The following is a 56,152-nucleotide window of genomic DNA, read 5'->3' on the forward strand; positions in this document are numbered from 1 at the left end:
CGCAAGCGCAAGGCCGCCGCCGAGGCCCCGGTCGAAGCGCCGCCCGCCCCGGCTCCGGTCCCCGAAGCCGCTCCGGCCCCGGTCGTTCCGGTTGCGGAGACTCCGGCCGAGACCGCCAACGGTGACGAGGCGTCCGCCGAAAAGCCCCGCCGGGGCTGGTGGCGCCGCTAACCCGGCCGGCTGAAAGCCACGGATAGGAAAAGGCGCCTCACGGCGCCTTTTCCTTTTTCCGGGCGTTACCGGAATGCGGCACCGCTTGCTCCCACTCCAACCCTCCTCCGCTGGGCGGGGCAGGGTTGGAGTGGGAGCATCCGTGGCAGGCCCCTTACCATCCTCAATCCCGCCCATCCCATAGGTTCAATGATGAGCAAGGCCTTCACCCGCGAGAACGACGACGCCCCCGAGGACGACGAACTCGACGACCCGGCGCCCTTGCCCAAGGGCCTGAAGAACTACATGACTCCGCCGGGCTTCCAGAAGATGCAGGGGGAGCTGCGCCATCTGCTGCGCGTCGAGCGCCCCAAGGTGGTCGAGGTGGTGTCCTGGGCCGCCGGCAACGGCGACCGCTCGGAGAACGGCGATTATCTTTATGGCAAGAAACGCCTGCGCGAGATCGACCGGCGCATCCGCTTCCTGAACAAGCGGCTGGAATCGGCCACCGTGGTCAACCCGCAGGACCAGAAGAACCGCGAACAGGTGTTCTTCGGGGCGACCGTGACCTACGCGCGGGACGACGGGGCGGAGAACACCGTCACCATCGTCGGCGTCGACGAGGTCGATTCCGACCAGGGTCACATCAGCTGGATTTCACCCGTGGCCCGTGCCCTGTTGAAAGCGCGCGAGGGGGACGTGGTGGAACTGCGCACCCCAGCCGGGCTGGAACGCATCGAGGTGGTGGGGATCCGCTACGCCGATTGACAAGGAGGGCCGGCTATTCCGCCGCCCGCCGCAGCAGGCCGCCCTCGGCCCAATCGGCGATGCGCCGGATCAACTCGTCCAACTCGCCCTTCAAGCGGTCGAAGCCGTCGTGGCGCTCCAGCGTGTCCTCGTTCATGTAGAGGCGCCGGTTGATCTCCAATTGGACCGAGTGGCGCCCCCGCGCCGGATCGCCGTAGCGCGCGACCAACTCCACTCCCTTGTAGGGGTCGTTGATCGCCACCTGGTAACCGAAACCACGCAGGCTGTCGGCGATCATCCGCACGAAGCCCGATTCGCTGGTGGTGCCGTCGCGGTCGCCGATGACGAAATCCGCCGCCTTGGGGTCGGTCGGGTTCGGCCCCAATGTCGAGGGCATGGAGTGGCAGTTCACGTGCCACACCGACCCGAACCGGTCCGCCAGGGCGTCGAGCACGCTGCGCATCTGGAAATGATAGGGTCGGTAATAGCGGTCGATGCGCTCCGCCACCACCGAAGCCGGCAGCTTTCCGTCGTAGAGCGGCTGGCCGGGCCGCAGCGTGCTGCGGATCAACCCCATCCCCATGGCGCTGCGGCCGGTCGGGCGCAACGGCGTCGGCCACGCCCCGTCGATCTGGTTGGGGTCGATGTCGTCGACCGCCCGGTTCACGTCGATGCAGCTGCGCGGGAACAGGGCGCAGAGCAGCGTCGCGCCATGGTCCGGGGCGGCGGCGAACAGCGCCTCGACATGGGTGTCCTCGGCGTGGCGCAGAACCGGCAGCGGGCAGGCGAAGTGGAAATCGGGCGGGTAGACGCTGCCGCTGTGCGGCGAATCGAACAGCACCGGCAGCCGCGGCCCGACGGGATCGTTGCGGACGAGCACGTCCTCGATCACGAAACTCATCGGCGATCCCCGTTCGGCCTGTGGCGCATTGTCGCAACGAACACACCGATGCTATACCCGATGGGCCGAGCGCCCGTCGATTGAAAACGGACCGGAAACCGTCACGCGACCGCAACCCCTCCTTCACAAAAGAGGGGCGTCCCCACTGGCGCGACGGCCGGCGGTTCGTCATACTGACGGAACCGGCCCACCGCTGCCGAGCCCACCGCTTGACCGACCCGCTGTTCGCCCCCATCGAGCTGACCCCGCCGGACATCGCGCCCTACCGGCGCGGCAACACCGGAATCGACCACGTCACCAGCCTGGCGTCGGGCGAAGCGGGGCCGCACGTCGTGCTGAGCGCCCTGGTCCACGGCAACGAGATCTCCGGCGCCATCGCGCTCGACGCCCTGTTCCGCCTGGGCGTGCGGCCGCGCCGGGGCCGGCTCAGCCTCGTCTTCGCCAACACCGCCGCCTACCGCAATTTCGACCGGCAGAACCCCTACGCGTCGCGCTTCGTCGACGAGGATTTCAACCGCCTCTGGTCGCCGGAGTTGCTCGACGGCCGCCGCGACAGCGTGGAGCTGCGGCGCGCCCGGCAACTGCGGCCGGTCTACGAATCGGCCGACCTGCTGCTCGACCTGCATTCGATGACCGCCGACACCGCGCCGCTGACCCTGTGCGGCCCGACCGGCCGGGGCCGCGATCTGGCGCTGGGCCTGCGCTACCCGGCCTGGGTCGTCGCCGACGGCGGGCATGCCGGGGGGCGGCGGCTGATCGATTACGGCGCCTTCGCCATGGCGGAGGGCGCCCGCACCGCCATCCTGGTCGAATGCGGCCAGCATTGGCGGGCGGAAACGGCGGTGGTCGCGCTGGAAAGCTGCCTGCGGCTGCTGCTGGGGCTGGAAATGATCGACGCCGACCTCGCGGGGCCGCGCCTGAAGCCGCGCGCCGATCCCCAGCGCGTGGTCGAGGTGACCGAGGCGGTGACCGCCGCGACGGAGCATTTCCGCTTCACCGCCCCCTTCGTCGGGCTGGAGGTGATCGGCCGCGCCGGGACCGTCATCGGCTGGGACGGCGAGCAACCGCTCCGCACGCCCCACGACGATTGCGTGCTGATCATGCCGGCCCGCCGGGTGAAGGCGGGGCAGACCGCCGTCCGGCTGGGCCGGCTCGTTCGCTGAAGACCAGCGGACGGGAACTCACTTCGCCGCCGGCTTGCCCTTCTCCCATTGGGCGCTGGCGCTGAACAGCGGCACGGTCGAGATCGACATCTTGGCCGAGGCGTCCTTCACCTGACGGCTGTACACCACATAGACCAGCGTGTCGTTCAAGCGGTCGTAGATGCGCCGGATGGCGATCGACTTGAAGATCAGGCTTTTCCGTTCGGAGAAGACCTCCTCCCCCTTCGCGGACAGCTCGATGTCGCCGACGGCGACCGGACCGGTCTGGCGGCAGGCGATGGAGGCGTTGGACGGGTCCTCGAACCAGTTCCCCTTGGTCAGGCGGTCCAGAACGCTGCGGTCGAAATCGACCAGATGGCAGGTCACACCCTTGACCTTCGGATCCTCGACGGCCTGGACCTCCAGCCCGTTGCCGGTCCAGTCGTTGGAAAAACGGCCGACCACGGCGTCGGCGGCGGCCGGGCGCGTGGATTCCATCATCGGCATCAGCGCGAGCGCCAGAACCAAAAGGCCGCGACGAACGTTCATGGAGGCAAGCGGGCTGCGCATCGCGAATTGGTCTCCGGCAAGGACGGGCCGGGACCACAGGGCGCGGTCCCGGCAAAACACTCCCCTAGATCGGGGGACCGCGCCCCACCGTCAAGCGCCGTCCCCCGGAGTTCCCGGCCCCGCGATGAACGACCGCACCCCGATCACCCGTCTGCCCACCGCCGGCCCGTCTGCCGCCGGTCATTCTTCTGCCGGCCTGCCCCCCGCCCCCGGCACGCCCGAACCGGTGGCCAAGCCGGTGCCCCCGGCCGAACACCCGCGCGACCCCACCCGCTTCGCCGTCGTCGGGCTGTTCGTGATCGCCCTGCTGTTCACGCTCTATTTCGGGCGCGACGTGCTGCTGCCGATCATGCTGGCGCTGATCCTCAGCTTCCTGCTGCGCCCGCTGGTCCGCGCGCTGTACCGGCTGGGCATCCCCGAAGGGCTGGGGGCGGCGGTGATGGTGCTGCTGGTGTTCGGCGGCTGGGGGCTGGCGGTCTACACCCTGTCGACCCCGGCGGCGGAATGGGTCAACCGCATGCCGCGCGTCCTGCACGAGCTGGAGTTCAAGCTGGGCGACATCCGCGCCGGCATCGAGCGCGCCCGCGAGGCGTCGCGCCAGATCGAGCAGATCACCAGCAGCACCGGCGACGCCGCCGGCGCCCCGGTGCGCGAGGTCGTGGTGCGCGGCCCGACCCTGATCGAGCAGGCGGTCACCCAGGTCGAGTCGCTGCTCGCCAACGTCGTGATCCTGCTGGTGCTGCTGTATTTCTTCCTGGCGCGCGGACGCAACAGCCTGGAGGCGCTGATCGGCACCATGCGCAGCGTCGACGACCGGGTGCATTACGCGATGGTGGCGGCGACGCTGCAGCAGAACATCGCCGTCTACCTGCTGACCATCACCGTCATCAACGCCATGCTGGGGTTGGCGACCGGGGTGGTGATGTGGATGTGGGGCCTGCCCAACCCGGCGCTGTGGGGGGTTCTGGTGGCGCTGGCGAACTACATCCCCTTCATCGGGCCGGCGGTGATGACGGGCGTGCTGTTCCTGGTGTCGGTGCTGACCTTCGACGGGTTGGGCACCATCATCCTGCCGCCGCTGTCCTTCGTGGCGATCACCACCATCGAGGGGAATTTCCTGACCCCGATGATCATCGGCCGCCGGCTGGCGCTCAACCCCATCGCGGTCTTCGTGTCGATCCTATTCTGGGGCTGGCTGTGGGGCATCCCCGGCGCGCTGCTGGCCGTGCCGATCCTCGCCATCCTGAAGATCCTGTTCGACGCCCACGAGCCGATGAAGCCCATCGGCGCGCTGCTGGGGGAGTGATCGTCCTTACGCCACGCCGTCCACCGCCGCCCGCTCCGGTATTTCGGGGCAGGCGGCGAGGAAGGCGTCGATGTCGCCCCACACGCGGTCGCGGATGGAGTCGCGTTCCATCAGCAGCTCGTGCTTGGCCTCCGGATGCTCGGCCAGGGTCGCGTTGCCGAGCCGGCGGGCGACCGCCCGGTGCGCGTCGGCCCGCACGATGCGGTCGCCGGGCGCGCTCAGCAGCAGCACCGGGGTCGTCACCCGCTCCAGCGGCAGGGCGCGCAGCCGGTCCGCCGCCCGCAGCGCCGCCGCCACCCAGCCGAAGCTGACGCCGCCCACCCGCAGTTCCGGCCGCGCGGCGTAGGGACCGTGGAAGGCCGCGTAGCGCGCCGGGTCCGAGGTGATGGTGTTGTCCGCCCGGAAGATCCCCTCCGCCGGGTCGTAATCGTGCTGGCCGAAGGCGTAGCGCTCCGCCCAGCCGCAAGCGCAGCCATAAGCGGCGAGCCAGGCCACCAGCGGGCGCGGCAAGCCGCGGGTGTGGATCTCGAACATCGGAGCCGACAGGATCGCGGCGGCGTAGCGGCCCGGCCTCCCGCCCGGCTCCCCGGCGTGCCGCGCCAGCGCCAGGAGCGCCACCAGAGCGCCCATGGAATGCGCCGCCAGCACCACCGGTTTGGCGAGGGGCGCGACCAGCGCGTCGTGGACGGCGTCGAGATCGTCCACCAGCGTCGCGAAGTCGGTCAGGTGGTGGATCTGCCGGTTGGCGAGCGGCCGGTCCGACAGGCCCTGGTTGCGCCAGTCGAAGGTCACGACCTGGAAGCCGCGCGCCACGAAGGCCTCGGCGGTTTCCGTGTACTTCTCAATGAATTCGGCGCGCCCGGCAAGCAAAAGCACGGTTCCCCGCGCAGCCCCAAGCGAAGACAGCCGCGCGGTGCGCAACCGTGTGCCGTCCGGCAGTCTCAACCAGTCATAGACCGGATCGGTCATTCCGCGCGTCCCCCTCGATTCCACGACACCCGATTGAAACAGGGAGTTTCCATTCCGTCCATGCCGAAGATTCTTGGGAACTCTTTTGCGAAATCCTCGTTGGGAGGCGACATTGAAAGGGGGAACCATGATCGCATCACGCAGACTCGCCACACTCTCGGGCTCCATGGCCCTGGGCATCGCCTTGGTGACCGGAGCCGTCCATCCAGCGCTGGCCGACCGCAAGCCCAAGGTCCCGCCGGTCAGCGTCGAACGCACCGACGGGGGCGAGCCCGTCCTGGTGCACGAGGGCGAGGCGTCGTTCTACAGTCAGAAGTTCCACGGCCGCGAGACCGCCAACGGCGAGCGCATGAACCAGAACAAGCCGACCGCCGCCTCGCGCGCGCTGCCGCTGGGCACACGGGCGACGGTGACCAATCAGGAGAACGGGAAGAGCGTCGACGTGATCGTCAACGACCGCGGTCCCTATGTGGACGGCCGGGTTATCGACCTGTCGCGGAACGCGGCCCGCAAGCTCGACATGATCGACGACGGCACCGCGCCCGTGCGGGTCGAGGCGAAGCCGTCCGAGCAGCCGAACGACACCGCGAAGGAGAAGGTGGAGGCACGGGCGGAGCGCGCGGAGCAGCGGCCCCAGGCGGGCGGAAGCGGCAGCGACAGGGTGTCGCACTCCGGTTCCGGCAAGTAATCGCCGCAATCGGAAAAGACCAGGCACCCCGAGTCGGGGTGGGCCGTGGCGGTGCCGCCACCGGTATGCTGCACCGCCGAACGAACCGTCATCGCGCCGACCCGGCGTTGTTGCAGACCCGTCATTGGCTGCCATGACCTTGCGGAATGCCAATGGTTCGGACACGGCATGGGACCGCAAAAGGACCATCCGCCCAGTTTCACGGTAAGCTCTTGGACAACATCGCTTTCTTTGGATGCACCGACGCCATGAAGTAACGTACACGAACAACGCCCACCTCCATTGCGCGCTCTCCTTTGGCGCGGGTCCGCCGCTAGTCGGAAACCCGCCTTGGATATTTCCCGCTCCGTTAGAGAATTTTTTGCTTTTTGGGAGCACTCGTGGTGGCATTCCCGTGGTTGCAGCGCACATAAGGCGCTGCGCCATGATGTGTTCCGCGCCGCCTTTGCGGCGCCGAGAGAAAAAGGAAGTGCGTGATGGACGATGTGCGTCAGGTCCAGAAGGACACCGAAGGGTATTGCATCGAGGACCTCGCCGTCGGCATGACGGCGTCGTTCGCCAAGACCGTGACCGAAGCGGACATCATCCTGTTCGCCGGCATTTCGGGCGACACCAACCCGGTCCACCTGAACCAGGAATACGCCGCCGGCACCATGTTCCAGGGCCGCATCGCCCACGGCATGCTGACCGTCGGCTTCATCTCCGCCGTGCTGGGCACCAAGCTGCCGGGGCCGGGGGCGATCTACATGTCGCAGAACCTGAAGTTCAAGGCGCCGGTCCGCGCCGGCGACACCGTCACCGCCAGAGCCACCATCACCGAGCTGGTCCCGGAAAAGCGCCGCGTCGCCATGCGCACCGTCTGCACCGTCGGCGAGACGGTGGTGGTCGAGGGCGAGGCGCTGCTGATGGTTCCGTCGCGCGGCTGATCGGGCCACGGGCATGACCGACGCTGTCGGTGCGTTTACCCCGCGCCGACAGCGTTCTATATAGACGCCCTAAGCGGCGGAACCGGACCCCGGTCTCCGCGCACAGCATCGGGGCGCGCATGCGACTGTACAGACACACCGCCGATCTGCCGGCCGAGGATCGCGGCGCCGTCGTGGCGCTCGGCAACTTCGACGGCGTGCATCGCGGGCACCAGACGGTCATCGGCACCGCCCAGCGGCTGGCCGGAGAGCTGGGCGCGCCGTCCGCCGTCCTGACCTTCGAGCCGCACCCGCGCAACGTCTTCCGCCCCGGCGATCCCCCCTTCCGCCTGACGCCCTTCCGCGTCAAGGCCCGCCACATCGAGGCGCTGGGCGTCGATCAGCTGATCGTCTGCCATTTCGACGACGGGCTGTTGCACAAGACCGCGCAGGCCTTCGTGGACGAGGTGCTGGTGGCGGGCCTGGGCGTGCGGCACGTCGTGTGCGGCTACGACTTCCTGTTCGGGCACAAGCGCGGCGGCGACCCGGCCTTCCTGCAGGGCGCCGGGCGCGCCCACGGCTTCGGCGTGACGGAGATCGGGCCGGTGTCCGATCCAGGCGGCGGCGTCTACTCCTCGACCCGCGTGCGCGACGCGCTGGTGGCCGGCCGGGTCGCCGAGGCGAGCCATGTGCTGGGCAGCCCGTGGGAGATCGAGGGCCGCGTCGCCCATGGCGACAAGCGCGGCCGTACCATCGGCTTCCCCACCGCCAACATCGAGCTGGACGAGTATCTGCGCCCGGCCTTCGGGGTCTACGCCGTGCGGGCCGGGATCGACCAGGGCACGGCCACCGTCTGGCACAAGGGCGTCGCCAACCTTGGCGCCCGCCCGACCGTCGGCGGCGCGGTGGAGCGGCTGGAGGCCCATCTGTTCGACATGGACGCGGATCTGTACGGCCAGCACCTGCGCGTGCAACTGATCGAGTTCCTGAGGCCCGAGCGGAAGTTCGAGAGCTTCGACGCGCTCAAGACCCAGATCGCGCAGGATGCGGTGGCGGCGCGGGCGGTGCTGGCGGGGGGCTGAACGGCCAGCTCAAGCAGAGGCGCGCAACTCCGGCCCCGCATACCCCCACCTCATTCCTCCCCCGCTGGGCGGGGGAGGAGGTGGAACGCTTGTCGGCGTTCAGCGGCAGTTCCCTCCCCCGCCCAGCGGGGGAGGAAGGGTGGGGGCAACCATAGCTGCCCCCACCCACATAACCGCTCAAACCTTCGCCGCGCCGCAAGGAATGGCGCGGAGCGTCGGCGGGCTGGCCAGACGCTCCCGGTCAACCAGCCAGCGCTCGAAGGCCTCCGGGGCCATCGGCCGGGCGTAGCGGTAGCCCTGGCCGATGCCGCAGCCTTCCGCCGCCAGCATGCGGTGCTGGGCGTCGCGCTCCACCCCCTCGGCGACGATGGTCAGGCCCAGGCTCTCGCCGATCTGGATCATCGCCCGCACCAGCGGCCGGTTGGCGGCGTCGATGTCCAGCTCCTTGACGAAGCTCCGGTCGATCTTCAGCTCCCCCACCGGGAAGCGCTTGAGGTAGCTGAGGCTGGAATAGCCGGTGCCGAAATCGTCGATCGACAGCGTCACCCCCATGGCGTGCAGGGCGTCCAGCGCGTCGTGGACGCCGGCCTCCTCGGTCATCATCAGCCGCTCGGTGATCTCCAGCGTCAGCCGGCCGGGCGCCACGCCATGGGCGGCGAGCACGCCGCGCACGTGGTCGGGCAGATCGCCATGGGCGAAACGGACGGGCGAGACGTTGACCGCCACCCCCGGCACCGCCAGCCCGGCGGCGCGCCAGCGCGCCAGTTGGGCGACGGCGGTCTCCAGCACCCAGGCGTCGATGCGGTCGATCAGCCCGCATTCCTCGGCCAGCGGCACGAACTCCATCGGCGAGACGGCGCCCCAGCGCGGGTGGGTCCAGCGGATCAGCGCCTCCACCCGGTGCAGCCCGCTCAACTCCGGCCGGGCCGGGTCGAGCCGGACCTGCGGCTGGTAGTGCAGCGTGAACTCGCCGCGCCCCAGCGCCTCGCGCAGGGCGGCCTCCATCTCCAGCCGGCGGACGGCCTGCTCGTTCATGTCGCCGCGGTAGAAATGGCAGCGGTTGCGGCCGCCCTGCTTGGCCCGGTACATCGCCGAGTCGGCCCGCCGCATCAGCGTGTCGAAATCGGCCCCGTCGTCGGGGTGGACGGCGATGCCGATGCTGGCGGTCGGGATCAAGGTCAGATCGCCGATGGTGAAGGGCATCGACAGGTTGGCCAGCGCGTGCTCCGCCACTAGCGAGGCGTGCGCCGCGTCGCAGCCGGGCAGCAGCGCCACGAACTCGTCGCCGCCCAGCCGGGCCAGCGTGTCGCCGTCGGGGAACAGCGGCCGCAACCGCTCCGCCACCTCCACCAGCAGCCGGTCGCCCGCCCCGTGGCCGAGCGAATCGTTGAGCGCCTTGAAGCGGTCGACGTCGAGGAACATCAGCGTCACCGGCTGCCGGGTCCGCCCGGCCAGCGCCAGCGCGGCGGTGGCGCGGTCCTTCAGCAGGCTGCGGTTGGGCAGGCCGGTCAGGGTGTCGTAGAAGGCCAACCGGTTGATCTCGGCCCGCGCCCGGTCATGCTCGATGGCGAGCGCGCAGAGATGAACGCAGGCCCCCAGCATCCGCCGGTGGAAGGGCGTCGCCCCGCGCGGCTCGCGGTAATAGAGGGCGAAGGCGCCCAGCGGGCGGGCGTCGCGCCCCTGGATCACGTTGGACCAGCAGGCCGCGATCCCGTGCGCCAGGGCCACCTCGCGGCAATCGGCCCACAGCGGGTCGGTCGCGATGTCGGAGACCTCGACCGCGGCGCCGCGCCATATGGCCGTCCCGCAGGACCCGGCGGCGGGCCCGATCCCCTTGCCGTCGATGGCGGCGTTGAAGGCGGTGGGCAGCGTGGGGGCGGCGGCGACGCGCAGGCGCCGCTCATCGTCCACCACCACCACCGAGCAGGAGAGTTCGGGCGCGCAGGCTTCCACCTGACGGCACAGGAAATCGAGCACGAGGGCCAGCGACCGCCCGGCCGCCACCAACTCCAGCACGTCCTGCTGCAGGCGGGCGACCGCGTCGGCGCATTCCCGCTCGTCGAAGGTCTGCATCTGGCAGAGCAGCAACGGGCCGTCCGGCCCCGCCATCGGCTGCCAGCGCAGGCCGACCGGAATCGGATCGGCCCCGCGCGGCGGGCGCAGCGTCCCGCCGCCCGGTGGCAACGCGCCGGAGGACACGCCGCTCCACAGCGCGGCCCAGTCCCGTCCGCCCAGGTCCAGCACCGACAGCAGCGGCTGCCCGATCAGCCCCTCGGCCGGACGGCCGGCCCAACGGGCGAAGCCGGGGTTGGCGCCGACGACGATCCCATTGGCGCCGATCCAGCACAGCGCCGTGTCCCATTGGTCGATGGTCGCCCGCAGAAGGGGGGCGGATGGAAAGCCATCGACAAGCGTCCGACCGGCCGAATCCATGCCCCACCCCTTCCGGAATCGCCCCGGCGGCCCTTCCCCTCCGGCGATGCCCGGAGGATGGAAACACAACGCCGCCACGGCTTGATTGTTGGAGAAAAGCTAGCATGGATACGGTCTTGCCGGTCAAGCCCCACCGCAGGCGTTGAGGCGCGGGCGTCCGGACATAAAAAAAGGGGAGGGAGCCAGGATCGGCTCCCTCCCCTTTTCATAGATTACCCGTCAGAGCCGGTTCAGCTGCAACCGGTCGTGGAACCGCAGCTGTCGCACTTCAGGCAGGTGCCGTTGCGGACCAGGGTCATGTTGCCGCACTCGCCGCAGGGATCGCCCTCGTAGCCGCGGGCGCGGGCCTCGCGGATGCGGTCGAAGCGCTGGTCGCTGACGCTGCCGCCATAGGCCGTGCCGGTCGCCGCCGTGGCCGCGACGTGGCCCTGGGCCGTGGCCGTGGCAACGGCCGGGCTGGCCGCCACCGCGCTCGCCGCCGCACCCTGCGTTGCCGAGGCGATGGCCGTGTCGGTCCCGGTCGCCGCCAGGGCCACCGCCGCGCTGGCCCGCTGTCCGCCCTGCCCGCCATGCAGGACGCGCAGGTTGTTGCGGACGTAGCCGGTCGAGGCGACGCGGCGGACGATATCCGACGGCTGCGCGTTGTTCTCCGGCAGGTCGCCCTGCTTGTCGCCGCTGCCCACCGTGAAGGGCACCAGATCCTCCGGCGTGGCGTGGGCCAGATCGGTGCGGCCGAGATAGGAGATCGCCACCTCGCGGAAGATGTAGTCGATGACCGAGGTCGCCATCTTGATGGTGTCGTTGCCGGTCACCATGCCCGAGGGCTCGAAGCGGGTGAAGGTGAAGGCCTCCACGAACTCCTCGAGCGGCACGCCGTATTGCAGGCCGATCGAGATCGCGATGGCGAAGTTGTTCATCAGCGACCGGAAGGCGGCGCCTTCCTTGTGCATGTCGATGAAGATCTCACCGATGCGGCCGTCCTCGTACTCGCCGGTGCGCAGGTAGATCTTGTGGCCGCCGACGTTGGCCTTCTGGGTGTAGCCCTTGCGGCGGTGCGGCAAACGCTCGCGGGCGGAGATCTTCCGCTCGACGATCTTCTCGATCACCTTCTCGACGATGCGCTCGGACACGATGTGGCTGCGGGTGGCGTTGGCGCCCTCGATCACCGCGTCGACGGTCTCGCCGTCCTCCTCGTCCTCCAGCACGGCGGCCTGGAGCGGCTGGCTCAGCTTGGAGCCGTCGCGGTACAGCGCGTTGGCCTTCAGCCCCAGGCGCCAGGACAGCAGGTAGGCGTCCTTGCACTCCTCCACCGTCGCCGAGTTCGGCATGTTGATGGTCTTGGAGATGGCGCCCGAGATGAAGGGCTGCGAGGCCGCCATCATCGTGATGTGCGAGTCCCAGCCCAGGAAGCGCTTGCCGATGCGCCCGCAGGGGTTGGCGCAGTCGAAGACCGGCAGATGCTCGTCCTTCAGGAAGGGCGCGCCCTCCAGCGTCATGGCGCCGCAGCAGTACGTGTTGGCCTGCTCGATCTCGGTCTTGGTGAAGCCCAGATGGGTCAGCAGGTCGAAGCCCTGGGCGTCCAGCACCTCGAAGGGCACGCCCAGCGTCTCGACGCAGAACTCGGCGCCGATGGTCCAGCGGTTGAACACGAACTTGATGTCGAAGGCGGTGGCGAGGTTGCCCTCCAGCTTCTCCAGCATCGCGTCGGTGAAGCCCTTGGCCTTCAGCGACTCGTGGTTGACGCCGGGCGCCGTCTTCAGCGTGCCGTGGCCGACCGCGTAGCGCTCCATCTCGGCGATCTGGTCGGGCGTGTAGCCCAGCGTCTTCAGCGCTTCCGGCACCAGCCGGTTGACGATCTTGAAGTAGCCGCCGCCGGCCAGCTTCTTGAACTTCACCAGGGCGAAGTCGGGCTCGATGCCGGTGGTGTCGCAATCCATCACCAGACCGATGGTGCCGGTCGGGGCGACCACCGTGGCCTGCGCGTTGCGGAAACCGTGGACCTCGCCCAGTTCCAGCGCCTCGTCCCACACCCGGACGGCGGCCAGCGCCAGCTCCTGGTCGGGGCAGAGGTCGGCGACGAAGGGAACCGGCGCGACCGCCAGCCCTTCGTAGCCGTCCATCGCGCCGTTGGCGGCGCGGCGGTGGTTGCGGATGACGCGCAGCATGTGGTCGCGGTTGGCCTCGTAGCCGGGGAAGGTCCCCAGCTCCTGCGCCATCTCGGCCGAGGTGGCGTAGGACACGCCGGTCATCACGGCGGAGATGCCGGCGCAATAGGCGCGGCCCTCGTCGGAGTCGTAGGACAGGCCCGACGCCATCAGCAGCCCGCCGAGGTTGGCGAAGCCGAGGCCCATCGTGCGGAACTCGTAGGAGAGCTGGGCGATTTCTTTGGACGGGAACTGCGCCATCATCACCGAGATTTCCAGCACCATCGTCCACAGACGGCAGGCGTGCTCGAAGGCCTCGGTGTCGAAGCTGCCGTCCTTCAGACGGAAGGACATCAGGTTCAGCGACGCCAGATTGCAGGCGGTGTCGTCGAGGAACATGTACTCCGAGCACGGGTTCGAGGCGTTGATGCGCCCCGAGGCCGGGCAGGTGTGCCACTCGTTGATGGTGCTGTCGAACTGCACGCCGGGATCGGCGCAGGCCCAGGCGGCGTAGCCGACCTTGTCCCACAGATCGCGGGCGCGCAGCGTCTTCACGACCTTGCCGTTGGTGCGGCCGATCAGGTTCCAATCCGAGTCGTCCAGAACCGCCTGGACGAAGTCGTTGGAGATGCGCACCGAGTTGTTGGAGTTCTGGCCGGCCACCGTCAGGTAGGCTTCCGAATCCCAGTCGGTGTTGTAGGTCTTGAACTCGATGGTCTTGAAGCCCTGGCCGGCGAACTGGATCACGCGCTGGATGTAGTTCTCCGAGACCTGATCCTTGCGAGCGGCGAGGATGGCCTTCTTGAGCTCCTTGTTCTCCTTCGGATCCAGGCCGTTCTGGGCGGCGGCCATCACCACCGTCAGGTGCTTCTGGCAGATCTTCGAACCGGTGACGAGGGCGGCGACCTTCTGCTCCTCGTTGACCTTCCAGTCGATGTAGCCCTCGATGTCCGGGTGGTCCATGTCCACCGTGACCATCTTGGCGGCGCGGCGCGTGGTGCCGCCCGACTTGATGGCGCCGGCGGCGCGGTCACCGATCTTGAGGAAGCTCATCAGCCCCGACGACTTGCCGCCACCGGCCAGACGCTCGCCCTCGCCGCGCAGCTTGGAGAAGTTGGAGCCGGTGCCCGAGCCGTACTTGAACAGCCGCGCCTCGCGCACCCACAGATCCATGATGCCGCCCTCGTTGACGAGGTCGTCGGCGACCGACTGGATGAAGCAGGCGTGGGGCTGCGGGTGCTCGTAGGCCGAGGCCGAGGAGGTCAGCAGGCCGGTCTTGAAATCGACGTAGAAATGGCCCTGGCTCGGGCCGTCGATGCCGTAGGCCCAGTGCAGGCCGGTGTTGAACCACTGCGGGCTGTTCGGCGCGGCCATCTGGGCGGCCAGCATGAAGCGCATCTCGTCGAAGAAGGCGCGCGCGTCGGCCTCCTGGTCGAAATAGCCGCCCTTCCAGCCCCAATAGGTCCAGGTGCCGGCCAGACGGTCGAAGACCTGCCGGGCGGAGGTCTCGCCGACGATCCGCTTCTCCTTGGGGAGCGAGGCCAGCTTCTCGGCGTCGGCTTCCTTGCGCCACAGCCAGGACGGGACCGTGTTCTCCTCGACGGAGCGGAGCGCGGCGGGGACGCCGGCCTTGCGGAAATACTTCTGGGCCAGGATGTCGCTGGCGACCTGGCTGAAGTTTTCCGGAACCTCGATGTCGGACTGCGAGAAGACGACCGAGCCGTCGGGGTTGCGGATCTCGCTGGTCGTCCGGCGGAAACCGAGGCTGGCGTAGGCGTCCTGACCTTCGGTGGTGAAACGACGCTCGATCCGCATGATGGCAATGCCCCCCGTTGAAGCTCAAAAATCGAAACCGGCGACGGCGCTCACGCTTTCGCGGGCCGCCAGCCGCCGGTTTCGCCGATGTTGGCGGCATCCTAGCCAGCGTGAGCGGCACCGGCAAGGGAGGGAAAGTGCTATTCCACCAGATATAGTGTTTGACACCATTATCTCCCAGCACATCTAGCGTTCTGCTGGTTCAACAATGTCGGTGCCGGCCGGTTCCAGGCCCTTCGGGGAAATTTTTCGGCGTCTTCCGAAGGACCGTCATTAAAGCGCAAAGGATGGCGGGCCGCCAGCGTTTCCAGCCTCGGGAAATCAAGATTTTGTAGTGTCGGAGTCGCCACACCCACCACCGATTCGTTTTCCGGCGACTCGGGAGCGGAAGCGGGGCCGGTCCCGAGTCGCGGCCCCCCGACTCGGAACGGACTCGGGACGGGGCGTCGAAACCTTTTCCCGGCCCAACGGTTGGAGTGAGGTACGGTAGTGGAGGGAGTTCCAACCATGTACAAGATGTTGATCGTGCCGCTCTCCGCCCTGATGCTGGCGAGCGGCGCCGCCAGCGCCCAGAGCGGCCCTTCCGGTGGCGACGTCGCCTCCCCCGACCGCACGCGGGTCTACAGCGAAAGCCGTGGCTCCGGTGTCACGAGCGCCCCGCCCAGCATCGACAGCCTGATGAATCGCGCGGTCATCGGATCGGACGGCGCGAAGATCGGCAAGGTCACCGACGTGATCCTCGGCCCCGACGGGCAGGCCCAGTTGATCGTGATCCGCAGCGGCGGGTTCCTCGGGATCGGCGGCAAGGACATCGCCGCCGATTTGCGGTTGGCCGAGACCCACACCGGTTCCGACGCCATCAAACTGCGCGACGTGACCACCGCCAGCGTGCGCGACATGCCCGAATTCCGTTACGAGGACAGCATGACCTCGCTGAACCGCAGCCCGCGCACCGAAAAGTAAACGGCGCCGTTGGACAGAAACGGTCCCCGGCCGCTACGCGCTGAGCCGGGTCCGCTCGCGGTCGAGGTCGTCCAGGATGGCGTCGGCGCAGGTGTCGAGTCGCTGGGCCAAGCGCTCCAGCTCATCATCGCCGGTGGCCCGTGCCTGACGCGCGGCGGCGGCGCTCAGGCTGGCGAATTGCTGCGCGATGGCGCGGTAATCGGGCGCTCGGCTGTCGGAGACTCCATAGGGCACGGCACCGGACGACGCGGCACGCCCGCGTTCGGTGCCCCCGCCGTTGCCCCTGCGTGTCCGGTCATCCTGATGGTCCAAGGCGAAGCCCCGTCGCTGCCAGCGTCGATGGGGCATCCTGACACAGCGGGGGGCCGGTCTGAATCGCGCTTAGGGCCGAGCCTGAGTCATCTTTGGGCGCAAGCCGACAGCGCAATCTTCGCCAAACCGGATAGAGCGAATGTTGCGTGTCAATCGATCAGCTGATCGAGCGTGGAGCGGACCACCTGCACGATCTCCCCGCCATGCTGCGACAGGGGCATGTCGCGGGCGCCGACGATGATGCCCAGCTCGTGCTCGGTGGTGGGGGCGAAGCGGGCGATCTCCTGCACCAAATCGTCGGCCAGGACGGCGTCGCGCGTCAGACCGGACTGGGCGGCGGTGCGGTCGCGCCAGCCGTTCACGGCGGCGGCGATGGCCGCCTCGATCTGCTGCGACTCCTCCTTGCGCTTGAGGTCGGTGAACAGCACCAGCACGCGCCAGCCGTCGACGGCGTAGGCGGTGTCGATCCGCTGGACCTCGACCGTGCGCAGAAAGGCGGACAGCTGCGCCTGCGCCTCGTCGGCGGCGCGGTCGGGAATCGTGAAGGTGCGGATTTCGGTGCTCATGGAGCGTCCTTGAGTGAATGCCTCCCCCGGTGCGGACGAGCCTACACGACGACCGGGGCGCTCGGCAAACCGGGACCGCAAGACCGGCGTCTTTCGGCCCCTTGGGGATAACCCCTATGTCCGTTTGGCGGAGCGCCGCCGCCGCGCGTTGTGGGACGGAGCCGGAGCGTTCGCGCGCCCCGGCTTCAACGACCCGCCGCGCCGGACGGAGACCGCCGCCATGCCGAACCCCCACCAGCCCGACCCGCCCTCTTTGGCCGCCGACCGCCAGGACAGGCAAGCGCCCGTGGAACCGCCGCGACTCCGGCGTGCCGGACGGCGCTGGCTGTTGCTCTGCGCCTTTCCCGCGCTGGTCGCCGGGTGTCTGCTGGCGGCGCTGTGGACCGGTTCGCGGCTGTATGAGCAGCCCTTCGTCTGGTACAACCTGAATCGGATCGACGCCGTGGCCAACCGGACCGCGCGGTCGCTCGACTCGGTAACCGTGGTGGCGTTCGGCGACACCGCGCTCCGCGACGCGACGCTCGACGAGCGCGACATGGCGGCGCTGGGGGCCAAGCGCGGCGTCGCGAACCTGCATTTCCTGCGCATCGTCCACCACCGCGCCGAGTTCGCCGATTTCGAGCCCCTGCTCGACCGAGTGCTGGCGATCAAGCCGGCGCTGGTGCTGATCGACCGCGACCTGCTGACAGCCGAGCGCGGCGTGGTGGAGGATCTGACCCGCTACCTCCGCGTCCTGGCTTCGCTGCCCGAGGGACGGGCCTATCTCCAGGACCAGGCGGCGCTGCAATACCAGCGGAACTGCGGGACACCGGCGTCCGACTCCCAAACGGCGATGGGCCGATCCTCCGACGCGGCGGAACGGGTGCGCGCCTTCATGACCCGCGCCTGGGCGGCCGGCATCCAGGTGGCGCTGGTCCAGGTCCGCAAGCCCTCGGAGCCGGCCGTGATCCCGGCGAGCGCCGGCGACCTGCCGCTGTGGCACGACGCCACGCTGGCGGGCGGATCCCCTTCCCCTTGTTCCGCCGAAGTCCAGGCGGCGGACGGGCGCACCGCCTTCTCCGCGTGGCTGGCCGGCGGGATCGCGAATGTCGTGACCGCTCCCCGGCCCGCCATCGCGAAAACGGTGCGGACGGAGGCGGCGTCGCTGCCCTGATCACTCGTTTGGATCGAATGCAGACAATGCCGAAAGATATTTAATAAAATACCATGTATCTGCGCTCCACCGCACAACACCACGCATCATGCGCGAGACGGCCGCAAGTGAAGCGCTGAAAAAACGCGACCGTCATCAAAGTGAAACCTCTTTCGGCGTAGGATCGGGACGCGCGGCAGGCCGACGGCGTCGACGATCCGGTCGACGGCGCTTGCGCGCGCGACTTGGAAACAGCCACGCGGTGCCCCCGATGGACTTCACCGTACAAGACGCCCAGGACAGCACGGAAATCCGTCTGCACGGGCGCATGACCTTCTCCGACCACGACACGTTCCGCTCGGTCATCGCCGCCTTCGAGCGGCCGGCCGGCCACCGGATGGTCTTCGACCTGTCCGGCCTGGAGTTCGTCGATTCCTCGGGGCTGGGCATGTTCATCATCGCCCGCGACACCGCCCAGAAGAAGAGCCTGGACTTCGCCATGCGCGGCGCCCGCGACGACGTCCACCGGCTGATCACCGTCGCCAAGCTGCACAAGATGTTCACCATCGACGCCTGAGGCGGTCGTGGAAGAGGCGCGCCGGGACGCGCCGGCCTCGCTCTACGGCCTCGACCTCGGCATCCCGCTCGGCGACCGGCGCGTGCTGATCGCCGACGACAGCCGCTACAACCGGCGCACCCTGTCCCGCTTCCTGCACTGGGCCGGGATCCGCCGGATCGACGTCGCCGCCAGCGGGCCGGAGCTTCTCGACACGATCGAGAGCGTCCAGCCCGACCTGCTGCTGATCGACGAGACCCTGCCCCCCATCGGCGGCGTCGCCCTGTGCCGGGTCCTGCGCGGCGATCCGCGTTGGCGCGACCTGCCGATCCTGATGCAGAGCGCCCGGCAGACCGACCAGATCCGCACCCTGTGCTTCCAGGCCGGCGCCACCGACCTGCTGGCCAAGCCGGTCAACCCCGGCGAATGCGTCGCCCGCGTCCGCTACCACCTCGAACGCCGCTCGATGGTGCAGGAGTTGCGCGCCTTCCGCGACCGGGTGGAGCGCGACTTGCGTCAAGCGCGCGCCATGCAGTTGGCCCTGGTGCCCGACCCGGCGTGGCTGGAGACGATGGCGGCGCGCCACGCCCTGCGGGTCGAGTCGGTGTTCCAGACCTCCGACGAGATCGGCGGCGATGTCTGGACCGCCTTCGAGATCGACCGCTCCCGCTTGGGCGTCTTCGTCGCCGACCTGTCGGGCCACGGCATCGCCTCGGCGATCAACGCCTTCCGCCTGCACACGCTGCTGACCCGCCTGCCGCGCGAGGACCGGGCCGAGCCCGCCCGGCTGCTCGGCCTGCTGAACCAGCGCCTCGCCGACATCCTGACGGTCGGGCAGTTCGCCACCGCCTTCTGCGGGATCGTCGACCGCGACGCCGACACCCTGACCTACGCCGCCGCCGGGGCACCCAGCCCGTTGCTGGGCAGCCGGGGCGGCTTCCGCGTGCTCGACAGCTCCGGCCTGCCGCTGGGCGCCTTCGCCGGGGCGGTCTACGAGACCCGCTCCACCCCCCTGCTGCCCGGCGACACGCTGTTCCTCTGCTCCGACGGGTTGACCGAGGCGCGCGACGGCAGCGGCGCGATGCTGGGGGAGGAGGGGCTGGCCGATCTGGTCGAGCGCGCGGTCAGGGCCGCCCCCGAGCGCCCCTTTCCCTGGCTGATGGCCCGCTTCGCCGAGCGGTTCGGCACCGCCTTGGCCGACGATCTGACCGCCTTGTGGATCGAACGCGACGCCGGTTGATGCGGCCGTTCATTCCGCCTTCCGATTTAACCACTTTTTGTTTATGGTTTCCCGGTCGGGCGTATCCCAACTGGAGACGGATGCATGGCTTCCATCATGATCAAGAAGGCTGGCGAGGGTTTGGTCTCGCAGGCGCATCGCAACGCCGACGTCGGTCCGACCAGCGGCAGCTCGGTCGTCTACGAAATTCAGAACGTGCCGAGCGGCGTCAGCGTCGACGACGTCATCGCCAAGTTCAAGGGCTACAAGACGGCGGAGAAGGTCTACGAGATCGACTGGGCGGCGCTGTCGGCCTAAAGCGCCCACGGCGCGGGCGGGGCTGGATCGGGGAAGACTTCCGCGATCCAGCCCGCGCGATCTCCTTTTTCAGGAGAGGATCGGAAGAAAATCAGGCGTGCTTGGGGTGGCGCGCGATCCACACTTCGAGCTGGGCGACGTGTTCGGCCTCTTCGGCGGCGAACTCCTCGGCCATCATGCGCACTTCGGAATCCGTGGTGGTCTTCGCCACCTCGGCGTAGAAGGCCTGCCCGCGCTTCTCGCTGTCGAGCGCCAGCTCCAGCGCGTATTCCACCGTCATCAGGTAATGCGAGCCTTCCATCGAGGCGGATTCGGGACTCTCGCCGTCCGGCCACTGGAACTCCTCGGGCTTCAGTTCGGGCAACGTGCGGAACCCGGCCCGCGCGCGCGCGTCGGCCAGATGCAGGCGCGAGAACTTCGCCATCTGGCCGAAGAAGGCCGCGACCTCCTGGTTCCCATAGGTCTTCATCGCCTCCGTCAGGTCGGAAAAGCGGTTGGCGGCGTCCTCTTCCAGCACGCAGGCGTGGGCGAGGAACAGGGCGGCGTCGTGGATGCTGGTCATGGATTCCTGCGAATGGCGAAAAGTAACCCGACGACGCTAAAACCATAACGTTTTTGCGGTTATGGATCCCGCCCCGATGCCGCCGCGCCCAGGGGTGCGACCTTTTGTCCTGGCGGCGACGGACGGGGCGCGGCGGGCGAGGCGAAAGCGGTTGCCTTTCCGCCGGTTTCGCGGCAGCAGAGTCCGCCATGACCATGCCGCCCCTTCCCATCGACCCCGTTCTTCCCGAATTGCTGGACGCCCTGCGGACCCGCGGAGTCGCCGTTCTGCAGGCCCCGCCCGGCGCCGGCAAGACGACGCGGGTGCCGCTGGCCCTGCTGGATCAGGACTGGCTAGCCGGCCGCAAGGTCATCGTGGTGGAGCCGCGCCGTCTGGCCGCCCGCGCCGCCGCGCACCGGATGGCCGCGATGCTGGGGCAGGAGGTCGGCGGGACGGTCGGCTACCGCGTGCGGCAGGACTCCAGGGTTGGGCCGAAGACGCGGATCGAGGTGATGACCGACGGCCTGTTCCTGCGCCGCATCCAGGATTCGCCGGAGCTTCCCGATGTCGGCGCGGTGCTGTTCGACGAGTTCCACGAACGCGGCATCGACAGCGACCTGTCGCTCGCCCTGACCCGCGAGACGCGCGAGGCCCTGCGCGAGGATCTGCGGCTGGTCGCGATGTCGGCCACGCTGGACGGCGGGCCGGTCTCGGCCCTGCTGGGCGACGCCTCCTCCCCCGCCCCCGTCGTGACCAGCGAGGGCCGCGCCTTCCCGGTGGAGACCCGCCACCTGGACGCGCCCCCGCCGGGCGCCCGCATCGAGGACGCGGTGGCCGCCACCCTGCGCCGCGCCCTGCGCGAGGAGCCCGGCAACGCCCTGGTCTTCCTGCCCGGCACCGGCGAGATCCGCCGGGTGCAGAGCCTGCTGGAGCAAGCGGACCTCGGCCCCGGCGTGGTGCTCGCCCCGCTCTACGGCGACATGACCACAGAGGCGCAGGACGCCGCCATCGGCCCCACCGCGCCGGGCACGCGCAAGGTGGTGCTGGCGACCTCCATCGCCGAGACCAGCCTGACCATCGAGGGCATCCGTATCGTCGTCGACAGCGGGATGATGCGGGTGCCGCGCTTCGACCCGCGCGGCGGCATGACCCGGCTGGTCACCGTGAAGGTCAGCCAGGCCTCGGCCGACCAGCGCCGGGGCCGCGCCGGCCGGCTGGAGCCGGGCGTCTGCTACCGCCTGTGGCCGGAGGCCGCGCATCGCGCGCTGGCGCCGCACACCGCGCCGGAGATCCTCGACGCCGATCTGGCGCCGCTGGCGCTGGAGCTGGCCGCCTGGGGCGTGAAGGATCCCGCCGACCTGCCCTGGCTCGACGCGCCGCCCGCCGCCGCGATGGCGCAGGCGCGGGAGCTGCTGGGCGAACTCGGCGCCTTGGAATCGGGCGCGCCGGACGGCGCGGGGGGGATCACCCCGGCGGGCAAGCGGATGGCCCGGCTGGGCGTGCACCCCCGGCTGGCCCGCATGATGCTGGACGGCGCCGCGCTGGGCCTCGGCCCGCTCGCCTGCACGGTCGCGGCGCTGCTGGGCGAGCGCGACATCGTCCGCGCCCAGCCGGGTTTCCGCGACGCCGACCTGCGGCTGCGGGTCGATCTGCTGCGCGGCGAGGAGCGCGGCGGCCATGGCGCGGCGCGCGGGATCGGCGTGGACCGCAACCGCGCCAAGCAGGCGGTGCGGCAGGCCCAGGCGTGGCGGCGCCAGCTCAACCTGCGGGACGACCGGAACGGCGGCGACAGCGGTGCCGTCGGGCGGCTGCTGGCCCTGGCCTACCCCGACCGCATCGGCCAGCGCCGTCCCGGCGGCAACCCCGGCGGCGTCGCGGCGCAGTACCGGCTGTCCGGCGGGCGCGGCGCCTATTTCCAGGAAGCCGAACCGCTGTCGGCGGAGGATTGGCTGGTCGTCGCCGACCTGGACGGGGCGGCCCGCGAGTCGCGTATTTTCCTCGCCGCCCCCGTCACCCTGGCCGAGTTGGAGGACGCCTTCGCCGACCGCATCCGCACGGAGGACGTCGTCGTCTGGGACGGGCGCGAGCAGGCGGTGCTGGCGCGTCGGCGGCGGATGCTGTTCGCCCTGGTCCTGAAGGACGAACGCCTGTCCAAGCCGCCGGCGGACGCGATGACCGCCGCGATGGTCGAGGGCGTCCGCGCCATGGGCCTCGCCTGCCTGCCCTGGACCAACGAGCTGCGCGCGTGGCGCACCCGCCTCGCCTTCCTGCGCCGGCGCGAGGGGGAGGACTGGCCCGACCTGTCCGACGAGGCCCTGCTCGCCGGGCTGGAGGACTGGCTGGCCCCCTTCCTCGACGGCGTGTCGCGCCGCGCCCATCTCGACCGGATCGACCTGTCCAGCGCGCTGCGCAACCAGTTGCCCTGGGATCTGAAGACCCGGATGGACGCCGAGGCGCCGACCCATGTCGAGGTGCCGAGCGGCTCGCGCATCCCCATCGACTACGACGGCGAGGAGCCGGTGCTGGCGGTGCGCTTGCAGGAGATGTTCGGGCTGGCCGAGACCCCGCGCATCGCCGGCGGCAAGGTGCCGCTGCTGCTGCATCTGCTGTCGCCGGCCCGACGCCCGATGCAGGTGACCCGCGACCTCGCCAGCTTCTGGGCCAACACCTACAAGGCGGTGAAGGCCGATCTGAAGGGCCAGTACCCCAAGCATTACTGGCCCGACAACCCGCTGGAAGCCGAACCGACCGCCAGAGCCAAGCCGCGCGGGCGCTGAACCCGACGGCCTTGCGGACGAAGCGTCCAATTGTCGCGACCGCCGTCCCGCACGCGGGTGTACGCTGTCAAGAAGCAGACGAACGGGAGGCAACGCCATGCCCGTGATGGACGCCGAACAACGCCGCAAGATCGAGGACGCCCTGCTGCGCAAGGCGGAGGAGGCGATCCGGCGCATGCGCCGCGAGGCGGAGACCGCCGCCCCCGACCACATCGACAGCCTCGCCATGGCGCTGGCGGAGCTGCTGAAGGCGAAGGAATTCCCCAGCCTCCGCGCCGCCGAATTCCGCGGGACGATCCGTGCCATCCAGTGCGGCGCCTACCAGCGCAGCGTCGATTCGCTGCTGGTCCAGGCCGAGCGTTGCGGCCATGGCGGCGACGACAAGGGCCGCAACGCGCTGCTGACCCAGGCCAAGGACCATTTCGGCAAGGCCCTGCGCTTCGGCGCCGACGACGAGTTCCGTCATGGGGTGGAGCGCCGCGTCCAAGCCACCCTGATGACCAGCAAGGACGGCGTCGACGACCGCACCAAGCAGGCCGCCAAGCGCAAGCTGGAGCAGCACGACACCGGTCCCAAGCCGCCGGGCGGCGTCGAGCGCCGCCGCGCCATCCGCTACCGGGATCCGGCGCTGGTGGTGGAGGTGGAGGGGCGGCGCTGCGAGACCCTGAACTGGTCCATGCACGGCCTGCTGGTCGATTTGCCGCCGGAGAGCTTCGCGCACGCCATCGGCGACCGTCTGCGGCTGGAGCTGCGCTGCGCCGAGGCGCCGGGTGCCGGCGGTCGGCAGATCGCCCACGCCGTGCGGCTCGACCCCGACCGACACGCGGTGGCGCTGTCCTTCCCCGACATCAGCACGGTGGTGCTGGCGCTGATGCACGCGCTGAAGGAACGGGGCGTCAAGCCGGAACCGGAACGGTAGATAGGCCGACCGAAGCACCACCCCCGGCGCCGATCCGACGATCGGTTGTTCCCGAAGCGGCTTGGTTTACGCCCAAAGGGCGTTTTTAGAACTGCTCCAGCTTTGAGTAAACTTCAGTCATTCCATCGAACGCGCCTCCATTGGACGCACCGGCGCGCTCTGCCGCTCGCACACTCCACCGCCGGCTTCCGGCAAGGAATGGCCCCGTCATGAACGTCGCGAACATTGCCCGGCGTCTGGTCGCCGGTGAGCTTCATTATGCTCTGGGCCGTTTCGAGACGGTCCGGCGGGGCTACAGCGCCTTCCGCCGCCTCACCCCCCGTTCGGCCGCCCGACCGCCCGCAGGACCGCCGGTACCGCTCCCCGCCCTGCCCAGTTCGCTGTTCACCGGCGTCACGCCGGAGCGCGCGCTGGCCGATCTGCGGCGGGATTCCATCGCGCTCGGCTTCGATCTGCCGCCCTCCACCGTGGCCGAGTTGGTCGGCTTCGCGACCCATTCGCCGCTGAAGGCGCGCGGCAGCGACCGCCTGTTCCATCGGCACGAGGTGGTCGACGGACGGCTGCCCGACGGCACGCCGGTGGTCATCGCCACCGTGCCCGACCCGCTGGACGCCACCGCCGTCCGCCGCGTGTGCCGCGACCCGCTGCTGATGGACAGCGCGGCGGCCTTCCTGGGATTCCGCCCCAGCAAGATCATTCCACGCCTGTTCTGGAGCTTCGTCACCCACGTGACCGACGAGGAGCGCCGTCGTCTGGGCCAGACCATCGACTGGCATTACGACGTCCACGACTTCCACTTCTGCTCGGCGCAGTTCTACCTGACCGACGTGGATTCCGGGGCCGGCGAGCACGCGCTGGTTCGCGGTTCGCACCGGGGCAAGTCGCTGCGCATGCTTCTCGGCTCGGCCAACGCGCGGGAGGAGGAGGTCTTCGCCCATTTCTCCCGCGACCGGCTGATGGTGGTGGAGGGGCCGGCGGGCACCGGCTTCCTGGAGGACACCTCCTGCTACCACCGGGCGCTGCCGCCGACCCGGCGCGAGCGGCTGATGTTCCAGCTGTGGATCAGCTGAGATGGCTGGTCGCGGCTGACGATGCCCCTCAGGTCCTCCCCCGCCGGGCGGGGGAGGACGACCCCGGTCAGAACTGGTCGTCGCCGAGCGCCATCACCGTGTTGCGGGCGCTGGCGATGGTCGGCAGCAGGGCCGGGGATATGGCCAGGATCTGCTCGGCGTAGAAGCGCGCGACGATCAGCTTGGTTTCCAGGAACGCCGCGTTGGCGCCCGGACGGCGCAAGCCCTCCATCGCCTTGACCGCCGAGCGCGCCAGCATCCAGCCGCCGGCGACATTTCCCCACAGCTTCAGATAGGCCACGGCACCCGCCGCCGCCCCGCGCGAATCGCCCTCGGCCTGGGTGGCGACGATCCAGTCGACCGCCTTGTCGAGTGCGTCGAGCCCCGCCGTCAGCTCGGTCCGGATCACCGCAAGGTCGTCGCCGGGGGCGCTCTCCAACTCGGCCGCCGTCGCGCGCATCTCGGCGATGAAGGCCTTGGCGGCGGCGCCCTTGTCGCGGCCGGTCTTGCGGAAGGTCAGGTCGTTGGCGTGGATGCCGTTGGTGCCCTCGTAGATCGGCGTGATGCGGGCGTCGCGGTAATGCTGGGCGGCGCCGGTCTCCTCGATGAAGCCCATGCCGCCGTGGATCTGCACGCCGGTCGAGGCCACGTCGCAGCCGATGTCGGTGGACCACGCCTTGACGATCGGGGTCAGCACGTCGACCCGCGCCGCCGCCGCCGCGCGGGTGGCGGGATCCTCGTGGTGGCGGGAGACGTCGAGCTGCGTGCCGGCGTAGAGCGCCAGCGCGCGCGCGGCCTCGGTCTTGGCGCGCATGTCCAGCAGCATGCGGCGCACGTCGGGATGCTTGATGATCGCCACCGCCGACCCCTTGCCGTCGGCGACGTCCTTGCTCTGCACGCGGGATTTGGCGTAGTCGCGGGCCTGCTGGTAGGCGCGCTCCGCCACCGCCACGCCCTGGATGCCGACGCCCAGGCGCGCGTTGTTCATCATCGTGAACATGTACTCGATGCCGCGGTTCTCCTCGCCGACCAGGAAGCCGGTGGCCCCGCCGTCGTCGCCATAGGCCATGACGGCGGTCGGGCTGGCCATGATGCCGAGCTTGTGCTCCAGGCTGGCGCAGCGCAGGTCGTTGCGGGCGCCGGGGGTGCCGTCGGCGTTGGGCAGGAACTTCGGCACGATGAACAGGCTGATGCCCTTGATGCCGGCCGGGGCGTCGGGCAGGCGGGCCAGCACCAGATGGACGATGTTCTCCGTCAGGTCGTGCTCGCCGTAGGTGATGAAGATCTTCTGCCCGGTGATCTTGTAGCTTCCGTCCCCGGCCCGGATGGCGCGGGTCCGCACGGCGGCGAGGTCGGAGCCGGCCTGCGGCTCCGTCAGGTTCATGGTGCCGTTCCACTCGCCCGAGATCATCTTGGACAGGTAGACGGCCTTCTGCTCCGCGCTGGCGTGCTCGGTCAGCAGATCCACCGCGCCCTGGGTCAGCAGCGGGCACAGGCCGAAGGAGAGGTTGGCCGACTGCCACATCTCGTTCACCGCGAAGGCGACGGTCCAGGGCAGGCCCTGCCCCCCATATTCCGGCTCGAAGGGCAGGCTGTTCCAGCCGGCCTCGGTGAACTGGTTGTAAGCCTCCTTCCAGCCGGTCGGCGTGCGGACGACGCCGTTCTCCAGCTTGGAGCCTTCCTTGTCGCCGACCGGGTTCAGCGGGGCGAGCACGCCCGAGGCGAATTTTCCGGCCTCCTCCAGGATGGCGTCGACCAGATCGGGGGCGGCCGATTCGCAATGCGGCAAGGCCGCCACGGCGTCGAGGCCGACGACCTCGTTCAGGACGAAACGCAGATCCTCGACCGGAGCGCTGTAGGAACTCATGGCGGAAACGGCCTCCCTCGGAAACGTTGGTTCGAACGTTGCTGTTGTTTGCTTGACCTAAGCGTCACCATACACCATCGCATGGTGGTTGGCGAGCGGACGCAAGGTCGCGGGAAAAGCTATGCCGAGGTGCGCGCCGCCGCAAGACGGGAGGCTTCGCGAGAGCTGGCACGATGGATGCATTGGTATCCCCGTCCTAGAACGGGAACCGACCCATGACCTACGCGTCCGCCCTTGGCCTTTCCAGCGATACCGCCGCCCAGCAGGCCCGTGCCGCGCGGGGTCCCGCCAGCGTGGAAGCCGCCGTGCGCAACGCCAGCGAGAAGACGGGGGTCGATTTTTCCTACCTCATGGAAAAAGCTGCCGTGGAGAGCGGGTACCGCACGGACGTAAAGTCCTCCTCCTCCTCGGCGACCGGGCTGTACCAGTTCATCGACAGCACGTGGCTCCAGACCATGAAGGACCACGGCGCCGAGCATGGGCTGGGAAAATACGCCAACGCCATCCAGACGCGCGGCGACGGCCGGCCCTATGTGGCCGACGCCGACATGAAGAAGGAGATCCTGGACCTGCGCAAGGATCCCACGGTCTCGGCCCTGATGGCGGCGGAATACACCAAGGAGAACAAGGAGCATCTGGAGGAGACCGTCGACGGCACCATCGGCTCCACCGAACTCTACATGGCGCATTTCCTGGGGGCTGGCGGCGCATCGAAGTTCCTCAACGCGATGCAGGACAATCCGGGCCGCACCGCCCGCGACGTGTTCCCGGACGCGGCGGCGGCCAACAAGAATGTCTTCTACGACAAGGCCACCGGCAAGGCGAAGTCGCTGAAGGAGATCTACGACAAGTTCGCCACCAAGTTCTCCGAGAACCCGCTGTCCAACTTCGCGCCGGCCCAAGTGGTCAACGACACGGTGCGCAAGCAGGACATGCCCGACGGCTTCACCACCCAGGTGCCGATGCCGCCGACCAAGTCGCTGAACGGCACGCCGCTGTCGATCTATCAGGTGCTGGCGCTCAACGCGCTGGAGACGCCGGACGAGGTCGACAGCATCAGCGGCCGCGAGACCCGTCCGCGCGACAAGGAGAACCGCAAGATGCGCGAGCAGCCGGTCCGCAGCGACCAGTCCACCGAATCCGGCGTCGGCTTCGGGCTGGGGCTGGGGTTGGGCCGGATCGTCGGGACGGAATCCGCGACCGCGCCGGCCAACACCATCACGGCCTCCGCCGTTTCCCCCACCGCCATCCCCGCCGCGCCGACCGAAAAGGCGGCATGACCCGTCAGGCCTTTCTGGCGGCCTCCTGCTCGGCCTGCCAGCGCGTCATGAAGGCGCGGAAGGACTCGTCCATCTCCCCCCACACCCGCCGGGCCAGCGGGTCGGCGGCCATCGCCTCGGCGTAGCGGGTCAGCTTGGGAAATTGCGTCAACAGCGCGTCGCCACGCGCCGCCAGCATCCGGCCGTAATAGAGCCAGGGCACCAGCACGCAATCGGCCAGCGACAGGCCCTCCCGCGCGGCGTAGCCGTCGGAGCGCAGGAACTGCTCCAGCGCGGTCAGCCCCTTGGTCAGCCCGGCGCGTTCGGCCGCCGCGTCGACCGCGAAGCCAGCGTCGACGCCCGCGCGCAGCAACGGGAACAGCCCGCCGCAATAGAGATCCAGCGTGCGCGGGATCAGCCGCACCAGGGCGCGTTCCCGCGGCGTGTCGCCCAGCAGCGACGGGGTGGGGTGCAGATCCTCCAGATACTCGCAGATGATCAGGCTTTCCGGCAGAAAGAAGCCGTCATGCTCCAGCACCGGCATCCGGCCGATGGGGTTCATCGCCAGGAATTCCGGCGTGCCGGGCGCCGCCGGGCGGGTTTCGAGGTCGAGACCCTTGGCGTAGCCCTGCATCCGCACCCGGGCGACGTAGGGGGAACCGGCGGATCCGTGAAGCACCATCATGATCGGTCACTCGCAGCGTTGGGATGGGGTTTGCCGTCTATAACACCGCCGCGCGCCCGGTGCCCCCGTGCCGCGCATGCCTGTGATGAACGCGGTCGTACACGGTCGATTCCTTGACCCGGCGGCAGGGTCCGCCTACTTTTACCCTTTGATCCCCTGTCCATCCCTGTCGAGCACCCATGGCCGTCCTCCCGATTCTCGTCGCCCCGCACCCCGTCCTGAAGCAGAAGGCGAAGCCCGTCGCCGCCGTGGACGCGCGCGTCGCCAAGCTGATGGACGACATGGTCGAGACCATGTACGCCGCCGTCGGCATCGGGCTCGCCGCCCCGCAGATCGGCGTGTCGGAGCGCGTCATCGTGGTCGATGTGCACGAGAAGGGCGAGCCGCGAAACCCCATCCGCCTCGCCAACCCGGAGATCGTCTGGTCGTCGGAGGAGAAGGGGCTGTGCGAGGAGGGCTGCCTGTCGGTGCCCGAGCAATACGCCGACGTCTCCCGGCCGCTGTCGGTGCGCGTGCGCTACCTCGACGAAAAGAACCAGCCGCAGGAGATCCTGGCCGAGGGCATGCTGGCGGTCTGCCTCCAGCACGAGATCGACCACCTGAACGGCGTGCTGTTCGTCGATTACCTGTCGCTGCTCAAGCGCAACATGATGCTGCGCAAGGTGCAGAAGCAGCAGAAGGCGAGCGCCTGACCCCGCCATGACCAGCCTTCGCCTCGTCTTCATGGGCACGCCGGACTTCGCCGTGCCCAGCCTTGCCGCGCTGATCGCGGCGGGGCACAGTGTCGCCTGCGTCTACAGCCAGCCGCCACGCCCGGCCGGGCGCGGGCAGCAGGTGCAGAAATCCCCCGTCCACCGCTTCGCCGAGGAGCGCGGCATCCCCGTGCGCACGCCCAAGAGCCTGCGCAACGCCGAGGCGCAGGCCGAGTTCGCGGCGCTCGACGCCGACGCGGCGGTGGTCGCCGCCTATGGGCTGATCCTGCCGCAGCCGGTCCTCGACGCGCCCCGGCTGGGTTGCGTCAACGTGCACGGCTCCCTGCTGCCGCGCTGGCGCGGGGCGGCACCGATCCAGCGCTCGATCCTGGCGGGCGACGCGGAGACCGGCATCACCATCATGCAGATGGACGTCGGGCTCGACACCGGCGCGATGCTGTCGAAGGAGGCCGTGGCGATCACGCCCGCGACCACCGCCAGCGGCCTGCACGACGAACTGGCCGCGCTCGGCGCCCGGATGATCGCCCCGGCGCTGGCGGGGCTCGCCGCCGGAACGCTGGTCGCCGAGCCGCAGCCCGAGGAGGGCGTGACTTACGCCGCCAAGCTGACGCGCGAGGACGGGCGGCTCGACTGGACGCGGGACGCCGCGTATGTGGAGCGGCAGGTGCGGGCGCTGACGCCGTGGCCCGGCTGTTGGTTCGACGTCGGGGCGGAGCGCATCAAGGTGCTGGCCGCCGAGTTGGTGGCCGACGCGTCGGGCGCGCCGGGAACCTTGCTGGACGACCGGCTGACCGTGGCCTGCCCCGACGGCGCGGTGCGGCTGACCCGCGTGCAGCGGCCGGGCAAGGCGCCGGTGGACGGCGCCGCCTTCCTGCGCGGCTTCGCGCTTCCCGTGGGTGGCCCTGTGAGCGGGATTGTCGGCGAATCATGCAACGCTGGAAACTGACGGTCGAGTACGACGGCCGTCCCTTCGTCGGCTGGCAGCGGCAGGACAACGGCCCCTCGGTGCAGCAGAGCCTGGAAGAGGCGGTGCTCCGCCTGTCGGGCGAGACCGTGCGCGTCCATGGCTCCGGCCGGACCGACGCCGGGGTCCACGCGCTGGGGCAGGTCTGCCATTTCGACCTCGAGAAGACCTTCACCGGGCTGAAGCTGCGCGACGCGCTGAACTTCCACCTGAAGCCGGCGCCCATCGCGGTGGTCGCGGTCGAACCGGCGCCCGAGGATTTCCACGCGCGGCTGACCTCCACCGGGCGTTCCTACGTCTACCGGATCGTCAACCGGCGGGCGCCGCTGGCGCTCGACGTTGGCCGGGCGTGGCACGTCACCCGGCCGCTGAACGCCGAGGCGATGCACGAAGCCGCGCAGGTTCTGGTGGGCGCGCACGACTTCACCAGCTTCCGCGCGTCGCTCTGCCAAGCCAAGTCGCCGCTGAAGACGCTCGACCGGCTGGATGTGGAGCGGGTGGGCGACGAGATCCGCGTCCACGCCGCCGCGCGCTCCTTCCTGCACCATCAGGTGCGGAACATGGTCGGCACGCTGGAACTGGTGGGGATCGGCAAGTGGGGTGCGGCCGACCTGCGCCGCGCGCTGGAGGCCCGCGACCGTTCCAAGGCCGGGCCGACCGCGCCGCCGGATGGGCTCTACTTCGTCTCCGCGCGGTATTGAGGGGCGACGGGGTTTGCCGTTACGCTGGAGATCCCGCCACCTCCGGGCCGCTCCGTGCTCCGCATTCTCCTGCTGTTGGCCGCTTCGCTTCTGCTGCTGTCCGGGTGCGGCATCGACGCCGACCAGGATGTGCTGTGCCGCCGGCTGATTCCGGCCTTCGAATCCGATCCCATCACGGATGCCTGGACGCGGATGGACGCCGAGGACCGGCGCGTCGTCCGCATCGATTACCGCACGGGCGGGGAGGCCCACTGGATCGCCTGCCGCTACGCCGGCGCCGCGACCGAGGCGGGCCGCACGGTGCTGGAGGCGGTCGCCACCGACCGCACCGGCTGGCTGCCGCCGATGCGTTTCGCCATGCTGGAGCAGTGGATCCGCATCAAGCCGCCGCGCCACGACGCGGCCCCCGCCGCCGCCATCGTCCGCTCGCCGCCGACCGCCTGGACGCCGTGGCTGTTCCTGCTGCAACAGGTCATCAACGCGGCGACGGTGGCCTGCGTCTACGGACTGCTGGCGCTGGGCTACACGCTGGTCTACGCCATCCTCGGCCAGATCAACCTCGCGATGGGCGAGCTAACCATGGTCGGCGCCATGCTGACGGCGATGGCGGCGGCCGGGCTGGGCATGGCGGGTTGGGCGGACTGGCCGCCGGCCCTGCTGGGCGTGCTGGTGCTGGTCATGGGCTTCACCGCCGCGCAGGGCTGGGCGATGGACCGGCTGGTGTTCCGCCGGCTGCGCAAGACCCGCTCGCACACGCCGCTGATCGTCGCGGTCGGGCTGTCGGTGGCCTACCAGGAGGGGGTGCGGCTGCTGCACGGCGCGCGGGACTGGTGGCCGGCGCCGGTGCTGGCCGACCGCCACGACCTGATCGGCGACGGAGCCTTCACGGTGACGGCGCTGTCCTCGCAGCTGGCGATCCTGGCGCTGACCGGCGGGCTCTACGCGCTGCTGTGGGGGATCATGCAGCGGACGCCCTTCGGCCGGGCGCACCGCGCCTGCACCGACGACGTGGCGGCGGCGGAATTGGTGGGGGTGGATGTGAACCGGACGGTGGCGATCACCTTCGCCATCGGCGGCGGGCTGGCGGCGGTCGCGGGGGCGGTGATCGCGCTGTATTACGGCGGGGTGAACTTCTTCACCGGCTACCTGATCGGCTTCAAGGCGCTGGCGGCGGCGGTGGTCGGCGGCATCGGCTCGGTGCCGGGGGCGATGCTGGGCGGCGCGCTGCTGGGGCTGGTGGAGACCTTCTGGTCGGCCTATTTCGTCATCGCCTACAAGGACATCGTCGCCTTCGGGCTGCTGACGCTGTTCCTGATCTACCGCCCGCAGGGATTGCTGGGGCAGCCGCGCGGGCGGGGCGATTGAGGTTCCTATCGGGACGCTAAGTGGACTAAACAGGGGGGCGCCACGTTCAGCCACGCTTTGCCCCCTCCCCCTCCCTCCCCCGCCTGCGGCGGGAGAGGGGGCCGGCCCCTTGTCGGTGTTCGGCGGAGTTCCCTCTCCCGCGCAGCGGGGGAGGGTTAGGGAGGGGGCAAACGTGGCCGCACCAACAACTCTGCTCAAGAATGCCGCTCCCGGCGGCGAGGAACACGATGTCCGACGATCTGAAGTGCCCGCAATGCGGTTCCGAGCATGTCTACCAGGACGGCAGCCTGTGGATCTGCCCGGAATGCGCCCATGAATGGAACCCGGAGACCGCCGCGAGCGACGCCGCCGCGCAAGCCGCCCAGGGCGGCGTGCGGGACGCCAACGGCAACCCGCTCGCCGATGGCGACAGCGTCACCGTGATCAAGGATCTGAAGGTCAAGGGCTCGTCCCTGGTCGTCAAGGGCGGCACCAAGGTCAAGGGCATCCGCTTGGTGGACGCGACCGACGGGCACAACATCTCGTGCAAGGTCGACGGCATCGGCGCGATGAACCTGAAGTCGGAATTCGTCAAGAAGGCCTGATCCGGCCGACGCAAAGGACCGGCACAAAGAAAAAGCCCCGGTGGACCGATCGTCCACCGGGGCTTTTTTCATGCCCGAAGCGAAAGCGCTCAGGCGAGGTCGCGCACATCGGCCAGATGGCCGGTCACCGCCGCCGCCACGGCCATGCCGGGGCTGACGAGATGGGTGCGGCCGCCACGGCCCTGACGGCCCTCGAAGTTGCGGTTCGAGGTGGACGCGCTGCGCTCGCCCGGCGCCAGACGGTCGGCGTTCATCGCCAGGCACATCGAGCAGCCCGGCTCGCGCCACTCGAAGCCGGCCTCGACGAAGACCTTGTCCAGCCCCTCTTCCTCGGCCTGCTCCTTGACCAGACCCGAGCCCGGAACCACCAGCGCCCGCACGCCCTCGGCAACCTTGCGGCCCTTGGCGAGGTCGGCGGCGGCGCGCAGATCCTCGATGCGGCCGTTGGTGCAGGAGCCGATGAACACCGTGTCGACCTTGACGCTGGACAGCGGCTGGCCGGGCGTCAGGCCCATGTAGGCCAGCGAGCGCTCGACGGCGGCGCGCTTGCCCTCGTCGGCGATGTCGGCCGGGTTCGGCACGGTCGCGGTGATCGGCAGCACGTCCTCGGGGCTGGTGCCCCAGGTGACCTGCGGCTCGATCGCGGCGGCGTCCAGCACGACGGTGGCGTCGTAGACCGCGCCCTCGTCGGACGGCAGGGTCTTCCAATAGGCGACGGCCTGCTCGTAGGCGCCGGCCTTGGGCGCCATGGCGCGGCCCTTGACGTACTCGAAGGTCTTCTCGTCGGGCGCGATCAGGCCGGCGCGGGCGCCGCCCTCGATGGCCATGTTGCAGACGGTCATGCGGCCTTCCATCGACAGCTCGCGGATGGCGTCGCCCGCGAACTCGATGACGTAGCCGGTGCCGCCGGCGGTGCCGATCTTGCCGATGATCGCCAGCACGATGTCCTTGGCGGTCACGCCGGGGTTCAACGCGCCGTCGACGCGGACCAGCATGTTCTTGGCCGGCTTCTGGATCAGCGTCTGGGTGGCGAGCACGTGCTCGACCTCGGACGTGCCGATGCCGAAGGCCAGCGCGCCGAACGCCCCGTGGGTGGCGGTGTGGCTGTCGCCGCAGACGATGGTGGCGCCGGGCAGGGTGAAGCCCTGTTCGGGCCCGACGATGTGGACGATGCCCTGGCGGATGTCGTCCATCGGGAAGTAGCGGACGCCGAAGTCACGGGCGTTCTTGTCCAGCGTCTCGACCTGGATGCGGCTTTCCTCCTCGACGATGCCCTTGGAGCGGTCCGTCGTGGGGACGTTGTGGTCGGGGACGGCGAGAGTGGCTTCCGGGCGGCGCACTTGGCGGCCGGCGACGCGCAACCCCTCGAACGCCTGCGGGCTGGTCACTTCGTGGACCAGATGGCGGTCGATGTAGAGGATGCAGGTGCCGTCATCCTGGCGGTGCACGACGTGGCTGTCCCAGATCTTGTCGAACAGAGTGCGCGGCTTGGACATCGGAAATCTCTCTCGCGGATACGGTAGGCGCGGAACGAAACGGAGGGCCGCACAATAGCGTTGTGTCGCCGCAGGGACAAGCTTGGCAAAGCGTCTTTCGCCGCAAGCCTGCTTCCCGCAACTTTCTAACGCTGGCGGCGTTTCACGGCGGATTTCACGGCAGCATCTTGCCGGGGTTCAGCAGGCCGTCCGGGTCCAGCGTGGCCTTGACGGCGCGCAGCAGGTCGAACTCCACCGGCCCCTTGATGACCGGCATCTCGTCCTTCTTGAAGCGCCCGACGCCGTGCTCGGCGGAGATCGAGCCGTCGAGCGCGAAGATCACCTCGTTGACGACGTGGCAGATCTCGTCCCAGCGGTCGAGATAGGTCTTGGTGTCGGCGCCCTCGGGCTGGCTGAGGTTGAAGTGGATGTTGCCGTCGCCGACATGGCCGAAGGGGGTCGGGCGGATGCCGGGGCAGGCGGTCGCCACCGCCGCCTCGGCCAGATCGATGAACTCGGCGACGCGGGAGACCGGGACCGACACGTCGTTCTTGATCGAGCCGCCCTCGAACTTCTGCGCCTCGACGATGGCCTCGCGGATGAACCAGAGCTGCTTGGCTTGGCTTTCCGACTGGGCGAGCGTCGCGTCGGTGGCCAGTTCGGCCTCGAAGGCCTCGGCGAAGGCGGCCTCGACGGTGTCCTGGAAGCTGTCGGACTTGGTGCCGGCGGTCAGCTCGGTGATGACGTACCAGGGCGACGGCGCCGAGAGCGGGTCGATGGTGCCGGCGACGTGCTTGAGGGCGAAGTCCAGGCAGCGGCGCGACATCAGCTCGAAGGCCGAGACGGCGTCGCCGGACGCGGAACGCAGCCGGGCCAGCAGCGCCACGGCGGCGGCCGGGCTCGGCACCGCGACGAAGGCGGTGATCGACTGGCGCGGGCGCGGGAACAGCTTCAGCACGGCGCCGGTGACGATGCCCAGCGTGCCCTCGGCGCCGATGAACAGGTTCTTCAGGTCGTAGCCGGTGTTGTTCTTGCGCAGGCGGCGCATCCCGTCCCAGACGCGCCCGTCGGCCAGCACCACCTCCAGACCCAGCACGAGGTCGCGGGTGTTGCCGTAGCGCAGCACGTTGATGCCGCCGGCGTTGGTGGAGATCAGCCCGCCGAGCTGCGCCGTGCCCTCCGAACCGAGGCTCAGCGGGAACAGCCGGTCGGCCTCGGCCGCCGCGTTCTGCACGGCGGTCAGCACGACGCCGGCGTCGACCGTCATCGTGTAGTTCAGCGCGTCGATCTCGCGGATGCGGTTCATCCGCGACAGGCTCAACACGATCTCGCGGCCGTCCTCGTAGGGGATCGAGCCGCCGACGAGGCCGGTGTTGCCGCCCTGCGGCACGATGGGGATCCCGGCCCCGGCGCAGATCCGGACGACGGCGGCGACCTCTTCCGTGTTGGCCGGGCGGACGACGGCCGGGCTGTTGCCCTTGAAGCGCCCGCGCCACTCCGACAGGTAGGGCGCCATGTCGGCGGCGTCGGTCAGAATGCCGGACGGACCGACGATGGCGCGGATCTGGTCGAGGGCGGCGGCGAGGGTCGTCATGGCGCGGGGTCCGGCGATGGTGAAGGGTGGAGGCATCGTTGCGACCCTTCTACAATCTCCCGGCCCGCAATTCCATCCGCTACGCAGGGCGCGGGGCTGCCGCGCGGCGCAGGCGGTCGTTGATCGCTACGCCCAGCCCTTCGTCGGGGATCGGCATCACGGCGATGCGGGGGGCGCCGCTCTGGTCGAGTTGACGCAAGTGGCTGAACAGGTTCGCCGCCGCCTCGTCGAGGTCGCCCTGCAGGCTGAGGTTCAGGCGGGTCGCGCCGCCGAAGACGAAGCGGTCGGGGCCGAAGGTCAGGAACGCCTCGTCGGCCTCCGCCGAGGGGGCGTTGAGGCGGACCGACGCGTTGGGCGCGTAGTGGCTTTCCAGTTGGCCGGGGGCTTTCGGCGCGGTCGGGTCGCCGGCCGAAACGCGGATCGGCCCGATCAGCCGCTCCATCTCCTCGGGCAGCACGGCGCCGGGGCGCAGGATCACCGGCTCCGGCCCGGTCAGGTCGATGACGGTGGACTCCAGCCCCACTTGGCACTTGCCGCCGGTGACGATGCCGTCCACCCGCTCGCCGAGGCTTTCCAGCACATGGTGCGGCGTGGTCGGGCTGACGGCGCCGGAGCGGTTGGCGCTGGGCGCCGCGATGGGGATGCCGGCGGCCTTCAGCAGGGACTGGGCCAGCGGGTGGCCGGGCACGCGGATCGCCACGCTATCCAGCCCGGCGCTGACCAGCAGCGACAGGGCGGAGTTCGCTGGGCGCGGCAGCACCATGGTCAGGGGGCCGGGCCAGAACTGCTGGGCCAGCTCGTAGGCGCGGTCGTTGAAGATCGCCCAGCGTTGGGCGGTGGCCAGATCGGGCAGATGGGCGATCAGCGGGTTGAACTGCGGGCGCCCCTTGGCGGCGAAGATCGCGGCGACCGCGCGATCGTCGGTGGCGTCGCCGCCAAGGCCGTAGACCGTCTCGGTCGGGAAGGCGACGAGCCGGCCGGCGCGCAGCAGTTCGGCGGCGCGATGGATGCCGGGCGGGGTGGCGGGGATCAGCGCCGGGCGCTTCTCACCGGAGGAGGAAGGATCGTCGGTCACGGCGTCTTTCTAGCGGCTGGCCGCAAGGTGTCAATTCGCGCGGTTGCACCCATCTCATCGCAAGGCTATGAGGGACGTTGGGTTTTTCCAACGACAACATGATGGGTGCGGGCATGACGGGCAAGGTCTTCACCGTGGCGCAGCAGAAAGGCGGCGCCGGCAAGACCACGCTGGCGGCCCACCTCGCCATCGCCTGGGCGCAGCTCGGCCATTCGGTCGCCACGGTCGACATCGACCCGCAGGGCAGCCTGACCCGCTGGCACGCGGTGCGGAGCGAGGCGACCGGCGGCGAGCCCGGCTTCACCCATGTGCAGATCAACGGCTGGCGCACCCAGGCGGAGGTCGAGAAACTGACGCGGACCCACGATATCGTCGTGGTGGACAGCCCGCCCCACGCCCAGACGGAGGCGCGCATCGCAGTCCGCGCCGCGACGCTGGTGGTGGCGCCGGTGCAGCCGAGCCCGATGGACCTCTGGGCCGTCCACCCGACCATCGAGCTGGCCGGGCAGGAGAAGCGCCGGCTGCTGCTGGTGCTGAACCGCGTTCCGCCGCGCGCCCGCATCGCCGACGAACTGATCGCCAAGGTGCACGAGCTGGTGGCCCCGCCGGCCGTCGATCTGGCGCGGGCGCAGATCGGCAACCGCACCGCCTACGCCGGCACCCTGATGAGCGGCTTCTCGGTGACCGAGGCCGCCCGCAAGTCGCAAGCCTCGGTGGAGATGCAGGCGCTGGCCGAGGAAATTCTGGCGCGGGCGTGAGGGAGGACGACGCTCTCCTCCCTCACCAGTACCGCATCGCGTCCAGGTACAGCCCGCGCAGGTCGTCGTCCGACACCGGGCGGGGCGCGATGGTCAGCAGGCGCTGCTGCGACGCCGCCCCCCGCACCAGCCCCGGAAGGTCGGCCTCGCCGTAGCCCAGCGCCGACAGACCGTTGGGCAGCCCCGTCGCCCGCATCATCGCGATCAGACGCGTCGCCAGCAGCGCGCCGCCGTCCTCCGGCCCGGCGCCGCGCGTGTCGGCGCCCAGCGCCTCGGCGGCGCGCAGATGGGCCTCGGGCGCCGCCGGGCCGGTGAAGCGGAAGGCGGCCGGGGCGTTCAGCACCACCGAGATGCCGTGCGGCACCATCGGGTCGACCGCGTCGTAGCCGGTCGCGGTGAAGCTGTGGTTCATCCCGGCCACCGAATAGGACATGGCGTGCGGGATGTGGACGCCGGCGTTGCCGAAGGCCAGACCCGCCAGCGTCGCCGCGAACATCAGCGCGTCGCGCGCCTCCGAATCGGTCGGGTCGTTGACCGCCCGCTCCAGCCACAGCCCGCCGAGCCGGATCGCCTGGAGGCTGCCGATGTCCGACCACGGGTTCGCCCCCTGGTAGGGCGGCCGCGCGGTGGGGGTCTCCGGCCGTGGCCGCGAGCGGTAGGGGCGCGCCGTGTGGCTCTCGATGGCGTGGGTCAGCACGTCGAAGCCGGTGGCGGCGATGGCGCCCGGCGGCAGGCTGTCGATGGTGCGCGGATCGACCACCGCCAGCGTCGGCCGCAGGAAGCGCGAGGAGATGCCGGTCTTCACCTGCTTCTCGACATGGTCGAAGATGGCGACGCCGGTGGTCTCGCTGCCGGTACCGCAGGTCGTCGGGCAGGCGATGTGCGGCTTGACGGGACCGGGAACCGGGCGCCCCTCGCCCAGCGGCTTGTTGACGTAGGCGAGGAAATCCGCCGGGTGGGTGGCGTAGAGATTCGCCGCCTTGGCCGTGTCGATCACCGAGCCGCCGCCGATGGAGATGTACCCGTCGAACCCGCCCTCGGCCGCGAAATCCGCCGCGTCGAGGAAGGAGGCGCTGGTCGGCTCCACCCGGCAGCGGTCGTAGACCACCGCGTCGATTCCCGCCGCCTTCAGCGAGTCGAGCGCCGCCGCGAAGGGCGCCGTCGCCGCCACGCGCGGATCGGTGAACAGCGCGACCCGGCGCATGCCCAGCGCCTCGGCGTCGCCGCCCAGCTCGGCCAGCATGCCGGGGCCGAACTTCATGCGCGCGGCCTCGACGGTGAAGCCGACCTCGCCGTCGGGCTGGATGGGATAGGCGTCGCCGGACCGGGTCATCGTGGGGTGCTCCTCTCTCGGGATCGGGGTTCTGGTGCCCGTCCCGGATGGGAGCGCGGGAGGCGGCGGGCTGTCAATCCATCCGTTCGCCAAGCGGACCGACCGGCGGCCCGTCCGGCGGTCCGCCCGCCGCAGGCGCGCGCCCCGTCGGCAGCAGCACCCGCTGGTAGAGATAGCCGATGCCGATCAGGCTCACCCCCAGCCCCAGGAAGGAGGCGACGCGGTACAGCCCCTCCAGATCCTCCATGTCGCTGAGGAACACCTTGGCGACCACCGCCAGCACCAGCGCCAGCCCGGCGTGGCGCATCCAGCCCCAGCCGAAACGCAGCGCCACCACCATCAGCGCGACCCCGAACAGCAGGAAACCGGCCGAATAGCTGTACCATTCCGCGTTGGACATGTCGTAGCCGGACAGCACCGGCCCCTGGAAGACCCGCCGGATCTCCAGCGCGAGGTTCAGCGCGAACAGCGCGAAGGGCAGCAGCGGGGCCATTTGCCGCAGGCGCGGCAGCGGCGGCGGATCCAGCCACAGATAGACCAGCCCCAGCGCGCCCGGCGCGCCGTAGGCCAGCAGCAGCCGGTTCACCACCGGCCAGTCGCCCACCGATTCGTCCGTCCACAGCGGGTTGAGGTCGAGCACCTGCCAGCCCACGACGTGGAAGGCCGCCAGCGCCACCAGCGCGCGCCGCCCCCAGACGGCGACCGGCCGCGCGGTCCAGCGCCGGTCGGCGGCCAGCAGCACCGCCAGCCCGAGCCACGCCAGCGTGTGCAGCGACGCCTCCACCAGGGTCGAGGGCGCCTCGGTCAGGTCCTCCACCATCCAGCGGTGAATGCCGAGCGAAACCATCATCGTCGTGAAGATCAGCCCGCCTGCCTCCAGCACCATGACGACCAGATCGTCGCCCCGCCCGTCCGGCGCCCGCCGCAGCCAATGCGCCGCCAGCAGGAAGCCCAGCGCCGGCAGCCCATAGCCGTAGGCGATCCAGGCCATGCCCTCGTAGTCCAGCACGTAGGGGTTCACCGCCAGCCGGGCCAGCACCGCGAGCGCGACCAGAAGGGCGACGCCGCGCAGCTCGCGCACGTCCAGCCGGCGCTCCAGCCAAGCCAGCACCGGCACCTGGAGGGCGAGCGCCACCGTCAGCCACGCCTCGCGCAGGGTCATGGTGGCGCCGAGCGAGATGGCGCCGACCGCGCCGGCCGCGAAGGCCGCCATGCCCAGCGTCGCCCCCGGCCGGTGGCGGTGCCGCGCCAGCGGCGTCACCGCCCCGACCAGCAAAGCCGCCAGCCCCAGCGCCGCCATCGGCCACGCCGTGTCGGTGTAGGGCGGCTCGACCGTCGCGTAGGCGAAGGCCAGCAGCGCCAGCGGCACCAGCGCCGACAGCGACGCCCACAGCGCGATCCGCCGCGCCTCCCACAGCGCCACGAAGCCGCCGATCCCGAACATCGCCGCGAAGCCGCCCACCGTCCACAGGAAACGACCGATCTCGCCCGGCACGATCTCCGTCACCGCCGTGACGACCGGCTGGCCCTCCTCGTTCAATGCGGGGGGCAGGTTGGGGACATAAGGCAGGCTCCACGGCACCAGCGCCGCCAGCACGACCAGCGAGGCGGTCCAGGCGACCACGCCCAGCCGCTCCACCCGCCGCCCGGCGACCAGCGCCAGCGCCGCGAACAGCCCCAGCACGGCCAGCGACACCGAACCATGCGAATCGGTCCAGGTCAGCCCGGCAACCAGCGCCCCCAGAACCCGCATGCCCGCCACCGCCAGCCCGTCGGCCGGATGGCGCTTCTTGCGCCGCGCCCAGGAGGGCAGCGCCGCGCGCCAGCCCGTCACCACCGGAACGGCCTCCACCGGTTCCGCGTCCTCCCAGCGCCCCAGCACCGCCGGCATCAGGAACAGCGCGGCGGTCAGCAGCAGGTAGAGCCCGACCGGCAGCGCGTCGCCCGGCCGCCACGGGTCCAGCATCCACAGCAGCGGCCACAGCGCCGCCCCGGCCAGCGTCCCCCAGCCGAGCCAGCGCCAGCCGCGATACAGCACCACCGCCATGCCGGCCCCGTTCAGCGCCAGCAGATAGGCGAACAGCCCCCAGGCCATCGGGTCGTTCGAGGACACCAGCAGCGGCGTGACGAAGCCGGCCAGCAGCCCCAGCGCGGCGATGAACGGCCCCTGCAACAGCGACAGCCCGATGCCGACCATCGCCAGCGCCGCCAGCAGCGCGAAGGCGACCAGCGGGGCGAACAGGTCGAACAGGGCGAAGCCGCCGTAGACGCTGGCGAAGGCGGTGAACAGCCCCGCCGCCGTCAGGGCGGGCGGCACGTAGTCGGGCTTGAGCGTCGCGATGAAGCGCTGCTCCGGCCGGCGCCGCAGCCATTCGCCGCCGACCATCAGCCCGGCTCCGGCCAGCAGGCCCAGCGCGATCCGCACCGACGGCCCCAGCCAGCCCAGCTCGGCCGACAGCTTGATGAAGAAGGCGGCGGCCAGCGCCATGGTGGCGCCACCCAGCCAGATCAGCCAGCGCGAGGCCAGCGACTCCTCCAAGTCGCGCCAGCGCGAGCGGCCGGGTTCGGGGGGCGCGAACGGGTCGGCGGGCTCCGTCGCCGGGTCCGGCACAGCGGGGGGAAGCTCGTCGGCGAGGACGGGGACCGGTGCAACGGCCTCCTCGGGCGGCGCGACGGTGTCGGCCAAGCCGAGGACCGCGTCGACGGCGGGTTGGGGCACCGGTGCCGGGCCACCGGCCGCCAGCCGGGTCAGCGCCTTGCGCAGATCGTCGATCTCGCGCGCCTGCGCCTTCAGCCGGCGGTTGAGCCGCTGATAGACGACGCCGACCGCCAGCAGCACCAGCAGGAATTCCATCGCGTTGCCGCCCCACCCATTCGTTCGGGCGTCAGGATAGCGCCACCGCCGTACCACTGTCGTGGTCACGCTTGGAGGATGACGAAGGTGCTACGTGGCGCGATTCCATAGGTCTTTGCCCCCGATGCCCCCACCCCGGCCCTCCCCCGCTGGGCGGGGGAGGCGGGGTGGGGGCAATCGGAAGCCGGGACCTACAGGGCCGCCCCCACCCGCCGCAGCATCGCCAGCGCGTCGTCCACCGCATGGAAATCGGCGGTGTTGTCGAAGACGCACCACACCGGGCGGTCCCGCGCCTCGGCCCGCAGACGTTCCGCCAGCGCGTCGAGCACCGCCGACTCGTAGGCGGAACGGTACATCACCGGCGAGCCGTGCAGCCGCCAATAGCGCAAGCCCTCCCAGCCGCCCGGCTCCTCCGCCCCCGCCACCGGGGCCGGATCGGCGGCGACCCGCGCGACCCGATGCTCGACCATCAGGGCGGTCGCCTCGGCGCCGAACCAGCCGGCGTGGCGCGGCTCGCACACCACGTCGCCATCGAACCGCTCGCGCAGCGCCGCGAAGAACGCCCCCGCCACCGCCGGGTCGAAGCCCAGGCTGGGCGGAAGCTGCACCAGAAGCGGCCCCAGCCGGTCGCCCAGCCGCCCGGCCTCGTCGAGGAAGCGGTCGAGCGGAGCCTCCGCCCCGGCCAGCCGCCCGTCATGGGTGATCGCCTTGGGAATCTTCACCGCGAAGCGGAAGCCCGGCGGGGTCGAGGCGGCCCAGCGCGCCCAGGTCTCCGGCTTGTGCGGCCGGTAGAAGCTGCTGTTCACCTCGGTCATCGGCAGCACGCGGGCGGTGCGCTCCAGATGGGAGCCGTCCATGGGGAAAGCGGAGGCGGACAGCTTCGGAATGCCCCAGCCGGCGACGCCGATGCGGATCGGGTGCGCGCTCATCGGCGGCGCGCCGTTTCGCGGTCTCGGCGCGACTCGGGTGCGTCGATGGCGGTGGGCACGGGCTTGGTGAAAAGGTCGGCCAAGCGGGATGTCCTTGGCGAAGTGGGCGAAGCTGCCCGACCCCAACGATTCATCCCAGCCCGAGGTTCCCGGAGCCCAAGGTTCCGGTCAGGGACCGCGCGCCGTGCGCCACGCGCAGACGCCCGCGTAATAGGCCGAGGTGGCCAACCACAGCCCGAACAGCCAGCCCGGCCGGTCCGGCGACAGGATCACCAGCGCCACGCAGCACAGCAGCCACACCGTGGTGACCGCGATGTTCAGCGCCATCAGCGCCTTGACCCGGAACGGGTGGAGGAACTTCGCCGTGGTGAAGGTCAGCAGCCCCAGGGCGACCACGACCGCCGCGTTGATCCACGGATCGAGCCCGAGCAGCCAGAGATACAGCGCCACCACGTTCCAGATCGCCGGGAAGCCGACGAAATAATTGTCGCCGCTCTTCATCTGCACGTTGGCGAAGCAGTAGAGCGAGGTCAGCAGCACCCAGGCCGCCAGCGCGATGCTGACCAGCCCCTCGGGCAGCAGGCCGAAGCGGTGCATGAACACCGCCGGCACGACGACGTAGGTCAGGTAGTCGATGACGAGGTCCAGCACCGACCCGTCGATGCCCGGCAGCACCTGCTTGACCGAGGCGCGGCGCGCCAGCGTGCCGTCCACCCCGTCCACCACCAAAGCCACGCCGAGCCAGGCCAGGCACAGCTTCGCGTCCCCCGCCGCCGCGGCCAGCAGGCCCAGCAGGCCCAGCACCGCCCCGCTCGCCGTGAAGACATGGACACCCCAGGCCGACAGGCGGTGCGTGATTCCGTAGGCGGCGCTCATTCAGGGGATTCCGTTCCGGCGGGCGTTCAGGGGGACAGAGGGGGCGATTTTCTGACACAGATGCACGCAGATAAACACAGATTTGTGGCGGCGCAAAATCCCCCTGCCCCGCCCGCCCTCCGGCCCGCCTCAGCCCGGAGGGCCAAAGGCGGCGCGGCCGGCCAGCGTCGCGGGCTTGGGACCGCCGGTGGCCCAGTCCAGCAGTTCCACCGTGTGGAGAACCGGCAGCCCCGCGCCGCCTTCGACGCCACCGGCGATCTGGGTGATGCAGCCGAGGTTGCCCGCCGCCACCGCGTCGGCCCGCGTGCTTTCGATGGCCGCGACCTTGCGGGCACGCAGTTCCCCGGCCAGCTCCGGTTGCAGCAGGTTGTAGGTGCCGGCCGAGCCGCAGCAGAGATGCCCGTCGGGGATCTCCCGCACCGCGAAGCCGGCGGCGCGCAGCAGGGCGCGCGGCGGTTCCTTGATCTTCTGGCCATGCTGAAGAGAGCAAGCGGAGTGGTAGGCGATGGCCTGCCCCGTTTCGACCACCGGGGCGGACAGCCCGATCTCGTCCAGCAGCTCGGTCACGTCGCGCGCCAGCCCGGCCACCGCCGCGGCCTTGGCGGCGTAGGCGGGATCCTCGCGGAACAGGAAGCCGTAATCCTTCACGCCGGTGCCGCAGCCCGACGCGTTGACGACGATGGCGTCCAGCCCGGCGCCCTCGATCTCGCGGGTCCAGGCGTCGATGGCCGCCTTGGCCGAGGCGTGGGCGAGGGACTCCTTGCCCATGTGGTGCGTCAGCGCGCCGCAGCACTCGGCCCCCTTGGCGACCACCACCTCGACGCCGTGGCGGGTCAGCAGGCGGATGGTCGCCTCGTTGATCTGCGGCGCCAGCACCCGCTGCGCGCAGCCGATCAGCAGGGCGACCCGCTTGCGCCTAGGCCCTTGCGCCGGGTGGACTCCCGGCCGCTCGGTGGGGCTCGGCGCCGGCACATGGGAGGGGCTCAGCGCCAGCATGGCGTCCAGCCGCTTGGGCAGCAGCGCGCGGAAACGCCGGCCGAGCGGCGCGCCGCGCAGCGCCAGCCGCAGCAGGGTCGGGTTCGGCAGCACGCGGGCCACGAATTCGCGCACCGCGCGGTCGGCGGGCGGGCGGCTGTGGGTCGCTTCGATGTGGGCGCGGGCGTGATCGACCAGATGCATGTAATGGACGCCCGACGGGCAGGTCGTCATGCAGGACAGGCAGGACAGGCAGCGGTCGATGTGCTTGACCGTCGATTCGGGCGGCGGTCCGCCCTTCTCCAGCATGTCCTTGATCTGGTAGATGCGGCCGCGCGGGGAATCCAGCTCGTCGCCCAGGATGGTGTAGGTCGGGCAGGTCGCGGTGCAGAAGCCGCAATGCACGCATTTGCGCAGGATCGCTTCCGATTCGCGGGTCGCGGAATCGGCCAGTTGGGCGAGCGAGAAATTCGTCTGCATGGTCCCTCACACGCCCGCGTGCATGCGGCCGGGGTTGAGAATGCCCTTCGGATCGAAGCTGGCCTTGACGCGGCGGGTCAGCGCCATCAGCGGGTCGGGCAACGGCTGGAACACCTCGGTCACCGCGCGCACGGCGTCCGGCGCGCGGACCATCGTGGCGTGGCCGTTCGCGCCGACGGCGGCGCGGATCGTGGCGGCGGAGTCCGGCGGCGCCGTCAACCAGATCAGGCCGCCGCCCCAATCGAAGAAGGCTTCGACGGCCAGGGTCCGTTGAATCGTTGCGAGAACGCCGGGGCCAGAGGCTGGCGGGACGGAGAGTTTCCAGAGATGGTTGCCCCCTCCCCACCCCTCCCCCGCTGACGCGGGAGAGGGAGCCAAGCGCGTGTCCGGCACGGCCCCCTCTCCCGCCGCAGGCGGGGGAGGGTTGGGGAGGGGGCCGGAAACCGGAGCGCCGAACCACGCCCCATCCCTCACCTCGCGCCAGACCGCCAGCGACTCGTCGCGGCCCAACACCGCGTCCGCCAGCAACTCCTCGCGCAGCAGCGCCACCCGCGCCGTCACCGAGGGGCCGAAGCCCTCGACCCGCACCAGGGTCACCGCCCCGCCCGCCCCGGCCACCGTCGCCACGCCCGAGCGCGCCGCGACGCCGGCCGGCAGATGCGCCGCCCCCGACACGTCGTAGGGGCTGCGCAGCGCGCGGTCGAGCATGCCCACCGCGCCCGGATCGTCCAGCCCGAACAGCAGCAGCGTGGCGGTGTCCTCGGGCGCCGGCAGCACCTTCACCGTGATCTCGGTCAGCGCGGTCAGCGTGCCGAAGGAGCCGGCCATCAGCTTGGGCAGGTCGTAGCCGGTGACGTTCTTCACCACCTTGCCGCCGCCCTTGTACAGCTCGCCACGCCCGCTGACCCCGGCGATGCCCAGCGCGTGATCGCGCGCCGACCCGGCCGAGATCCGGCGCGGCCCGGCCAGCCCGCAGGCGATCAGCCCACCCAGCGTGCCACCCCCCTCGGGTGATTCCGGCGGCTCGAAGGCCAGATGCTGCCCGCGCTCCGCCAGCATCGGCCGGATGAGGTCCATCGGCGTGCCGGCCAGCGCGGTCAGCACCAGTTCCTCCGGCTCGTAGGCGATCACTCCGGACAGGCCGGACAGATCCAGCGCGTGCCCCGCCTGAACCGGGCGGCCCAGCCCCCGCCGGCTTCCGCTGCCCAGAACCTCCAACGGCTCTTCGGCGGAGAGCGCCCAGCGCACCGCCTCGGCGGCCTGGGCGGCGGTGTCCGGCTTCAGCGTGGTGATGGTCATGCCGGTCGGCCCCTCAGAAGCGCGGGATGTCGGGGAAGCGCAGTTCCCCCTTGTGGACGTGCAGCCGGCCAAGCTCGGCGCAGCGGTGGAGCGTCGGGAAGACCTTGCCGGGGTTCAGCAACCCGTCGGGGTCGAAGGCGCATTTCAGCCGCTGCTGCTGCTCCAGGTCGGCGGCGTCGAACTGGTCGGTCATCAGGTCGCGCTTCTCGACGCCGACGCCGTGCTCGCCGGTCAGCACGCCGCCAACCTCGACGCACAGGCGCAGGATGTCGTTGCCGAATTCCTCCGCCGTCTCCAGCTCGCCCGGCTTGTTGGCATCGTAGAGGATCAGCGGGTGCAGGTTGCCGTCCCCGGCGTGGAAGACATTGGCGACCCGCAGGCCGTGGCGCGCCGACATCTCCTGCATCCGTTGCAGCACGAGGGGCAGCGCCTTGCGCGGAATGGTGCCGTCCATGCAGTAATAGTCGGGGCTGATGCGCCCCACCGCCGGGAAGGCCGCCTTGCGCCCGGCCCAGAAGGCCAGCCGCTCCTCCTCGGTGGTCGACACCCGCGCGGAGACGCAGCCCTTGCTCCGGGCGATGGCCTCGACCCGCTCGATCAGGTGGTCGACCTCGGCGGCCGGGCCGTCCAGCTCGACGATCAGCAGCGCCTCGACGTCCAGCGGGTAGCCGGCGTGGACGAAGGCCTCGGCGGCGTGGATGGCCGGGCGGTCCATCATCTCCATGCCGCCGGGAATGATGCCGGCCGCGATGATCGCCGCGACGCAATCGCCCCCCTGCTCGCTGGAGGGAAAGCCGATCAGGACGGCGCGCGCGGTGGCCGGCTTTTTCAGGATGCGGACCGTCACCTCGGTGACGACGCCGAGCAGCCCCTCCGACCCGGTGACGATCCCCATCAGGTCGTAGCCGCCCTGATCGAGGTGCTTGCCGCCCAGCCGGAGGACCGTGCCGTCGATCAGCACCATCTCCAGCCCCAGCACGTTGTTGGTGGTCAGCCCGTATTTCAGGCAATGCACCCCGCCGGAGTTCTCGGCGATGTTGCCGCCGATGGTGCAGGCGATCTGGCTCGACGGATCGGGGGCGTAATAGAAGCCCTCGTGCGCCACGGCGTTGGAGATGCCGAGGTTGGTCACCCCCGGCTGCACCACGGCGCAGCGGTTGGCGTAGTCGATGTCGAGGATGCGCTTGAACTTGCCCATCCCGAGCAGCACGCCGTCGGCCAGCGGCAACGCCCCGCCGGACAGCGAGGTGCCGGCGCCGCGCGGCACCACCTTGACGCCCATGTCCTTGCAGGTCTTCAGGATTTGGCTGACCTGCTCCACCGTGCTGGGCAGCACGGCGACCAGGGGAAGCTGGCGGTAGGCGGTCAGCCCGTCGCATTCGTAGGCGCGCAGCTCGTTCTCGTCGACGATCACGCCCTCGCCGGGGACGATGGCGCGCAGCGCATCGACGATGGCGCGGCGGCGGGCGATGATGCCGCCGTCCGGAACAGGCATCTTCATGGCGTGGGCGTCCTTCCCTGGCGGTGACCATGGCTCGGGGTTCGTCCGCTAGACGTACCATCCGCCACCGCGCGGGCACAAGACGACGACACGGGATGGCGGCACCAAGGCGATGTGCCGCATGACCCTGAAAACGCAAGAGCCGCACCCGAAGGCGCGGCTCTTGCGAGAAACCCGAAAGCAAAGAGGCCGAGGGGTGAACCCGACCTCCCCGCCGGATCAGCCCTGACGGGCCTTGAAACGCGGGTTCTGCTTGTTGATGACGTAGACACGGCCCTTGCGGCGGATCACGCGGCAGGCCTTGTGGCGCGTCTTCATCGACTTGAGAGAGTTGACGATTTTCATGATGATATTCCTGAACGCTCGGCGGCTCGATAGAAGGCGCGCACCATAGTGCCACGTCCCCGCCCTGTCAACGCCCGCTGTCGGCACGGGAAACCGTCCGGGGATGAATCGAATCGCGGCCGCGTCGAAGACAGTCACAGCCCGTACGGGTGTCGATTTCGCAAGACACAACCCAATGAGATCATGTTGAGCGGCGCGCCGAGAGAGACATCGACCGAACCTTCGATGCACAACCCATAGGTCAAAAATCTGTGATGTGTGTCGATTTTTTATTCACATCTCCAAGCCGCGATGCCAATAAAAATGTTGAAATCATGGATTTTTCTCTCCTTTTTGCCCTCATGGAAAGGGGTGACACGGCGTCAATCGCATCACCTTTCAAAACTTGTTCTCTATTTTGTCCGTTGTGCCGCTGGAACGCCAAAGCCTTGAGGCTTCACAAACAAAAACTAGGAGTTTACCAGAAAAGAGTCATCATGATTTTAGTTATGAACACCATGATCAAACAATCACCTTGAAATATCATTCAAAAATTTATGAAATCCGACGCGCTTATGCGGTTGATTGACGCTGACAGGAAGAAATAAGCGCGTTCCCATTGCCGGTTAATGCTTGATGATGTAAGGGGAGAGAGGTCGCTGAACTCGAATTCAGCCTCTTTTCGTTTGGTTTCTCACGGTTCTGGCAGCGAACCGCCGATGGTCCGGACGGACGGAACGGGCGCGCAAAGCGCCGGCCCCGCTCAACGCCACGCTCGGCGCATCATCGAAGGGGAAGATCATGAGATTCTGGAACACTCTGACCATGGCGGCGGCGGGTGCGCTGTTCCTGACGGCGCCGCAAGCCCAAGCCGCCTATCCGGAGAAGCCGATCACGCTGATCGTCGCGTTCGGCGCCGGCGGCGGCACCGACCTGCTGGTCCGCGCGCTGGCGCCGTTCCTGGAGAAGGAACTGGGCGAAGGCGCCCGAGTCGAGGTGGTGAACAAGCCCGGCGCCGGCGGCGAGATCGGCTTCGCCGCCATCGCCGACGCCGCGCCGGACGGCTACACGCTGGGTTCGATCAACTCGCCCAACGTCACCGCGATCCCGATCGAGCGTCAGGCGCGCTATTCGCTGGACCGGCTCGACCCGCTCTACAATCTGGTCGACGACCCCGGCGCCTTCGCCGCCAACACCGAGGGGCAGTTCAAGACGCTGGCCGACGTGGTGACCTTCGCCAAGGCCAACCCGAACACGGTGACGGTCGGCACCACCGGCATCGGCTCGGACGATCACCTCGCCATGCTGGTGTTCCAGCGCCAGGCCGGCGTGACCTTCACCCATGTGCCGTTCCAGGGCTCTTCCGCCAACGAGGCGGCCTTGGCCGGCAAGAAGATCATGCTCAGCTCGGTCAACATCGGCGAGGCGCTGCAGTACAAGCAGAAGGACCCGATCACCGTGCTCGGCGTGATGGCCGAGAAGCGGGCGGAGAACGCCCCGGACGCCGCGACCTTCAAGGAGCAGGGCTTCGCGGCGCAGATGTCGTCGCTGCGCGGCATCGCGGCGCCCAAGGGGCTGCCGCCGGAGGTGCGCGCCAAGCTGGTCGAGGCGCTGGGCAAGGCCGCCAACGCCCCCGGCTTCCAGGCCAAGGCCAAGGAGCTGTTCCAGCCGCTCCGCCTGCTGCCGCCCGAGCAGTACACGGCGGAGCTGACCGCCGCCACCGCCGCGCTGCGCGAGCTGTGGGCCTCCAACCCCTGGCTGAAGTAAGCGGCACCGGAAACGACTCGGGCGCCGGCCAATCGGTCGGCGCCCGTTCCGGCGGGTGACACGGCGACGCGTCACCCGGTCACTTCAGCCACGGCGCTTCCTTCCAGAGGGCACGGAACTGCTCGTCCATCCGCTTCAGCTCCACGGCGTAGGCGTCGGGGGGCAGCAGGCGGAGCGGTTGGTAGGCGCGGGTCGCGATCTGCCGGAACTCCGGATGCTCGACCGCCTTGGCGATGGCGTCCACCAGCTTGGCGCGGATCCCCGGGGGCAGGCCGACCGGCGCGGCCAAACCGCGCAGGGAGGCCATGTTGACCGCGAATCCCTGCTCCTTGAAGGTCGGGACGTCGGGCGCCTGGTCCCAGCGCTGGTCGGTCATCACGCCCAGGATGCGGATCGGGTCGCCTTCGCGGGCGCGCTGCGATTCGCCGATGTTCATCGAACTCAACTGGATGTGCCGGCCCAGCAGCGCGCGGTGGGCGTCGGCGCTGCCCGGAAACGGCACATGCGTCAACTGGACCTGGGTCAGGCGCTGGAACATCAGCATGGCGAGGTGGTCGTCGGAACCGATGCCGGTGGTGCCGACCGTCACCGTGTTCGGGTTGGCCTTGGCGTAGGCCGCGACATCGGCCAGCGTCCGCATCGGGCTGTCCTTGTGGACCACGAAGGAACCCGGATCGTCGACCAGGTTGTAGAGCGGGTCGAGCCGGTCCAGCGAGAAGCGAGCGTGCCGCTCGATCGGGATCGTCACGACGTTGGGCGAGTTGATGAGGCCCAGCGTGTAGCCGTCCGGCGCCGCGTCGGCGATGGCGGCGAAGCCGATCTCCCCGCCGGCCCCTGGGCGGTTCATCACGACGACCCGCGCGGTGCCGCCCAGCTCCTTCTCGATGAAGGGCGCCAGCGAGCGCACGATGAAGTCCGACCCGCCGCCCGCCGCGTAGCCGACGATCAGGGAAATCGGCTTGTCCGGATAGGCGGCCTGGGCCTGGGGCGCCGTCAGGCCGACCAGCGCGGCCAGCGCCAGCGCGCCCAACCCACGCCCCAACCCACGACAAAGCGCCGCGCCCCGGCCGGCCACCCCGAACGCACCCGCGCGTGCCCGTTGCTGTTTGCCCCGCGACCTCAAACCGACCATCGCACGCTTCTCCTTCCGAAGGCTTCGTACAACCAAGCCCTCGCCTGGGTTGTTTCCGACACGCCTGACTTGCTTTTCATCGAATTTCAAACGCTCCAGTGATTTTAACGTGAACGACGAATCCTCTCCATAGGGGAAATTGACGCGGGCAAACCATCGTTTGACGATAAAACGGCAATCCATCATATTCTAATACTTGCCGTCATTCGGCGGATGATGCGCGCATGACGGGTGCGCCCGGCCCGCCATCACCGCCGCAGGTCGTCCGGCCGTCCCGCTTCCTGGGACGGGCCGCCCGTTGCGAAAGGCTTTTCCACCATGACCGTCCACAAAGACTTTTCCCGCCCCGCCGCCACCCTGGTCGAAGCGCTCGGCGCGCAGGCGCCCGCCACCCTGCACGAGGCGATGGGCAAGAAGGGGGCGATGGGCCACCCGATCAAGCCGCTCTACCCCGGCATGCGGCTGCGCGGACCGGCGCTGACCGTGTCCTGCGGCCCGACCGACAACCTGATGATCCACATCGCCGTCGCGCTCGCCAAGCCGGGCGACGTTCTGGTCGTCGACTTCAAAGGCATGACCGACGCCGGCCCCTGGGGCGACATCCTGACCGCCTCGGCGGTGGCGCGCGGGTTGGGTGGGCTGGTGATCGACGGCTGCGTGCGCGACGCGGCGGCGATCCGCGACATGGGCTTCCCGGTCTTCTGCCGGGGCACCAACATGAAGGGCACCAACAAGACCGACGCCAAGGGCGACGTGAACACCACCATCGTCTGCGGCGGCGTGATCGTCTCGGCCGGCGACATCGTGGTGGCCGACGACGACGGCGTGGTGGTGGTGCCCCGGGATCTCGCCGCCGACACGCTCGAGAAGGCCCTGGCCCGCGAAGCGGCGGAGGAGCAGTACCGCCACAAGCTGGAGGCCGGCGAGACGACCATCGAGTTGCTGAACCTGAAGCCCTACCTGGACGCCGTCGGCCTCGCCCTGTGATCCTGGCCCCGCCGCCCCGCCCGAACCGGACAAAGACCGAGACCGAGACCGACCATGCCCGACATCATCGTTTCCGAATTCATGCAGCCCAGCGCGGTGGACGAGCTGCGGCGCGATTTCGACGTGCTCTATGACGAAACGCTCTACCGCCGGCTCGACGAGTTGTACGCGCTGGGCCGCGACGCCCGCGCCATCTGCATCCGCAACGAGACGGAGATTCGCGGCGCCTTCTTCGACGCCTTCCCCAACCTGAAGGCGGTCGGCCGGCTCGGCGTCGGGTTGGACAACATCGACGTTCCGGCCTGCCAGGAGCGCGGGATCGCCGTGCTGCCGGCCACCGGCGCCAACGAGGTGTCGGTCGCCGAGCTCGCCATCGCCGGGTTGATGATGCTGGTGCGCGGGACCGCCTATTTCGCGACTCCGGAGGTGGTGGCCGGCCGCTGGCCGCGCGGCACGCTGATCGGGCGCGAGGTGTCGGGCAAGACGCTGGGAATCGTCGGCTTCGGCCGCATCGGTCGTCACGTCGCACGCCGCGCCCAAGGGCTGGACATGACCGTCACCGCCGCCGATCCCTTCCTGCCGGACGACCACCCGGTCTGGGCGCAGACGGGCGTGCGCAAGGTCTCGTTCGACCGGTTGTGGGAGGAGTCCGACGCCATCAGCCTGCATCTTCCCTTCACCCCCGACACCCACGCCATGGTGAACGCCGGGGTGATCGCCCGCTTCAAGCCCGGCGCGATCCTCGTCAACGTCGCGCGCGGCGGCGTGGTGGACGAGGTGGCGCTGGCGGCGGCGCTGAAGAGTGGCCATGTCGGCGGCGCGCTGCTCGACGTCTTCGCGACGGAGCCGCTCCCGGCGGACAACCCGTTCCACGGCGTGCCGAACCTGATCCTGACTCCGCACATCGGCGCCACCACCGACGAGGCCCGCATCCGCACCGGCCACATGATCGCCGACAACGTGCGGGCGGTGCTGACCGGCCGCATCCCGGACACCGCCATAATCTGACACACCGCCATAATCTGACGAGGTGAGGCGCGGCCCCGCGCAACGGGCCGCGCGCACTCCTGTTGAACGGACACCCACATTCAACAGGAGCGCCGCCATGCTGCGCGTCGTGATGATCCCCCTCTTCGCCCTTGCCCTGCTCGCTGGTTGCTCGACCGGAACCCCGTCCACAAGCGGCGGCGCGCCCCAGGCGTCGGTCGGTTCCGGCGGAGGCGGCGACTGGTCCTATGGCAGCGGCAGCACCGATTGACGGTCTGGCCCTCGGGACCGGAGACGCGGGCGCCTGTTTCTGGAAGCAGTTTCAAAATGATTGGAACAATCGGCGCCCCCGTCCGGCGTTACTATCACCTCACCACACAGGAACCCGACTGGTTCCCCGACGCCGATCAGCGCGTCGGACGACGTCTTCTTGCAAAAAGCAGAGACGCCGAAGTGAATCCATGCCCGCACACCGGAAATCTGTGTTGCGCCCATGACGATTCATAAAGAATTCAAAAACAATTTGTCGTGCCATCAATAAAGTTCAGACAACCTATCTTTCCTATTTGCGTACAGACCTCAGCCCCTCAGACAATCACCTCGTCTTTTATCGGCCTTCTATCTGAGCACAAACATTGTTGTGCAAAAATTTTGTGCAACAACTTCCTGACTTACACCCCCAATCGGACGATACATCAAAAAATCTCAAATGCCGCAGGAACCATGGGGTTTCTGTGGGTCGGACCGCTGAGCGTTACATCATGGTTACGGCGCATCGACAAAACTGAAGCATAAAATACAGGCACATTCCGTATGGATATGCCATCGGGTCAGGCGCTGGTAGGCCGAAAGGCACAGAACCTCGGCGCCCCGACCAGGGCAGGTACGAACAAATCATTGATGCACAACGATTTTAATCTCCTGGCACGCCGTGTGCTTTTAGGGCTCCGAACGCAGATTTGGAGGCGGTTCCCGCCCCTCCCCCTCAACGGAGATGAAGAAATGTCGAAGAAGGTCGTGCTTTCCCTGGCCGCGCTCGGTCTGGCCGTCGCCGCGTCACCGGCCGCCGCGCTGGATTGGAGCGACACGTCGGTCAGCTACCGCCTGGGCACGAACTTCCGCGAGCCGGCCGTCACCCGCTCCAACGGCGAGGCGCGCCAGATCACCAAGAACATCGTCGCCTTCACCCATGTGAACGGCTACTCGCTGGGCGGCAACTTCCTCAACGTCGACATCCTGAAGTCCAACCGCGCCGACCCGGCGTCCGGCGGCGACACCGGCGCGGTCGAGGCCTATGTGGTCTACCGCCACGACCTGAGCCTGAACAAGGTCACCGGCACCAAGAACTTTGCCTTCGGCCCGATCAAGGACATCGCCATCGAGGCCGGCGTCGACCTGAACACCAAGAACACCACCTTCGCCTCGCGCAAGGTTCTGCCGGTGGTCGGCCCCTCCTTCTCCTTCGACGTGCCCGGATTCCTGACCGTGGCCGTGCTGGCCAGCAAGGAGTGGAACCACAACGGCATCACCAGGAAAGAGGTCGAGTTCGACGCGGCGCCGATCCTGGCCACCGCCTGGAACATCCCGCTCGGCACCGTCGGCGTCCCGGTCAACTTCGAGGGCTTCGGCAACATCGTCGGCCCGAAGGGCAAGGACGGCTTCAACCGCGAGACCAAGACCGAGATCCTGGTCCGTCCCAAGCTGATGTGGGACGTCGGCGCCGCCTTCGGGAAGGAGAAGACCCTCAAGGCCGGCTTCGGCTGGCAGTACTGGTACAACAAGTTCGGCAACGACCACACCAAGGTCCAGGGGTCCATCGAAAGCGCGCCGATCTTCGAGGCGCAGCTCCACTTCTAAGCCCGTCCCGGCCGCTCGGGCGGTCTCCGGCGCCCATCCCGCCGGAGACCGTCTCCTCCGATACCCCCTTGAGACCCGCGAGAGTGAGAGCATGATGTTCAAGACGATCCGTTCGATGCTGGCCGGCGCCGGCCTCGCCGCCGCCGCCCTGACCGCCGGCAACGCCATGACCGCCGGCGGCGCCCTGGCCGCCACCTCGGTGAAGTTCACGCTGGACTGGAAGTTCGAAGGCCCCGCCGCCGCCTTCCTGGTCGCCGCCGACAAGGGCTATTTCGCGGCCGAGGGGCTGGACGTCACCATCGATTCGGGCAACGGCTCGTCGGGCGCCGTGACCCGCGTCGCCAGCGGCGCCTACGACATCGGCATGGCCGATTTCAACTCGATGATGGAGTTCAACGACAAGAACCCAGACAAGGCGATGAAGGCCGCCTTCATCGTTTACGACATCCCGCCCTTCTCGCTGTTCGCCCTGAAGAAGAGCGGCATCGCCAAACCGGCCGACCTCGCCGGCAAGACGATGGGCGCTCCGGTGTTCGATGCCCCGCGCAAGCTGTTCCCGGCCTACGCCAAGGCCGTCGGCGTCGCC

General features: G+C 69.6%; 49 protein-coding genes (1 of these 49 cut by a window edge). 27 read left to right on the forward strand and 22 right to left on the reverse strand.

The genetic code is table 11. The annotated features are described in order from the left end of the window. The first annotated feature begins 363 nt into the window (after positions 1-363). Positions 364-918, forward strand: coding sequence for a transcription elongation factor GreB (gene greB, locus EJ913_RS23660; RefSeq protein ID WP_127002538.1), 555 nt, complete (start codon positions 364-366; stop codon positions 916-918). A 13-nt stretch (positions 919-931) separates the two neighbouring features. On the opposite strand, the gene EJ913_RS23665 is transcribed toward greB, so the two are convergent. Further along, positions 932-1,798 (reverse strand): N-formylglutamate amidohydrolase, encoded by an 867-nt coding sequence (locus tag EJ913_RS23665; RefSeq protein WP_127002540.1) that lies wholly within the window; start codon positions 1,796-1,798, stop codon positions 932-934. A gap of 209 nt (positions 1,799-2,007) precedes the next feature. On the opposite strand from EJ913_RS23665, the gene EJ913_RS23670 reads away from it, so the two are divergent. Further along, positions 2,008-2,961 (forward strand): M14 family metallopeptidase, encoded by a 954-nt coding sequence (locus tag EJ913_RS23670; protein WP_127002542.1) that lies wholly within the window; start codon positions 2,008-2,010, stop codon positions 2,959-2,961. Positions 2,962-2,979: 18 nt separating this feature from the next. On the opposite strand, the gene EJ913_RS23675 is transcribed toward EJ913_RS23670, so the two are convergent. Continuing rightward, positions 2,980-3,510, reverse strand: coding sequence for a CreA family protein (locus EJ913_RS23675; protein ID WP_127002544.1), 531 nt, complete (start codon positions 3,508-3,510; stop codon positions 2,980-2,982). 124 nt (positions 3,511-3,634) lie between these two features. Between EJ913_RS23675 and EJ913_RS23680 the strand changes: the two genes are divergently transcribed. Further along, complete coding sequence (locus EJ913_RS23680) at positions 3,635-4,816, forward strand: AI-2E family transporter (protein ID WP_127002546.1); 1,182 nt, start codon at positions 3,635-3,637, stop codon at positions 4,814-4,816. 6 nt (positions 4,817-4,822) lie between these two features. On the opposite strand, the gene EJ913_RS23685 is transcribed toward EJ913_RS23680, so the two are convergent. Beyond that, positions 4,823-5,785 carry an alpha/beta hydrolase gene (locus tag EJ913_RS23685; RefSeq protein WP_127002548.1) on the reverse strand — a complete coding sequence of 321 codons (963 nt, stop codon included), beginning with the start codon at positions 5,783-5,785 and terminating at the stop codon, positions 4,823-4,825. Between the two features lie 127 nt (positions 5,786-5,912). Here EJ913_RS23685 and EJ913_RS23690 point away from each other — a divergent pair, with 127 nt between their 5' ends. The 3 genes from EJ913_RS23690 (at position 5,913) to EJ913_RS23700 (ending at position 8,460) form a co-directional block, all read left to right on the forward strand. Further along, entirely contained in the window at positions 5,913-6,473 is a 561-nt protein-coding gene (locus EJ913_RS23690; protein ID WP_244939474.1) for a septal ring lytic transglycosylase RlpA family protein, read from the forward strand. Between the two features lie 476 nt (positions 6,474-6,949). Then, positions 6,950-7,399: a MaoC family dehydratase gene (locus EJ913_RS23695; RefSeq protein WP_127002550.1), complete on the forward strand. Its 450-nt coding sequence runs from the start codon at positions 6,950-6,952 to the stop codon at positions 7,397-7,399. A gap of 119 nt (positions 7,400-7,518) precedes the next feature. Next, positions 7,519-8,460, forward strand: a complete 942-nt coding sequence (locus EJ913_RS23700; protein WP_127002553.1) for a bifunctional riboflavin kinase/FAD synthetase — start codon at positions 7,519-7,521, stop codon at positions 8,458-8,460. Positions 8,461-8,637: 177 nt separating this feature from the next. Here the strand turns inward: EJ913_RS23700 and EJ913_RS23705 are convergent, their stop codons facing one another. Both EJ913_RS23705 and EJ913_RS23710 read right to left on the reverse strand, forming a co-directional pair. Next, complete coding sequence (locus EJ913_RS23705; RefSeq protein WP_127002555.1) at positions 8,638-10,893, reverse strand: putative bifunctional diguanylate cyclase/phosphodiesterase; 2,256 nt, start codon at positions 10,891-10,893, stop codon at positions 8,638-8,640. Positions 10,894-11,123: 230 nt separating this feature from the next. Further along, complete coding sequence (locus tag EJ913_RS23710; RefSeq protein ID WP_127002557.1) at positions 11,124-14,852, reverse strand: vitamin B12-dependent ribonucleotide reductase; 3,729 nt, start codon at positions 14,850-14,852, stop codon at positions 11,124-11,126. Between the two features lie 507 nt (positions 14,853-15,359). On the opposite strand from EJ913_RS23710, the gene EJ913_RS23715 reads away from it, so the two are divergent. Then, on the forward strand, positions 15,360-15,815 hold the full coding sequence (locus EJ913_RS23715) for a PRC-barrel domain-containing protein (RefSeq protein ID WP_127002559.1): 456 nt from the start codon (positions 15,360-15,362) through the stop codon (positions 15,813-15,815). Positions 15,816-15,848: 33 nt separating this feature from the next. On the opposite strand, the gene EJ913_RS23720 is transcribed toward EJ913_RS23715, so the two are convergent. Both EJ913_RS23720 and EJ913_RS23725 read right to left on the reverse strand, forming a co-directional pair. After that, positions 15,849-16,127, reverse strand: coding sequence for a hypothetical protein (locus tag EJ913_RS23720; RefSeq protein WP_127002561.1), 279 nt, complete (start codon positions 16,125-16,127; stop codon positions 15,849-15,851). 149 nt (positions 16,128-16,276) lie between these two features. Continuing rightward, positions 16,277-16,693 (reverse strand): HRDC domain-containing protein, encoded by a 417-nt coding sequence (locus EJ913_RS23725; RefSeq protein WP_127002563.1) that lies wholly within the window; start codon positions 16,691-16,693, stop codon positions 16,277-16,279. Positions 16,694-16,913: 220 nt separating this feature from the next. On the opposite strand from EJ913_RS23725, the gene EJ913_RS23730 reads away from it, so the two are divergent. From EJ913_RS23730 to EJ913_RS23745, 4 genes are all read left to right on the forward strand, one after another. Next, positions 16,914-17,846 carry a hypothetical protein gene (locus EJ913_RS23730; protein ID WP_127002565.1) on the forward strand — a complete coding sequence of 311 codons (933 nt, stop codon included), beginning with the start codon at positions 16,914-16,916 and terminating at the stop codon, positions 17,844-17,846. Between the two features lie 250 nt (positions 17,847-18,096). Further along, complete coding sequence (locus EJ913_RS23735; RefSeq protein WP_127002567.1) at positions 18,097-18,402, forward strand: STAS domain-containing protein; 306 nt, start codon at positions 18,097-18,099, stop codon at positions 18,400-18,402. 7 nt (positions 18,403-18,409) lie between these two features. Next, a complete protein-coding gene (locus EJ913_RS23740) occupies positions 18,410-19,621 on the forward strand; it encodes a PP2C family protein-serine/threonine phosphatase (protein ID WP_127002569.1) in 1,212 nt (403 codons plus the stop codon). An 84-nt stretch (positions 19,622-19,705) separates the two neighbouring features. Beyond that, positions 19,706-19,918: a hypothetical protein gene (locus EJ913_RS23745; protein WP_127002571.1), complete on the forward strand. Its 213-nt coding sequence runs from the start codon at positions 19,706-19,708 to the stop codon at positions 19,916-19,918. A gap of 91 nt (positions 19,919-20,009) precedes the next feature. Here the strand turns inward: EJ913_RS23745 and EJ913_RS23750 are convergent, their stop codons facing one another. Then, the gene (locus tag EJ913_RS23750) at positions 20,010-20,480 is read right to left on the reverse strand and encodes a ferritin-like domain-containing protein (protein WP_185909910.1); all 471 of its coding nucleotides are present in this window, start codon (positions 20,478-20,480) and stop codon (positions 20,010-20,012) included. 194 nt (positions 20,481-20,674) lie between these two features. Here EJ913_RS23750 and hrpB point away from each other — a divergent pair, with 194 nt between their 5' ends. The 3 genes from hrpB (at position 20,675) to EJ913_RS23765 (ending at position 25,225) form a co-directional block, all read left to right on the forward strand. After that, positions 20,675-23,236 carry an ATP-dependent helicase HrpB gene (gene hrpB / locus EJ913_RS23755; RefSeq protein WP_127002723.1) on the forward strand — a complete coding sequence of 854 codons (2,562 nt, stop codon included), beginning with the start codon at positions 20,675-20,677 and terminating at the stop codon, positions 23,234-23,236. Between the two features lie 97 nt (positions 23,237-23,333). Beyond that, positions 23,334-24,155, forward strand: a complete 822-nt coding sequence (locus tag EJ913_RS23760) for a PilZ domain-containing protein (protein WP_127002573.1) — start codon at positions 23,334-23,336, stop codon at positions 24,153-24,155. A 209-nt stretch (positions 24,156-24,364) separates the two neighbouring features. Then, positions 24,365-25,225: a hypothetical protein gene (locus EJ913_RS23765; RefSeq protein ID WP_127002575.1), complete on the forward strand. Its 861-nt coding sequence runs from the start codon at positions 24,365-24,367 to the stop codon at positions 25,223-25,225. A gap of 67 nt (positions 25,226-25,292) precedes the next feature. On the opposite strand, the gene EJ913_RS23770 is transcribed toward EJ913_RS23765, so the two are convergent. After that, on the reverse strand, positions 25,293-27,092 hold the full coding sequence (locus EJ913_RS23770) for an acyl-CoA dehydrogenase (protein ID WP_127002577.1): 1,800 nt from the start codon (positions 27,090-27,092) through the stop codon (positions 25,293-25,295). 215 nt (positions 27,093-27,307) lie between these two features. Here EJ913_RS23770 and EJ913_RS23775 point away from each other — a divergent pair, with 215 nt between their 5' ends. Continuing rightward, positions 27,308-28,372 carry a transglycosylase SLT domain-containing protein gene (locus EJ913_RS23775; RefSeq protein ID WP_127002579.1) on the forward strand — a complete coding sequence of 355 codons (1,065 nt, stop codon included), beginning with the start codon at positions 27,308-27,310 and terminating at the stop codon, positions 28,370-28,372. Positions 28,373-28,376: 4 nt separating this feature from the next. Here EJ913_RS23775 and EJ913_RS23780 read toward each other — a convergent pair whose 3' ends face one another. Further along, complete coding sequence (locus tag EJ913_RS23780; protein ID WP_127002581.1) at positions 28,377-29,036, reverse strand: glutathione S-transferase family protein; 660 nt, start codon at positions 29,034-29,036, stop codon at positions 28,377-28,379. Between the two features lie 179 nt (positions 29,037-29,215). Here EJ913_RS23780 and def point away from each other — a divergent pair, with 179 nt between their 5' ends. The 5 genes from def to EJ913_RS23805 all read left to right on the forward strand — a co-directional run bounded on the left by def (position 29,216) and on the right by EJ913_RS23805 (position 33,363). Then, positions 29,216-29,728 (forward strand): peptide deformylase, encoded by a 513-nt coding sequence (gene def, locus EJ913_RS23785; RefSeq protein ID WP_127002583.1) that lies wholly within the window; start codon positions 29,216-29,218, stop codon positions 29,726-29,728. Positions 29,729-29,735: 7 nt separating this feature from the next. Beyond that, positions 29,736-30,695 carry a methionyl-tRNA formyltransferase gene (gene fmt, locus EJ913_RS23790; protein ID WP_127002585.1) on the forward strand — a complete coding sequence of 320 codons (960 nt, stop codon included), beginning with the start codon at positions 29,736-29,738 and terminating at the stop codon, positions 30,693-30,695. Beyond that, entirely contained in the window at positions 30,677-31,414 is a 738-nt protein-coding gene (truA, locus tag EJ913_RS23795) for a tRNA pseudouridine(38-40) synthase TruA (protein WP_127002587.1), read from the forward strand. Before fmt ends, truA begins: the two co-directional genes overlap by 19 nt. Before the next feature lie 54 nt (positions 31,415-31,468). Beyond that, positions 31,469-32,779 (forward strand): branched-chain amino acid ABC transporter permease, encoded by a 1,311-nt coding sequence (locus EJ913_RS23800; protein ID WP_127002589.1) that lies wholly within the window; start codon positions 31,469-31,471, stop codon positions 32,777-32,779. 227 nt (positions 32,780-33,006) lie between these two features. After that, the gene (locus EJ913_RS23805) at positions 33,007-33,363 is read left to right on the forward strand and encodes a zinc ribbon domain-containing protein YjdM (RefSeq protein WP_127002591.1); all 357 of its coding nucleotides are present in this window, start codon (positions 33,007-33,009) and stop codon (positions 33,361-33,363) included. Between the two features lie 89 nt (positions 33,364-33,452). Here the strand turns inward: EJ913_RS23805 and leuC are convergent, their stop codons facing one another. From leuC to EJ913_RS23820, 3 genes are all read right to left on the reverse strand, one after another. Beyond that, positions 33,453-34,859: a 3-isopropylmalate dehydratase large subunit gene (leuC, locus tag EJ913_RS23810; RefSeq protein ID WP_127002593.1), complete on the reverse strand. Its 1,407-nt coding sequence runs from the start codon at positions 34,857-34,859 to the stop codon at positions 33,453-33,455. Between the two features lie 154 nt (positions 34,860-35,013). After that, positions 35,014-36,432, reverse strand: a complete 1,419-nt coding sequence (locus tag EJ913_RS23815; protein ID WP_127002595.1) for an FAD-binding oxidoreductase — start codon at positions 36,430-36,432, stop codon at positions 35,014-35,016. 79 nt (positions 36,433-36,511) lie between these two features. Beyond that, positions 36,512-37,507 (reverse strand): L-threonylcarbamoyladenylate synthase, encoded by a 996-nt coding sequence (locus EJ913_RS23820; RefSeq protein ID WP_127002597.1) that lies wholly within the window; start codon positions 37,505-37,507, stop codon positions 36,512-36,514. Positions 37,508-37,620: 113 nt separating this feature from the next. Between EJ913_RS23820 and parA the strand changes: the two genes are divergently transcribed. Beyond that, a complete protein-coding gene (parA, locus tag EJ913_RS23825) occupies positions 37,621-38,265 on the forward strand; it encodes a ParA family partition ATPase (protein WP_127002599.1) in 645 nt (214 codons plus the stop codon). A 22-nt stretch (positions 38,266-38,287) separates the two neighbouring features. On the opposite strand, the gene EJ913_RS23830 is transcribed toward parA, so the two are convergent. The 8 genes from EJ913_RS23830 to ykgO form a co-directional block, all read right to left on the reverse strand. After that, a complete protein-coding gene (locus EJ913_RS23830; protein WP_127002601.1) occupies positions 38,288-39,598 on the reverse strand; it encodes a hydroxyacid-oxoacid transhydrogenase in 1,311 nt (436 codons plus the stop codon). 73 nt (positions 39,599-39,671) lie between these two features. Continuing rightward, positions 39,672-42,452, reverse strand: coding sequence for a DUF2339 domain-containing protein (locus EJ913_RS23835; RefSeq protein WP_127002603.1), 2,781 nt, complete (start codon positions 42,450-42,452; stop codon positions 39,672-39,674). A 191-nt stretch (positions 42,453-42,643) separates the two neighbouring features. Continuing rightward, positions 42,644-43,381: a DUF72 domain-containing protein gene (locus EJ913_RS23840; RefSeq protein ID WP_127002605.1), complete on the reverse strand. Its 738-nt coding sequence runs from the start codon at positions 43,379-43,381 to the stop codon at positions 42,644-42,646. Between the two features lie 168 nt (positions 43,382-43,549). Then, the gene (gene pcsA / locus EJ913_RS23845; RefSeq protein WP_127002607.1) at positions 43,550-44,257 is read right to left on the reverse strand and encodes a phosphatidylcholine synthase; all 708 of its coding nucleotides are present in this window, start codon (positions 44,255-44,257) and stop codon (positions 43,550-43,552) included. A 129-nt stretch (positions 44,258-44,386) separates the two neighbouring features. Further along, on the reverse strand, positions 44,387-45,712 hold the full coding sequence (gene glcF, locus EJ913_RS23850; RefSeq protein WP_127002609.1) for a glycolate oxidase subunit GlcF: 1,326 nt from the start codon (positions 45,710-45,712) through the stop codon (positions 44,387-44,389). Between the two features lie 6 nt (positions 45,713-45,718). Then, entirely contained in the window at positions 45,719-47,011 is a 1,293-nt protein-coding gene (locus EJ913_RS23855) for an FAD-binding protein (protein ID WP_127002611.1), read from the reverse strand. A gap of 13 nt (positions 47,012-47,024) precedes the next feature. Continuing rightward, on the reverse strand, positions 47,025-48,512 hold the full coding sequence (locus EJ913_RS23860; RefSeq protein WP_127002613.1) for an FAD-linked oxidase C-terminal domain-containing protein: 1,488 nt from the start codon (positions 48,510-48,512) through the stop codon (positions 47,025-47,027). Between the two features lie 219 nt (positions 48,513-48,731). Next, positions 48,732-48,857 carry a type B 50S ribosomal protein L36 gene (gene ykgO, locus EJ913_RS23865; RefSeq protein WP_012973122.1) on the reverse strand — a complete coding sequence of 42 codons (126 nt, stop codon included), beginning with the start codon at positions 48,855-48,857 and terminating at the stop codon, positions 48,732-48,734. A 780-nt stretch (positions 48,858-49,637) separates the two neighbouring features. Here ykgO and EJ913_RS23870 point away from each other — a divergent pair. Then, entirely contained in the window at positions 49,638-50,603 is a 966-nt protein-coding gene (locus EJ913_RS23870) for a tripartite tricarboxylate transporter substrate binding protein (protein WP_127002615.1), read from the forward strand. Between the two features lie 79 nt (positions 50,604-50,682). Here EJ913_RS23870 and EJ913_RS23875 read toward each other — a convergent pair whose 3' ends face one another. Continuing rightward, on the reverse strand, positions 50,683-51,735 hold the full coding sequence (locus EJ913_RS23875) for a tripartite tricarboxylate transporter substrate binding protein (RefSeq protein WP_127002617.1): 1,053 nt from the start codon (positions 51,733-51,735) through the stop codon (positions 50,683-50,685). Between the two features lie 318 nt (positions 51,736-52,053). Between EJ913_RS23875 and EJ913_RS23880 the strand changes: the two genes are divergently transcribed. From EJ913_RS23880 to EJ913_RS23895, 5 genes are all read left to right on the forward strand, one after another. Further along, a complete protein-coding gene (locus EJ913_RS23880) occupies positions 52,054-52,722 on the forward strand; it encodes a 4-carboxy-4-hydroxy-2-oxoadipate aldolase/oxaloacetate decarboxylase (protein WP_127002619.1) in 669 nt (222 codons plus the stop codon). 54 nt (positions 52,723-52,776) lie between these two features. Next, positions 52,777-53,730, forward strand: coding sequence for a hydroxyacid dehydrogenase (locus EJ913_RS23885; RefSeq protein WP_127002621.1), 954 nt, complete (start codon positions 52,777-52,779; stop codon positions 53,728-53,730). Between the two features lie 97 nt (positions 53,731-53,827). Then, positions 53,828-53,980 (forward strand): hypothetical protein, encoded by a 153-nt coding sequence (locus EJ913_RS31840; protein WP_185909911.1) that lies wholly within the window; start codon positions 53,828-53,830, stop codon positions 53,978-53,980. 731 nt (positions 53,981-54,711) lie between these two features. After that, entirely contained in the window at positions 54,712-55,566 is an 855-nt protein-coding gene (locus EJ913_RS23890; protein WP_127002623.1) for a hypothetical protein, read from the forward strand. Between the two features lie 91 nt (positions 55,567-55,657). Then, a protein-coding gene (locus tag EJ913_RS23895; RefSeq protein WP_127002625.1) for an ABC transporter substrate-binding protein crosses the window boundary here: on the forward strand, positions 55,658-56,152 show its 5' portion. It continues 552 nt past the right edge of the window; the window shows 495 of its 1,047 coding nt (coding positions 1-495); the start codon lies at positions 55,658-55,660; the stop codon falls past the right edge of the window.

This window comes from Azospirillum doebereinerae, from assembly GCF_003989665.1.
Lineage (GTDB): Bacteria > Pseudomonadota > Alphaproteobacteria > Azospirillales > Azospirillaceae > Azospirillum > Azospirillum doebereinerae.

Excerpts from the sequence above, each read along its gene's own strand:
- greB (WP_127002538.1), top strand. The coding sequence starts at position 364 with ATGAGCAAGGCCTTCACCCGCGAGAACGACGACGCCCCCGAGGACGAC.
- EJ913_RS23665 (WP_127002540.1), bottom strand. The coding sequence starts at position 1,798 with ATGAGTTTCGTGATCGAGGACGTGCTCGTCCGCAACGATCCCGTCGGG.
- EJ913_RS23675 (WP_127002544.1), bottom strand. The coding sequence starts at position 3,510 with ATGCGCAGCCCGCTTGCCTCCATGAACGTTCGTCGCGGCCTTTTGGTT.
- EJ913_RS23680 (WP_127002546.1), top strand. The coding sequence starts at position 3,635 with ATGAACGACCGCACCCCGATCACCCGTCTGCCCACCGCCGGCCCGTCT.
- EJ913_RS23685 (WP_127002548.1), bottom strand. The coding sequence starts at position 5,785 with ATGACCGATCCGGTCTATGACTGGTTGAGACTGCCGGACGGCACACGG.
- EJ913_RS23690 (WP_244939474.1), top strand. The coding sequence starts at position 5,913 with ATGATCGCATCACGCAGACTCGCCACACTCTCGGGCTCCATGGCCCTG.
- EJ913_RS23695 (WP_127002550.1), top strand. The coding sequence starts at position 6,950 with ATGGACGATGTGCGTCAGGTCCAGAAGGACACCGAAGGGTATTGCATC.
- EJ913_RS23700 (WP_127002553.1), top strand. The coding sequence starts at position 7,519 with ATGCGACTGTACAGACACACCGCCGATCTGCCGGCCGAGGATCGCGGC.
- EJ913_RS23705 (WP_127002555.1), bottom strand. The coding sequence starts at position 10,893 with ATGGATTCGGCCGGTCGGACGCTTGTCGATGGCTTTCCATCCGCCCCC.
- EJ913_RS23710 (WP_127002557.1), bottom strand. The coding sequence starts at position 14,852 with ATGCGGATCGAGCGTCGTTTCACCACCGAAGGTCAGGACGCCTACGCC.
- EJ913_RS23715 (WP_127002559.1), top strand. The coding sequence starts at position 15,360 with ATGTACAAGATGTTGATCGTGCCGCTCTCCGCCCTGATGCTGGCGAGC.
- EJ913_RS23725 (WP_127002563.1), bottom strand. The coding sequence starts at position 16,693 with ATGAGCACCGAAATCCGCACCTTCACGATTCCCGACCGCGCCGCCGAC.
- EJ913_RS23730 (WP_127002565.1), top strand. The coding sequence starts at position 16,914 with ATGCCGAACCCCCACCAGCCCGACCCGCCCTCTTTGGCCGCCGACCGC.
- EJ913_RS23735 (WP_127002567.1), top strand. The coding sequence starts at position 18,097 with ATGGACTTCACCGTACAAGACGCCCAGGACAGCACGGAAATCCGTCTG.
- EJ913_RS23745 (WP_127002571.1), top strand. The coding sequence starts at position 19,706 with ATGGCTTCCATCATGATCAAGAAGGCTGGCGAGGGTTTGGTCTCGCAG.
- EJ913_RS23750 (WP_185909910.1), bottom strand. The coding sequence starts at position 20,480 with ATGACCAGCATCCACGACGCCGCCCTGTTCCTCGCCCACGCCTGCGTG.
- hrpB (WP_127002723.1), top strand. The coding sequence starts at position 20,675 with ATGCCGCCCCTTCCCATCGACCCCGTTCTTCCCGAATTGCTGGACGCC.
- EJ913_RS23760 (WP_127002573.1), top strand. The coding sequence starts at position 23,334 with ATGCCCGTGATGGACGCCGAACAACGCCGCAAGATCGAGGACGCCCTG.
- EJ913_RS23765 (WP_127002575.1), top strand. The coding sequence starts at position 24,365 with ATGAACGTCGCGAACATTGCCCGGCGTCTGGTCGCCGGTGAGCTTCAT.
- EJ913_RS23770 (WP_127002577.1), bottom strand. The coding sequence starts at position 27,092 with ATGAGTTCCTACAGCGCTCCGGTCGAGGATCTGCGTTTCGTCCTGAAC.
- EJ913_RS23775 (WP_127002579.1), top strand. The coding sequence starts at position 27,308 with ATGACCTACGCGTCCGCCCTTGGCCTTTCCAGCGATACCGCCGCCCAG.
- EJ913_RS23780 (WP_127002581.1), bottom strand. The coding sequence starts at position 29,036 with ATGATGGTGCTTCACGGATCCGCCGGTTCCCCCTACGTCGCCCGGGTG.
- def (WP_127002583.1), top strand. The coding sequence starts at position 29,216 with ATGGCCGTCCTCCCGATTCTCGTCGCCCCGCACCCCGTCCTGAAGCAG.
- fmt (WP_127002585.1), top strand. The coding sequence starts at position 29,736 with ATGACCAGCCTTCGCCTCGTCTTCATGGGCACGCCGGACTTCGCCGTG.
- truA (WP_127002587.1), top strand. The coding sequence starts at position 30,677 with ATGCAACGCTGGAAACTGACGGTCGAGTACGACGGCCGTCCCTTCGTC.
- EJ913_RS23805 (WP_127002591.1), top strand. The coding sequence starts at position 33,007 with ATGTCCGACGATCTGAAGTGCCCGCAATGCGGTTCCGAGCATGTCTAC.
- leuC (WP_127002593.1), bottom strand. The coding sequence starts at position 34,859 with ATGTCCAAGCCGCGCACTCTGTTCGACAAGATCTGGGACAGCCACGTC.
- EJ913_RS23815 (WP_127002595.1), bottom strand. The coding sequence starts at position 36,432 with ATGACGACCCTCGCCGCCGCCCTCGACCAGATCCGCGCCATCGTCGGT.
- parA (WP_127002599.1), top strand. The coding sequence starts at position 37,621 with ATGACGGGCAAGGTCTTCACCGTGGCGCAGCAGAAAGGCGGCGCCGGC.
- EJ913_RS23830 (WP_127002601.1), bottom strand. The coding sequence starts at position 39,598 with ATGACCCGGTCCGGCGACGCCTATCCCATCCAGCCCGACGGCGAGGTC.
- EJ913_RS23835 (WP_127002603.1), bottom strand. The coding sequence starts at position 42,452 with ATGGAATTCCTGCTGGTGCTGCTGGCGGTCGGCGTCGTCTATCAGCGG.
- EJ913_RS23840 (WP_127002605.1), bottom strand. The coding sequence starts at position 43,381 with ATGAGCGCGCACCCGATCCGCATCGGCGTCGCCGGCTGGGGCATTCCG.
- pcsA (WP_127002607.1), bottom strand. The coding sequence starts at position 44,257 with ATGAGCGCCGCCTACGGAATCACGCACCGCCTGTCGGCCTGGGGTGTC.
- glcF (WP_127002609.1), bottom strand. The coding sequence starts at position 45,712 with ATGCAGACGAATTTCTCGCTCGCCCAACTGGCCGATTCCGCGACCCGC.
- EJ913_RS23855 (WP_127002611.1), bottom strand. The coding sequence starts at position 47,011 with ATGACCATCACCACGCTGAAGCCGGACACCGCCGCCCAGGCCGCCGAG.
- EJ913_RS23860 (WP_127002613.1), bottom strand. The coding sequence starts at position 48,512 with ATGAAGATGCCTGTTCCGGACGGCGGCATCATCGCCCGCCGCCGCGCC.
- ykgO (WP_012973122.1), bottom strand. The coding sequence starts at position 48,857 with ATGAAAATCGTCAACTCTCTCAAGTCGATGAAGACGCGCCACAAGGCC.
- EJ913_RS23870 (WP_127002615.1), top strand. The coding sequence starts at position 49,638 with ATGAGATTCTGGAACACTCTGACCATGGCGGCGGCGGGTGCGCTGTTC.
- EJ913_RS23875 (WP_127002617.1), bottom strand. The coding sequence starts at position 51,735 with ATGGTCGGTTTGAGGTCGCGGGGCAAACAGCAACGGGCACGCGCGGGT.
- EJ913_RS23880 (WP_127002619.1), top strand. The coding sequence starts at position 52,054 with ATGACCGTCCACAAAGACTTTTCCCGCCCCGCCGCCACCCTGGTCGAA.
- EJ913_RS23885 (WP_127002621.1), top strand. The coding sequence starts at position 52,777 with ATGCCCGACATCATCGTTTCCGAATTCATGCAGCCCAGCGCGGTGGAC.
- EJ913_RS31840 (WP_185909911.1), top strand. The coding sequence starts at position 53,828 with ATGCTGCGCGTCGTGATGATCCCCCTCTTCGCCCTTGCCCTGCTCGCT.
- EJ913_RS23890 (WP_127002623.1), top strand. The coding sequence starts at position 54,712 with ATGTCGAAGAAGGTCGTGCTTTCCCTGGCCGCGCTCGGTCTGGCCGTC.